The 54,985-nt window shown below is 62.6% G+C and carries 57 protein-coding genes and 1 tRNA gene (2 of these 58 cut by a window edge); 30 read left to right on the top strand and 28 right to left on the bottom strand.

Annotation, left to right across the window (positions count from 1 at the left end):
• From ftsE to M1E12_RS17475, 4 genes are all read left to right on the top strand, one after another.
• A protein-coding gene (gene ftsE, locus M1E12_RS17460; protein WP_102020914.1) for a cell division ATP-binding protein FtsE crosses the window boundary here: on the top strand, positions 1-46 show its 3' portion. Its footprint begins 614 nt before the window's first position; only the last 46 of its 660 coding nucleotides appear in the window; its start codon lies beyond the left edge, outside the window; the stop codon is at positions 44-46.
• Complete coding sequence (locus tag M1E12_RS17465) at positions 39-1,037, top strand: cell division protein FtsX (RefSeq protein ID WP_136539595.1); 999 nt, start codon at positions 39-41, stop codon at positions 1,035-1,037. The genes ftsE and M1E12_RS17465 overlap by 8 nt, the downstream gene beginning before the upstream one ends.
• Positions 1,038-1,113: 76 nt before the next feature.
• The gene (locus tag M1E12_RS17470) at positions 1,114-1,836 is read left to right on the top strand and encodes a YdcF family protein (protein WP_374725522.1); all 723 of its coding nucleotides are present in this window, start codon (positions 1,114-1,116) and stop codon (positions 1,834-1,836) included.
• An 81-nt stretch (positions 1,837-1,917) separates the two neighbouring features.
• A complete protein-coding gene (locus tag M1E12_RS17475) occupies positions 1,918-2,700 on the top strand; it encodes a lysophospholipid acyltransferase family protein (protein ID WP_310242928.1) in 783 nt (260 codons plus the stop codon).
• 30 nt (positions 2,701-2,730) lie between these two features.
• On the opposite strand, the gene M1E12_RS17480 is transcribed toward M1E12_RS17475, so the two are convergent.
• Positions 2,731-3,252, bottom strand: coding sequence for a gamma-glutamylcyclotransferase (locus M1E12_RS17480; RefSeq protein ID WP_136539591.1), 522 nt, complete (start codon positions 3,250-3,252; stop codon positions 2,731-2,733).
• A gap of 48 nt (positions 3,253-3,300) precedes the next feature.
• On the opposite strand from M1E12_RS17480, the gene M1E12_RS17485 reads away from it, so the two are divergent.
• A complete protein-coding gene (locus tag M1E12_RS17485; protein WP_479562738.1) occupies positions 3,301-4,311 on the top strand; it encodes a DUF2125 domain-containing protein in 1,011 nt (336 codons plus the stop codon).
• Between the two features lie 10 nt (positions 4,312-4,321).
• Here the strand turns inward: M1E12_RS17485 and M1E12_RS17490 are convergent, their stop codons facing one another.
• From M1E12_RS17490 to M1E12_RS17500, 3 genes are all read right to left on the bottom strand, one after another.
• A complete protein-coding gene (locus M1E12_RS17490) occupies positions 4,322-5,263 on the bottom strand; it encodes a prephenate/arogenate dehydrogenase family protein (protein WP_479564909.1) in 942 nt (313 codons plus the stop codon).
• Complete coding sequence (gene hisC, locus M1E12_RS17495) at positions 5,245-6,348, bottom strand: histidinol-phosphate transaminase (protein ID WP_479562739.1); 1,104 nt, start codon at positions 6,346-6,348, stop codon at positions 5,245-5,247. The genes M1E12_RS17490 and hisC overlap by 19 nt, the downstream gene beginning before the upstream one ends.
• 117 nt (positions 6,349-6,465) lie before the next feature.
• Entirely contained in the window at positions 6,466-7,218 is a 753-nt protein-coding gene (locus M1E12_RS17500; protein WP_113461445.1) for a class I SAM-dependent methyltransferase, read from the bottom strand.
• 91 nt (positions 7,219-7,309) lie between these two features.
• Between M1E12_RS17500 and gloB the strand changes: the two genes are divergently transcribed.
• Together gloB and M1E12_RS17510 are read left to right on the top strand one after the other, a co-directional pair.
• Entirely contained in the window at positions 7,310-8,080 is a 771-nt protein-coding gene (gene gloB / locus M1E12_RS17505; RefSeq protein ID WP_113461446.1) for a hydroxyacylglutathione hydrolase, read from the top strand.
• Complete coding sequence (locus M1E12_RS17510; protein ID WP_479562740.1) at positions 8,080-8,502, top strand: cupin domain-containing protein; 423 nt, start codon at positions 8,080-8,082, stop codon at positions 8,500-8,502. The genes gloB and M1E12_RS17510 overlap by 1 nt, the downstream gene beginning before the upstream one ends.
• Before the next feature lie 9 nt (positions 8,503-8,511).
• On the opposite strand, the gene M1E12_RS17515 is transcribed toward M1E12_RS17510, so the two are convergent.
• From M1E12_RS17515 to M1E12_RS17525, 3 genes are read right to left on the bottom strand one after another with little or no spacing between them, the layout of a single operon-like run.
• Positions 8,512-9,153 (bottom strand): lysoplasmalogenase family protein, encoded by a 642-nt coding sequence (locus M1E12_RS17515; RefSeq protein WP_479562741.1) that lies wholly within the window; start codon positions 9,151-9,153, stop codon positions 8,512-8,514.
• Positions 9,154-9,164: 11 nt separating this feature from the next.
• Positions 9,165-10,043, bottom strand: coding sequence for an aromatic amino acid exporter YddG (gene yddG, locus M1E12_RS17520; protein WP_479562742.1), 879 nt, complete (start codon positions 10,041-10,043; stop codon positions 9,165-9,167).
• 33 nt (positions 10,044-10,076) lie between these two features.
• Entirely contained in the window at positions 10,077-10,838 is a 762-nt protein-coding gene (locus M1E12_RS17525) for a DUF3108 domain-containing protein (protein WP_113461450.1), read from the bottom strand.
• 237 nt (positions 10,839-11,075) lie between these two features.
• Between M1E12_RS17525 and rpmB the strand changes: the two genes are divergently transcribed.
• A complete protein-coding gene (gene rpmB / locus M1E12_RS17530; RefSeq protein ID WP_113461451.1) occupies positions 11,076-11,366 on the top strand; it encodes a 50S ribosomal protein L28 in 291 nt (96 codons plus the stop codon).
• 145 nt (positions 11,367-11,511) lie between these two features.
• On the top strand, positions 11,512-12,150 hold the full coding sequence (locus M1E12_RS17535) for a queuosine precursor transporter (RefSeq protein WP_479562743.1): 639 nt from the start codon (positions 11,512-11,514) through the stop codon (positions 12,148-12,150).
• 78 nt (positions 12,151-12,228) lie between these two features.
• On the opposite strand, the gene M1E12_RS17540 is transcribed toward M1E12_RS17535, so the two are convergent.
• From M1E12_RS17540 to M1E12_RS17555, 4 genes are read right to left on the bottom strand one after another with little or no spacing between them, the layout of a single operon-like run.
• Complete coding sequence (locus M1E12_RS17540; RefSeq protein ID WP_479562744.1) at positions 12,229-13,251, bottom strand: esterase-like activity of phytase family protein; 1,023 nt, start codon at positions 13,249-13,251, stop codon at positions 12,229-12,231.
• Positions 13,244-15,139 (bottom strand): cobaltochelatase subunit CobT, encoded by a 1,896-nt coding sequence (cobT, locus tag M1E12_RS17545; RefSeq protein ID WP_136539573.1) that lies wholly within the window; start codon positions 15,137-15,139, stop codon positions 13,244-13,246. The genes M1E12_RS17540 and cobT overlap by 8 nt, the downstream gene beginning before the upstream one ends.
• Positions 15,140-15,152: 13 nt before the next feature.
• Positions 15,153-16,145 (bottom strand): cobaltochelatase subunit CobS, encoded by a 993-nt coding sequence (cobS, locus tag M1E12_RS17550; RefSeq protein ID WP_113461455.1) that lies wholly within the window; start codon positions 16,143-16,145, stop codon positions 15,153-15,155.
• Positions 16,146-16,203: 58 nt separating this feature from the next.
• Positions 16,204-16,830 (bottom strand): J domain-containing protein, encoded by a 627-nt coding sequence (locus M1E12_RS17555; RefSeq protein WP_113461456.1) that lies wholly within the window; start codon positions 16,828-16,830, stop codon positions 16,204-16,206.
• Between the two features lie 102 nt (positions 16,831-16,932).
• On the opposite strand from M1E12_RS17555, the gene M1E12_RS17560 reads away from it, so the two are divergent.
• Positions 16,933-17,214 (top strand): BolA family protein, encoded by a 282-nt coding sequence (locus tag M1E12_RS17560; protein WP_113461457.1) that lies wholly within the window; start codon positions 16,933-16,935, stop codon positions 17,212-17,214.
• Between the two features lie 12 nt (positions 17,215-17,226).
• Here M1E12_RS17560 and M1E12_RS17565 read toward each other — a convergent pair whose 3' ends face one another.
• From M1E12_RS17565 to M1E12_RS17575, 3 genes are read right to left on the bottom strand one after another with little or no spacing between them, the layout of a single operon-like run.
• Positions 17,227-18,531, bottom strand: a complete 1,305-nt coding sequence (locus M1E12_RS17565) for an HlyC/CorC family transporter (RefSeq protein ID WP_113461458.1) — start codon at positions 18,529-18,531, stop codon at positions 17,227-17,229.
• Entirely contained in the window at positions 18,528-19,655 is a 1,128-nt protein-coding gene (gene aroB / locus M1E12_RS17570) for a 3-dehydroquinate synthase (protein WP_479562745.1), read from the bottom strand. The genes M1E12_RS17565 and aroB overlap by 4 nt, the downstream gene beginning before the upstream one ends.
• Positions 19,652-20,242, bottom strand: coding sequence for a shikimate kinase (locus tag M1E12_RS17575; RefSeq protein WP_113461460.1), 591 nt, complete (start codon positions 20,240-20,242; stop codon positions 19,652-19,654). Before M1E12_RS17575 ends, aroB begins: the two co-directional genes overlap by 4 nt.
• A gap of 144 nt (positions 20,243-20,386) precedes the next feature.
• On the opposite strand from M1E12_RS17575, the gene M1E12_RS17580 reads away from it, so the two are divergent.
• The 5 genes from M1E12_RS17580 (at position 20,387) to M1E12_RS17600 (ending at position 24,177) form a co-directional block, all read left to right on the top strand.
• Entirely contained in the window at positions 20,387-20,539 is a 153-nt protein-coding gene (locus tag M1E12_RS17580; RefSeq protein ID WP_167494918.1) for a hypothetical protein, read from the top strand.
• A 12-nt stretch (positions 20,540-20,551) separates the two neighbouring features.
• Positions 20,552-21,493, top strand: a complete 942-nt coding sequence (gene xerD / locus M1E12_RS17585; protein ID WP_479562746.1) for a site-specific tyrosine recombinase XerD — start codon at positions 20,552-20,554, stop codon at positions 21,491-21,493.
• 62 nt (positions 21,494-21,555) lie between these two features.
• Positions 21,556-22,509 (top strand): acetyl-CoA carboxylase carboxyltransferase subunit alpha, encoded by a 954-nt coding sequence (locus M1E12_RS17590; RefSeq protein WP_113461462.1) that lies wholly within the window; start codon positions 21,556-21,558, stop codon positions 22,507-22,509.
• Between the two features lie 182 nt (positions 22,510-22,691).
• Positions 22,692-23,939, top strand: coding sequence for a L,D-transpeptidase family protein (locus M1E12_RS17595; RefSeq protein ID WP_479562747.1), 1,248 nt, complete (start codon positions 22,692-22,694; stop codon positions 23,937-23,939).
• 4 nt (positions 23,940-23,943) lie between these two features.
• A complete protein-coding gene (locus tag M1E12_RS17600) occupies positions 23,944-24,177 on the top strand; it encodes a sulfurtransferase TusA family protein (RefSeq protein WP_136539566.1) in 234 nt (77 codons plus the stop codon).
• A 4-nt stretch (positions 24,178-24,181) separates the two neighbouring features.
• On the opposite strand, the gene M1E12_RS17605 is transcribed toward M1E12_RS17600, so the two are convergent.
• Both M1E12_RS17605 and M1E12_RS17610 read right to left on the bottom strand, forming a co-directional pair.
• Positions 24,182-25,345: a CobW family GTP-binding protein gene (locus M1E12_RS17605; RefSeq protein ID WP_479562748.1), complete on the bottom strand. Its 1,164-nt coding sequence runs from the start codon at positions 25,343-25,345 to the stop codon at positions 24,182-24,184.
• Between the two features lie 8 nt (positions 25,346-25,353).
• A complete protein-coding gene (locus M1E12_RS17610) occupies positions 25,354-26,433 on the bottom strand; it encodes a D-alanyl-D-alanine carboxypeptidase family protein (protein ID WP_479562749.1) in 1,080 nt (359 codons plus the stop codon).
• A gap of 188 nt (positions 26,434-26,621) precedes the next feature.
• Here M1E12_RS17610 and M1E12_RS17615 point away from each other — a divergent pair, with 188 nt between their 5' ends.
• The 3 genes from M1E12_RS17615 to M1E12_RS17625 all read left to right on the top strand — a co-directional run bounded on the left by M1E12_RS17615 (position 26,622) and on the right by M1E12_RS17625 (position 28,283).
• Positions 26,622-27,788, top strand: coding sequence for a M20 aminoacylase family protein (locus tag M1E12_RS17615; protein ID WP_479562750.1), 1,167 nt, complete (start codon positions 26,622-26,624; stop codon positions 27,786-27,788).
• Between the two features lie 60 nt (positions 27,789-27,848).
• Positions 27,849-27,925 (top strand) — tRNA-Arg (locus M1E12_RS17620).
• A gap of 130 nt (positions 27,926-28,055) precedes the next feature.
• Complete coding sequence (locus M1E12_RS17625) at positions 28,056-28,283, top strand: hypothetical protein (RefSeq protein ID WP_479562751.1); 228 nt, start codon at positions 28,056-28,058, stop codon at positions 28,281-28,283.
• A 12-nt stretch (positions 28,284-28,295) separates the two neighbouring features.
• On the opposite strand, the gene M1E12_RS17630 is transcribed toward M1E12_RS17625, so the two are convergent.
• From M1E12_RS17630 to M1E12_RS17640, 3 genes are all read right to left on the bottom strand, one after another.
• The gene (locus tag M1E12_RS17630; RefSeq protein WP_113461468.1) at positions 28,296-28,484 is read right to left on the bottom strand and encodes a hypothetical protein; all 189 of its coding nucleotides are present in this window, start codon (positions 28,482-28,484) and stop codon (positions 28,296-28,298) included.
• A 75-nt stretch (positions 28,485-28,559) separates the two neighbouring features.
• The gene (locus M1E12_RS17635; RefSeq protein WP_310242881.1) at positions 28,560-28,748 is read right to left on the bottom strand and encodes a hypothetical protein; all 189 of its coding nucleotides are present in this window, start codon (positions 28,746-28,748) and stop codon (positions 28,560-28,562) included.
• A 116-nt stretch (positions 28,749-28,864) separates the two neighbouring features.
• Positions 28,865-29,197, bottom strand: a complete 333-nt coding sequence (locus M1E12_RS17640; protein WP_479562752.1) for a hypothetical protein — start codon at positions 29,195-29,197, stop codon at positions 28,865-28,867.
• 153 nt (positions 29,198-29,350) lie between these two features.
• Here M1E12_RS17640 and M1E12_RS17645 point away from each other — a divergent pair, with 153 nt between their 5' ends.
• From M1E12_RS17645 to M1E12_RS17655, 3 genes are all read left to right on the top strand, one after another.
• Positions 29,351-29,614, top strand: coding sequence for a hypothetical protein (locus tag M1E12_RS17645; RefSeq protein ID WP_479562753.1), 264 nt, complete (start codon positions 29,351-29,353; stop codon positions 29,612-29,614).
• A gap of 100 nt (positions 29,615-29,714) precedes the next feature.
• A complete protein-coding gene (locus tag M1E12_RS17650) occupies positions 29,715-30,242 on the top strand; it encodes a sigma-70 family RNA polymerase sigma factor (protein ID WP_113461470.1) in 528 nt (175 codons plus the stop codon).
• Entirely contained in the window at positions 30,239-31,330 is a 1,092-nt protein-coding gene (locus M1E12_RS17655; RefSeq protein ID WP_479562754.1) for a DNA topoisomerase IB, read from the top strand. Before M1E12_RS17650 ends, M1E12_RS17655 begins: the two co-directional genes overlap by 4 nt.
• Positions 31,331-31,394: 64 nt before the next feature.
• Here M1E12_RS17655 and M1E12_RS17660 read toward each other — a convergent pair whose 3' ends face one another.
• Positions 31,395-31,895, bottom strand: coding sequence for a YciE/YciF ferroxidase family protein (locus M1E12_RS17660; RefSeq protein ID WP_113461472.1), 501 nt, complete (start codon positions 31,893-31,895; stop codon positions 31,395-31,397).
• Positions 31,896-32,059: 164 nt separating this feature from the next.
• On the opposite strand from M1E12_RS17660, the gene M1E12_RS17665 reads away from it, so the two are divergent.
• Positions 32,060-32,809 (top strand): BON domain-containing protein, encoded by a 750-nt coding sequence (locus M1E12_RS17665; protein ID WP_246035020.1) that lies wholly within the window; start codon positions 32,060-32,062, stop codon positions 32,807-32,809.
• A 6-nt stretch (positions 32,810-32,815) separates the two neighbouring features.
• Here the strand turns inward: M1E12_RS17665 and M1E12_RS17670 are convergent, their stop codons facing one another.
• Positions 32,816-34,663: a heavy metal translocating P-type ATPase gene (locus M1E12_RS17670; protein WP_479562755.1), complete on the bottom strand. Its 1,848-nt coding sequence runs from the start codon at positions 34,661-34,663 to the stop codon at positions 32,816-32,818.
• A gap of 108 nt (positions 34,664-34,771) precedes the next feature.
• Here M1E12_RS17670 and dxr point away from each other — a divergent pair, with 108 nt between their 5' ends.
• The gene (dxr, locus tag M1E12_RS17675) at positions 34,772-35,950 is read left to right on the top strand and encodes a 1-deoxy-D-xylulose-5-phosphate reductoisomerase (RefSeq protein ID WP_479562756.1); all 1,179 of its coding nucleotides are present in this window, start codon (positions 34,772-34,774) and stop codon (positions 35,948-35,950) included.
• 8 nt (positions 35,951-35,958) lie between these two features.
• Here the strand turns inward: dxr and M1E12_RS17680 are convergent, their stop codons facing one another.
• The 5 genes from M1E12_RS17680 to M1E12_RS17700 all read right to left on the bottom strand — a co-directional run bounded on the left by M1E12_RS17680 (position 35,959) and on the right by M1E12_RS17700 (position 42,373).
• Positions 35,959-37,077: a serine hydrolase domain-containing protein gene (locus M1E12_RS17680; RefSeq protein WP_479562757.1), complete on the bottom strand. Its 1,119-nt coding sequence runs from the start codon at positions 37,075-37,077 to the stop codon at positions 35,959-35,961.
• A 78-nt stretch (positions 37,078-37,155) separates the two neighbouring features.
• On the bottom strand, positions 37,156-38,370 hold the full coding sequence (gene hemA, locus M1E12_RS17685) for a 5-aminolevulinate synthase (protein ID WP_113461476.1): 1,215 nt from the start codon (positions 38,368-38,370) through the stop codon (positions 37,156-37,158).
• A 221-nt stretch (positions 38,371-38,591) separates the two neighbouring features.
• Positions 38,592-39,392 (bottom strand): FAD binding domain-containing protein, encoded by an 801-nt coding sequence (locus M1E12_RS17690; protein ID WP_479562758.1) that lies wholly within the window; start codon positions 39,390-39,392, stop codon positions 38,592-38,594.
• Between the two features lie 11 nt (positions 39,393-39,403).
• On the bottom strand, positions 39,404-41,770 hold the full coding sequence (locus M1E12_RS17695) for a xanthine dehydrogenase family protein molybdopterin-binding subunit (RefSeq protein WP_479562759.1): 2,367 nt from the start codon (positions 41,768-41,770) through the stop codon (positions 39,404-39,406).
• Between the two features lie 114 nt (positions 41,771-41,884).
• Positions 41,885-42,373, bottom strand: a complete 489-nt coding sequence (locus M1E12_RS17700; protein WP_113461479.1) for a (2Fe-2S)-binding protein — start codon at positions 42,371-42,373, stop codon at positions 41,885-41,887.
• Between the two features lie 320 nt (positions 42,374-42,693).
• Here M1E12_RS17700 and M1E12_RS17705 point away from each other — a divergent pair, with 320 nt between their 5' ends.
• The 3 genes from M1E12_RS17705 to M1E12_RS17715 all read left to right on the top strand — a co-directional run bounded on the left by M1E12_RS17705 (position 42,694) and on the right by M1E12_RS17715 (position 49,227).
• A complete protein-coding gene (locus M1E12_RS17705) occupies positions 42,694-42,957 on the top strand; it encodes a glycine zipper domain-containing protein (protein WP_006724501.1) in 264 nt (87 codons plus the stop codon).
• 145 nt (positions 42,958-43,102) lie between these two features.
• A complete protein-coding gene (locus M1E12_RS17710) occupies positions 43,103-45,037 on the top strand; it encodes an autotransporter assembly complex protein TamA (RefSeq protein WP_479562760.1) in 1,935 nt (644 codons plus the stop codon).
• A 26-nt stretch (positions 45,038-45,063) separates the two neighbouring features.
• Positions 45,064-49,227 (top strand): translocation/assembly module TamB domain-containing protein, encoded by a 4,164-nt coding sequence (locus M1E12_RS17715; RefSeq protein WP_479562761.1) that lies wholly within the window; start codon positions 45,064-45,066, stop codon positions 49,225-49,227.
• Positions 49,228-49,252: 25 nt separating this feature from the next.
• On the opposite strand, the gene M1E12_RS17720 is transcribed toward M1E12_RS17715, so the two are convergent.
• Positions 49,253-49,678, bottom strand: a complete 426-nt coding sequence (locus M1E12_RS17720) for an Lrp/AsnC family transcriptional regulator (protein WP_479562762.1) — start codon at positions 49,676-49,678, stop codon at positions 49,253-49,255.
• 121 nt (positions 49,679-49,799) lie between these two features.
• Here M1E12_RS17720 and rocF point away from each other — a divergent pair, with 121 nt between their 5' ends.
• The 4 genes from rocF (at position 49,800) to M1E12_RS17740 (ending at position 54,181) form a co-directional block, all read left to right on the top strand.
• Entirely contained in the window at positions 49,800-50,735 is a 936-nt protein-coding gene (gene rocF / locus M1E12_RS17725) for an arginase (protein ID WP_136539532.1), read from the top strand.
• 212 nt (positions 50,736-50,947) lie between these two features.
• Positions 50,948-52,732 carry a methyl-accepting chemotaxis protein gene (locus M1E12_RS17730; protein ID WP_479562763.1) on the top strand — a complete coding sequence of 595 codons (1,785 nt, stop codon included), beginning with the start codon at positions 50,948-50,950 and terminating at the stop codon, positions 52,730-52,732.
• The gene (locus M1E12_RS17735) at positions 52,732-53,208 is read left to right on the top strand and encodes a chemotaxis protein CheW (protein WP_006724495.1); all 477 of its coding nucleotides are present in this window, start codon (positions 52,732-52,734) and stop codon (positions 53,206-53,208) included. Before M1E12_RS17730 ends, M1E12_RS17735 begins: the two co-directional genes overlap by 1 nt.
• Before the next feature lie 127 nt (positions 53,209-53,335).
• Positions 53,336-54,181 carry an asparaginase gene (locus M1E12_RS17740; RefSeq protein WP_479562764.1) on the top strand — a complete coding sequence of 282 codons (846 nt, stop codon included), beginning with the start codon at positions 53,336-53,338 and terminating at the stop codon, positions 54,179-54,181.
• A 70-nt stretch (positions 54,182-54,251) separates the two neighbouring features.
• Here M1E12_RS17740 and M1E12_RS17745 read toward each other — a convergent pair whose 3' ends face one another.
• Positions 54,252-54,985, bottom strand: partial view of an OFA family MFS transporter gene (locus tag M1E12_RS17745; RefSeq protein ID WP_479562765.1) — the end only. 919 nt of this gene lie beyond the right edge of the window; only the last 734 of its 1,653 coding nucleotides appear in the window; its start codon lies beyond the right edge, outside the window; its stop codon occupies positions 54,252-54,254.

Raw genomic sequence — 54,985 nt, forward strand, 5'->3', positions numbered from 1 at the left:
GCGCCGGATGATCCTGACCGACGGGCGGCTCGACATCTATGAATGAGATCCCGCAAAACCCCGCTCAGAAGAAGCGCCGCGTCGAGATGACGGTGCGGCCGACCGGGCCGATCCTGCCGCCCTCCAACATTCAGGGCAATGCGCTGATGGTGGTGATCGCCATCATGGCCTTTCTCGCCTGCCTTACGCTCGGCGCCGTCTCCATGGTGCGCGCCACGGCCGCCGGCTGGCAGAGCCAGATCTCCCGCGAGATCACCATCCAGATCAAGCCCGAGGAAGGGCTGGACATGGGTGCGGCGCTGATCAAGGCGCGCGATCTGGCACTGACCTTTGTCGGCACCCGTGACGGGCAGATCATGGACGACAGCGCCACGGCCCGTCTGCTGGAACCGTGGCTCGGAACGGGTCTGAACCTCGATGACCTGCCGGTGCCTCGCCTGATCGTCATCACCATCGACGAGACCAATCCGCCCGATTTCGAAGCCATGCGGGCGCTGCTGAAGGAGGAAGTGCCGCAGGCCTTCCTCGACGACCACCGCACCTGGGTCGACCGTCTCGTGCAGATGGCCCGCACAACCGTGCTGATCGGCTCGGGCATCCTGATCCTTGTCTTCACCGCCATGGTGCTGACCGTCGTTTTTGCCACCCGTGGTGCCCTGTCCGGCAACCGGCATATCATCGAGGTCCTGCATTTTGTCGGGGCGGAGGGCACCTTCGTCGCGCAGGAATTCCAGAAGCACTTTCTGAAGATCAGTCTAAAGGGGGCGGCCGTGGGCGCTGTGCTCGCAGCAAGCTTCTTTGCGCTGGCGAGTTTCTGGCAGAGCCGGTCGCTGGCAACCCCGGAAAGTGACCAGGCGACCGCTCTCTTCGGCACTTTCACGATCGGCTGGGGCGGCTATCTCGGCATCTTCGCGACCATGATCGTCATCGCCCTTTTGACGACCCTGACCGCGCGTCTGACGGTCATGCGGACCATCTATGAGATCGACCTGATCCGCTCGGATCCGGCCCGGACGGACGGTCTGCTGGACGACTGACCAAAACTCGCATGTTGACTTGCCTTAAAGCCGCCTGTTCGCTGTGGGAAATCCCGGCTATTCACGGGCAATGAGCATGGATCGGATGACCTCAAATCGAGCGTGGCGAAACGGCCGGCCCGGATCGGGCGCTGGCCTTTTCTCGCGAAAAGGCTTGATACGCAGGGCTTTGCGCTATGGCGGCATGCTCGTCATCCTGTGCGCCGCCGTTCTGGTCGCGGGCTTTCTGATCTTTGCTGATTCGGTCACCAGTATGCGTCCGCCCGAGACGGTGAAGGCCGACGCGATCGTCGTGCTGACCGGCGGCTACCAGCGGATCGAGCAGGCGATCGATCTCCTGAGGCGCGGTTATGGTGAGCGATTGCTGATCTCGGGCGTGAACCCGCAGACCACACCAGGCCAGATCCGCAAGGCGACACGCACTTCGCCCGAGATCTTCGAATGTTGCGTCGATATTGGCTATGGCGCGATCGACACGATCGGCAATGCCAATGAGACGGCCATCTGGACCCGCGACAAGGGCTACCGCTCCGTGCTGGTCGTCACCAGCAACTACCATCTCGCCCGAAGCCTGATGGAACTGCGGCGCAGCGACCCGGACACCGACTTCATCGGCTATCCCGTGGTCAATTCTGATCTGAAGACCCGCGCCTGGTACAGCGAGCCGGATGCGATGCGCACCATGCTGGCCGAATACGGCAAGACGGTCATCGCCTATATCCGTGGCGTGACCGGTTGGAGCCGTGACCAGGGCCTGCGCCCCGAGGGGGAAATCACCGAATCTGGTCGGGCATCCTGACGCTCGCTGGAAAGCTTGTGCTTTTGCTGAGGAGACTTTTGCTCTAAGGACGATTTCGCCCGCCCTCGAGAGCCTCACGATATGATTGCGCTGCGTTCCATCCTCTTCAACACCGCCTTCTATGCGAACCTGATCATCCGGATGATCGTGCTTTCGCCGATCTATTTCTTGTTGCCGCGCAAGAAGGCCTTCTTCGTGCCGAAGGATTGGGCCCGGTCCAACCATTGGCTGATGGAGAAGATCGTCGGCACGACCTTCACGGTCGAGGGGCTCGAGAATATTCCGGAAGGTGGCTACATTCTGGCGCCGAAGCACCAGTCCTTCTGGGACACCTACGCACTGCTGCCCTGGCTGGACGATCCGGTCTACATCCTGAAGCGCGAACTCATGTGGATCCCGATCTTCGGCTGGTATGTGGCCAAGCAGCGGATGATCCCGGTCAATCGCGGCGCCAAGGGCAAGGTCATGGCGCAGGTGATCGAGCGCACCAAGCTCGAAATGGCGAACGGCCGCCAGCTGATCATCTATCCCGAAGGCACCCGCCGTCCGCCGGGTGCGACGCCCGAATACAAATATGGCATCGCGCGCCTCTACCGCGACATCAATGTCCCTGTCGTGCCGGTCGCCATGCATCCTGGCCTTTTCTGGCCGCGCCGCAAGTTCCTCCGTTTCCCCGGGCATTTTGTCGTGCGCATCCTGCCGCCGATCGAGCCGGGGCTTGATCCCGACGTCATGCATGCAACGCTGATGCAGCGGCTGGAGGCGGCGAGCGACGAATTGCTGATCAAGACGGCGAAGGAGAACCCGAAGCTGCCGCTGCCGGCAACGGCCGTGAACCGGCTGAAGGAACTCGGAGCGCTCTGAGCGCATTCCCTCAACGATCGATTGTGCGGGTCAGTCTCGCGCGATCTGTGACGCCACGTTTTCAAGCCACTGATCGCGGATGCCGAGTTCGCGCATATGGGCAACGGTGTTGGCGACGTAGACGGGATTGGGTCCCGACCGCCCGACGGCAGCCTTGACGATCCGGGCGGCCTCCTCGACCGTGACGGCGCCCGCATATTGCGGATGGGCCCGGTCGATGACGTAGGTGAGCGCGCGGACATCGCGACCATCGGCAAGCAGGGTGCGGACATGGCGCTCGAGATAGACGCTGGTGACCAGCTCGCGCTCGCGCAGATAGTCGACGGTGGCGGTCCAATCGGATGGTGAGACACGGAAGGCTACACCCTTGCAGGAGCCGCCGCGGTCGAGACCCAGAACGAGGCCGGGACGCTCTTCGGTGCCGCGATGGACATAGGACCGGACGCAGAGTGCACGACGATAGCCACCGAGCCGGGCCAGCACCCGCTCCTCATAGGGAAAGCCGGGATTCCACATCAGCGAGCCGTAGCCAAAGACCCAAAATTCGTCCATATCGCACGCCAATCCAACAATTCGCCTGATCGCAACGAGGAGTAACCCATGGCCATGTCGACCGACTCGCAAAGCCCGGTCAGCCGAAAGGTTGTTCGGCTGGGCGTTTTGATCGTCCTCGTCATCGCTGTCTATAGCGTCGGGTGGTATTTCGCAGCCGAATATCTGAAGAATCGCATCCTGACCTTCTTCGCCGGCGGAAATCCGGCCGGTGTCACCGCCTCATGCGAGAATGCGGACATGGGTGGCTATCCCTTCCGGTTCCGGCTGAACTGCTCGCGCCTCTCCTTCGACGATCACTTCCAGGGTGTGGCCGCGTCCTTCGGCCCCGTGCGGGCGGCAGCCCAGATCTACAATCCGGGCCATGTGGTCTGGGAGCTGGATGGACCGGCCGAGATCCGCTCGGCGCTCGGCTTCAACACGGCGCTCGACTGGACCAACATGCAGTCGAGCTTCAAGATCGGACTGTCCGGGCTGTCGCGCAGTTCGCTGATGATGGAAGGACTCAACGCCACGGTGACCTCCACCGTCTCCAGCCTGCAGCTGCAGGTGACGGCGCCGAGTGCGCAATCGCATGTCCGCCAGAACGAAGGCAATCTGGATTACGCCACACTCGTACGCGACGTCTCGGTTTCCATCGACGGCACGAAGATCGCCCTGCCGCCGGTTTCGGCAAGCCTCGACGCCACCTTCGCCGACAAGGGCGGCCTGCTCGACCCGCGCGTCGCGCAGGAGCAGCGGCTCTACGGCACCAAGGGCGAGATCCGCCGCATGGTGGTCGACCTCGGCGAGGGACGTGTGCTGACGCTCAGCGGACCCTTCGAAGTGGGCGAAGACGGCCTTATCTCCGGGCGCATCAAGGTGGAAGTCGAGCAGATCAAGGCCTGGCGCGACGCCATGAAGACCGCCTATCCGGAACAGTCCGACATGATCGACAACGTCGCGAACGTGCTCAGAGCGCTTGCCTTCGGCCGCGATGACAGCGAGGCCGAGATCACCATCCAGAACGGCGTCGCCGCGCTCGGCTTCATCCCGCTCGGCCAGATCCCGCCGCTCTGACGGAAAGCCCTTACTTGTCGAGCGCGTGGCGTCCGAAGTCCGGCACGTCGACATCCTGGCCGGCTTGGACGATCGAGCGGCGGATGGTGCGGGTGCGTGAGAAGAGCTCGAACAGCTTGTCGCCCTCGCCCCAGCGGATCGCCCGCTGCAGATAGGCGAGATCTTCCGAAAAGCGCGCCAGCATTTCCAGGATCGCGTCCTTGTTGTGCAGGCAAACATCCCGCCACATGGTCGGGTCCGAGGCGGCAAGACGGGTGAAATCACGGAAGCCCGAGGCAGAGTACTTGATGACTTCCGATTCCGTCACCGTCTCCAGGTCATCGGCCGTGCCGACGATGTTGTAGGCGATGATATGCGGCAGGTGCGAGACGATGGCGAGCACCTTGTCGTGGTGCTGCGGATCCATCTCGTCGCACATCGACCCCAGCGCTTCCCAGAAGCCGCGCAACCGCGCGAGCGCATCCGCATCCGTGCCTTCGAGCGGCGTGAAGATGCACCAGCGGCCCTTGAACAGGCCGGAGAAGCCGGCATCCGGACCCGACTTTTCAGTACCCGCCAATGGGTGGCCCGGGATGAAATGAACACCGTTAGGCATGTGCGGCGCCATCTGCGCGATGACGGATGCCTTGGTCGAGCCGACATCGGTGACGATGGCGCCGGGTTTCAAGTGCGGCGCGATCTGCTGGGCCACGGCCTCCGAGGCACCGACAGGCACGGAGACGATCACGAGATCCGCATCCTTGACGGCTTCGGCAGCGGAGGCGACGTAGGAAGTGCCGAGTTCCAGTTCTTCCGCCCGCTTCAGCGTCTCTAGGCTGCGGGTCGAGATGACGACCTCTTTCGCCAGCCCAAGCTTCTTGACGTCGCGGGCGATCGACGAGCCGATGAGGCCGATGCCGATCAGGGCGATGCGGTCGAACAGGATTTCAGACATCACGTGCGTTCCATGAATTCGGTGAGGGCAGCGATCACGCCGACATTGGCCTCTTCGCTGCCGATCGTCATGCGGAGAGCATTGGGAAAACCATAGGACGAGACGGCGCGCAAGACGAAGCCGCGTTCCGTCAAAAAGGTGTCGGCATCCGACGCCCGCTTTCCGTCGCTGTCGGGGAAGTGGATCAGGATGAAATTGGTGACCGACGGCGTGACCTCGAGACCGACGGCCGTCAGCGCTTGCGAAACGCGGGCAAGCCAGAGCTGATTTTGCGCGACGGCTGTCGCGACATGCGCCTGATCGCGCATCGCCGCGGCTCCGGCCAGGAGCGCCGGCGTGTTGATGTTGAACGGCCCACGCACCCGGTTCATCGTGTCGATGATCTCGGCCGGGCCATAGATCCAGCCGATGCGCAGGGCTGCCAGCCCATACACCTTGGCGAAGGTGCGGGTCATCACGACATTGCGGTTAGCGGAGACGAGTTCGATCCCGGCCTCGTAGTCATTGCGGCGAACATATTCGGCATAGGCCGCGTCGAGAACGAGGATGACATGCGCAGGCAGGCTCGCATGCAGCCGCTTGATGTCGGCATAGGGTACATAGGTGCCGGTGGGATTGCCGGGATTGGTCAGGAAGACGATCTTCGTGCGCTCGGTGACGGCAGCGAGAATCGCATCCACATCGACACGCCGGTCGGTCTCCTTCACCGTAACCGGCGTACCGCCGGCCGCAAGGATCTGGATGCGATAGAGCAGGAAGCCATGCTCGGTGATGATGGCCTCGTCACCGGGACCAAGATAGATATTGGCAAGCAGGGAGAGAAGTTCGCCCGAACCATTGCCGCAGAGAATGTTGGCCGAGTTCAGCCCATGCACCTCGGCGATTGCATCCCGGAGCATACGGGCCTGTCCGTCGGGATAAAGCTCGAGCTTTTCGGCCGCCGTCTTGAATGCCGCGATCGCGTTCGGGCTTGCGCCGAGCGGGGTCTCGTTTGACGAGAGCTTGTAGACGCGCGCGACCCCACCCGCATGCTCCTTGCCGGGAACATAGGCGGCGATATCCATCACTCCCGAACGGGGGACTGGCTTTGTCGAGGCATTCATGAGGCGCATTCCCGACCTTCGGGCGGTAGGAGGCCGCCCCTTCTGAGGGGTTTGGGATTACTGCGGAAAGCCGGATTTGTCGAGGCGGCGAGCGCAGCAGCGAGAGCGAAGCGCGCTTTACACCTTTGGCGGCCGGACGCGGGTGGTCGGCACGCCCTGGGGCGCGAGCACCGGAGCAAAGACACGGCGAGACGCGCGCGAGGCGACCGGCAGACCCTGATAGAGCCGCTTCTGGGCCTCAACCACGATGACGCCGGAAAAGGCCGGCCAGAGGATGCGGCCGAGGCGCTCGAAACCGCGCCTCAGCCTCAGGATCGCGCGTATTTTCGACGGCGGGAAGAAGAGCGCTTCCGCAGAGGCGCCCGGGGTGAAATTGGTCTCGCGCAGCAGCGAGGTCAGCTGCCCGCGGGAATAGGGTCGACCGGAGCCGAAAGGCGTATGTTCCATCCGCGCCCAGACGCCGCGACGGTTCGGCACGACGATGACCAGCCGGCCACCGGGAGCGAGCACGCGCCAGATCTCCTTCAGCGTCTCGCGCGGGTTCTCGGCAAATTCCAGCGAATGGACCATCAGCACGCGATCGACGGAACTGTCCGGCAGCGGCAACTCCTCGTCGAATACCAGGGCCGTCGCAGAGGGCTCGCCGAGCGGCCAGTTCACCGCCCCCTGCCCGGCCGGCATGAAGGCCATGGTGCGCTCGGTATCGGCACGGAAGCGGTCAAGGAAAGGGGTGCAATAGCCGAGGCCGACCAGCCGCTCCTGCGGAAGGCGCGCCCAGACCGAGGACAGCGCCATCGCGATCGACTGCTCCGCCACGCGACCCAGCATCGTGTAATAGAACTGCCTTAGATCGACGATATCGACATGCATGAACTTATTGTTAGCAGCCCATCCTTGGAGATCAAGCCGCGAGAGGCTACATTCGAGGCAACGAGGTGGGACATAAAAAAGCGGATCAACAATGAAATCACTGCAGATCGAGGTATTCCTCTGCCGAAGTGACAACTTCGGCGTGCTTCTTCACTGCCCTGAGACGGGGGAAACGGCAACGATCGACGCTCCGGAGTTCGATCCGATCGTCAAGGCGGCGGAGAAGCGGGGCTGGAAGATTACCCATATCTTCACCACCCATCACCACGGTGACCATGTCGAAGCGAACCTGGCGCTGAAGGAAAAATACGGCTGCGAGATCATCGGTCCGCGTGACGAGGCAGCGGCCATTCCGGGCATCGACCGCACCGTGGGAGACGGTGACGAGTTCACCTTCGGCAATCGCCCGGTGCGGGTGATCGAAACGCCCGGCCATACCGCAGGACACATCTGCTACCATCTGCCCGAGGACATGCTGCTCTTTGCCGCCGATACCCTGTTTGCGCTGGGCTGCGGGCGGCTCTTCGAGCGCTCGGCCATGGACATGTGGCATTCGCTGCAGAAGCTTGCCTCCCTGCCCGATGAGACGATCGTTTATTTCGGTCATGAATACACGCTTTCCAATGCCCGGTTTGCGCTGACCGTCGACCCGGAAAACGCCCGCCTGCGCTCCCGTGCCGAACTGATCGAGATGCAGCGCAAGCGCGGCGACTTCACCATTCCAACCACGATCGGTCTGGAGAAGGAGACCAACCCCTTCCTGCGCGCCGGCGATCCGGACATCCGCCGCACGCTCGGCATGGAAGGCGCGACCAATGATGAGGTCTTCGCCGAAATCCGCAAGCGCAAGGACGCCTTTTGATGCAGGCAGCCGACATCATCGAGACCCTCGGCATGCAGCGTCATCCCGAGGGTGGCTGGTACGTGGAAACCTACCGGGACGAAAACGGCGGTCCGCGCGGTCATTCCACCGCGATCTACTACCTGTTGCAGAAGGGCGAGCGGTCCCACTGGCACAAGGTGAAGGATGCGGCAGAAGCCTGGCATTACTACGCCGGTGCGCCGCTTGCCCTGCATCGCTCCAAGGACGGCGTATCGCACGAGACGGTGACGCTTGGTCTCGATCTTGCGGCCGGCCAGCGCCCACAGGCGATCATTGATGCGGATGAATGGCAATCGGCAGAAAGCCTCGGTGATTTCACCCTGGTCGGCTGCACGGTGGCGCCGGGTTTCGACTTCTCCGCCTTCGAGATGGCGCCGCCCGGCTGGGCACCCGGCCGTTGATCCGAAGGTTCAGGTTTCCGACAGCGTCAGCGTTAGGATGACCTGCGCCGCATAATAGGTGACCCAGACGACATAGGCGGCAGCGCTGTCGATCGGGTGATCCGGCCCGGTCCAGTATTTCCGGATGGTCAAGACGATATCGGAAAAGATGAACAGCGTTGCGCCAATGAAAACCAGCGGATCAGCAAGGCCGAGTGTCAGCCAGACGAGCACCATGAAGAGCAGGACGTAGACGCCGATCGGCAGTACCATGCGGCCCGCGGGCCTCCAGATGCGCATCAGCACGCCGAAGGTGAGAAGCGCCACCAGCGCTCCGGCAACGAGCCTCCAGGCATCCGCCATGGCAATGGCAGGATCGGCGATGGTGGCAAGCAGCGCCACATAGGCAATATGCGCGGAGAGGAAGAAGCCCACCCCACCGATGAAGGCACGATCGCCCTCGAAGGCGAGCGACCAGTCACCCAGCGCTCCGAGCGCAAGGGCAGCGACGAGAAATGGATGCGCCTCGACGAGATAGGCATAGAGCGAAAGAAGCAGTACGGGCGCCGTCTTCCAGACGGCCCGGAACACGGTCTTGTCCTTCGGCAGGATCCAGAGATAGCTGGTACCGAGCGCGACCGAGAGCCAGAGGATGCCGGTCGCACTTGCCATTCAGTTCTCCGTCAGTTCGGCCGTTCCTTGTTCCGAAAAACCATATCGCGAGCCGCGAGCACCGCGCCACCGGTGATGAGCAGGCATGACAGGCCAATTCTGACACTAAGTTCGCCAAACCCAAAAATGATCAGGATCAGCGTCGACAGGAGCGGCGCGGCATAGCTTGAGGCGCCGAGGATCTGGATGTCGCCATTCTTCACGCCGTAGTCCCAGACGTAGAAGGCAAGTCCCACCGGAAGAAGGCCGAGGCCAACGACGGCAGCCCATTGGGACGCCGTATCGGGCCAGACGGTGGTTTCGAGTGCGAGATGGCAGAAGAGCGAGAGGATCGACGTCGCAAGGCAGAAGCCGGTGACCACATCGGTCGACACCTTCTCGAACTTGCGGCTGATGAGTGAATATCCAGCCCAGGTGAAGGCGCAGAGGAAGGCCGTGAAATAGCCGAGGCTATAGGCAGGATCGAAGGCAAAACCGTTCTTGCCGATGATCAGAACGGTACCGGCGAGGCCGGCAAGCGCGCCGACGATGTGGTGCCAGCCGAGCTTCTCGCCCGGCAGAAGCGCCGATCCGACGACGATGAACAGCGGCCAGAGATAGGCGATCAGGCCCGCCTCGACGGCTGGCGCATTTCGGAGCGCCGTGAAGTAGAGGAAGTGATAGCCGAAGAGGCCGCCGACACCGGCAAGCCAGACCTTGGGCGGCTGGCGCAATTCCTTCAGGCGCGCCGGCCGCGCGATGAACAGGAGAATGCCGGGCAGGCTGCCGATGGCGAAGGTGATCGCCGAAAGCTGGAAGGGCGGCATGGTGCCCGAAGCCGCCGTCATAAGGGCGAGAAAGGACCACATCAGGATCGCGGTGAACCCGATGAGCGTTGCCTTGGTCTTCATGAAATCCCCTGATGCGGGGCCCGCCCGCTGAAATTAGCCGTCGAACTTTTCTGCGGTCACATGCACCGTCCCGTAACGGGTCGGGATCTTCGCATAGACCGGAGCATATAGCTTCAGCGTCGCGGTCTTGGCAAACCAGATCTCCATGCCGGTCACCGACTTCAGATATTCGATGTCCTTGCGGCCCTTGCGATAGCCGGACTTCGGCACGTAGCGGACGGAGCAGACGATCGCATCCCCCTTGGCCTTGCCCGCCGAGAAGCGCTCGGAACGGTTCGGGGAGAGCACGAGATCCATCCGGCTCTCACCGTCATAGACGGGCAGCGTCTGCTGGCAGACGTCGGCATCTCCGGGAATGAGCAAGGCGCCGATGGGATCGAAGACGGCACGCAGATCGGCAGCCGGCACCGGCACCCAGGACTTCGGCTTCGGCCGTTCCGGTGTCACGCGGGTCTCGACGACATTCCCTTCGGAGAACAGCACCTCGTAGACATGTTTGCGCTTGCCGCTCTTGTAGCCAAGCACGTAGCGCTCGGGCCGCATGACGCCGCCTGTCATCCGGCCGGAGACGCTGCTGTCGGCGGAGACCTCGCGGACGATGTCGATGAGGCTCGAGGAGTGAAACCGCCCGGAGATGGTGTAGCGGCCACCCGAGACTTCCGTCTCGAAGGTCATGCGGGCAATCGGCAACACGCCGAGCGACACGCTGTAGGACGTGTCGTAGCGATAATCGGCGGCCTGGCCGACACCGGCGATCAGGACGAGAAAGGCGGTAACCAGACCGGTCGGACGCAAGGACCATCTCCATCAGGGGAATGCCGGCGATCCGGCTTCGATAGCATGCATAGTCGCGGTGGACTGTGGCAAGAAAATATCCTAGAGCGCCTTGAGCCCGGAAAATCCAAGGTTTGGCTTGACGCGCCGGTTCTCACTGACTATAGAACCGCAACTTTCCAATCAGACGCTGTTGGATTGCCTCGCCGGCATTTGGCCGGAAGCGATGCGATGGCCTAGAAAAACAATAGGTGTACCATGTCCCGCAGTTGCGAATTGACCGGCAAGGGCGTCCAGTCGGGCAACAACGTGAGCCACGCGAACAACAAGACCAAGCGCCGGTTCCTGCCGAACCTGTGCGACGTTACGCTGATCTCGGACGCTCTGAACCAGCGCTTCCGCCTGCGCGTTTCGGCTGCTGCCTTGCGCACGGTCGAGCATCGCGGTGGTCTCGATGCCTTCCTTCTCAAGGCTTCTGAAAACGACCTGAGCATGCGCGCTCGTCTGCTGCGTCGCCAGATCGTCAAGAAGACCGCTGAAGCCGCTTAATAGCGTCATTCGGCCAGACTTTCGAAAGGCTTGACCGGATCCCCGGCCAAGCCTTTTCGTTTGAGGTGAGCACGCAGGATCAGCCTGCGGCGCCTTCGATTACATTGTTGTTCCTCCAACTGGTGGCATCACCCAGGATAAAAAAATGCTGAACAAGCGCTATTTCTTTATCTACAGCCTGCTGATGACGGCCGTCGTGGTCGCATCGAACTTCCTCGTCCAGTATCCGGTGAGCGGCATGCTGGCGGGCATCAATCTCGCCGACCTCCTGACCTTCGGCGCCTTCACCTACCCGATCGCCTTCCTCGTCACCGACCTGACCAATCGTCAGTTCGGGCCGCAGGTCGCACGCCGCGTGGTCCTCGTCGGCTTCATCGCTGGCGTTCTCCTGTCGATCCTGCTCGCAACGCCCCGCATTGCGGTTGCCTCCGGCACGGCCTTCCTCGTCGGCCAGCTCCTCGACATCTCGGTCTTCAACCGGCTGCGCCAGCAGTCCTGGTGGAAGGCGCCGCTGATGGGCTCGCTGATCGGCTCGGTTCTCGACACGATCATCTTCTTCTCCATCTCCTTTGCACCCGTCTTCGGCTTCATCGGTCCGAACGACGATTTCGCGATCGCGACGGCCCCGATCCTCGGCGTCATGACTGCAGAGGCCCCGCGCTGGATCTCCTGGGCGATCGCCGACTTCGGTGTGAAGATGCTAATCGGCGTCATCATGCTCTTGCCCTATGGCGCCCTGATGAGTGTCGTGCGCCCGATGCCGACGGCCTCGCGCACGATCTGACGCCAAGATCACGACACGAAAAGACAGACAGCCCCGGGTAACCGGGGCTGTTTGCGTTTCAGGCTACGCTGAGACATGTCAGCCCTGCGGCTGCAGCCTAAATTCGAGCATCAGAGTACGCTGCAGGATGGAATGGTTGTCGTCGGAGACGACGATGAGACGGACGGAGCCATCCGGCTCGGGGATCGCGTCGAGCCCTTCCATATTGTCGATCTGGGAGCGGTAATTGGCTTCGAAGAGGATCTCTCCGTCGACCACCGCATCCGGTCTGATGCTCTCGCCTTCGATCCGCCGCAGGCGCATGCCGACGCCGGTCGCGATCGAGAAGCGGCGCTCCAGCAGCAGGAGATCGCCATCGGGCAGGAAGGTCGCGTCGGTGATCTCGAACTCGTCGCGCGGTCGCACCCGGAACTGACCCGGCAGGGGCCCGCCGACGATGGCGGCATAGATATTGCCGTTCTCGTCGAAACTCTTCTCGGTAATCGCCACCAGGGCGCCCGCAATCGCACTGCCCGGTGGCGCGATGACGAGCGACTCGAAGCCGCCATTGCTGTGCAGAATATCGAGGTCGAAGGGGAAGTCGAGCGGGGCAGATGGCAGAGCCTTGCCGAGATCGGAGAGCGGCCCATAGGCCACCACGCGATGGCGCTGCTCGAAGCCGACAAAGGCCCTGTCGCCATCCAGCGCCAGGCTTTCGGCATCCACCTGGAATTTGCTCTGGCTTTCCTGCCCCGATGCATCGAGAAGCGGAGCCAAGCGAACCGCCTCGACGCCTGAGAGATGTCCGTCGCCGTCCCGCAGGATGCGGCCTTCGATCCAGTAGCCGGTGTCGAAGACGCCAAGGAAGCCCTGGTCGTCGCGGAAGCGGATCGAGGAAAAGGCACCGAAGAGCGGCTCTGGCGAGGAAAGCTCGAGGCCGCCCAGAAACGTGAGCCCGGGCGAAATCGTCGGACTGCCGCCGAGTTCGGTGATCACAGTGCTATCAACCGCGATGGGCAGCGTGTCGCCCGGCAGGATGGTTGCCGGCGTGCAGGACGCCAGCGCCGTGAAGACGGAGATCGCGCAGGCGCTTGCCAGCATCCGGGCCTTTCGCTCAGGCACGCAGACGCGCCCGGCCCGAGCCTCCAGATGGCTGCTCCTCGAAGAGCGAGGCCAGCTGTTCGGTCATGGCGCCGGCCAGTTCGTCCGCATCGACGATGGTGACGGCGCGGCGATAATAGCGCGTGACGTCGTGGCCGATACCGATCGCCAGGAGCTCGACCGGAGAACGCGTCTCGATCTGCTCGATCACGGCGCGCAGGTGGCGCTCGAGATAGTTGCCGGGGTTCACCGACAGCGTCGAATCGTCGACCGGGGCACCGTCCGAAATCATCATCAGGATCTTGCGCTGCTCGCGGCGACCGATGAGGCGGTTATGCGCCCACATCAGCGCCTCGCCGTCGATGTTTTCCTTGAGCAGGCCCTCGCGCATCATCAGGCCGAGATTGCGGCGCGACCGACGCCAGGGAGCGTCCGCCGACTTGTAAATGATGTGGCGCAGGTCGTTGAGACGGCCGGGCGCCGGCGGCTTGCCGCCTGCCAGCCACTTCTCTCTGGACTGGCCGCCCTTCCAGGCCTTGGTGGTGAAGCCGAGGATCTCGACCTTGACGCCGCAGCGCTCCAGCGTGCGCGCCAGAATGTCGGCGCAGGAGGCAGCCACCGTGATCGGGCGACCGCGCATCGAGCCGGAATTGTCGATGACCAGGGTCACGACCGTATCGCGGAACTTGGTGTCCTTCTCCTTCTTGAAGGAGAGCGGCTGCATCGGGTCGATGATCAGCCGGGTGAGACGCGCCGGATCGAGATAGCCCTCTTCCAGGTCGAAGTCCCAGGAGCGGTTCTGCTGCGCCATCAGGCGGCGCTGCAGGCGGTTTGCCAGTCGGCCGACGGCACCCTGCAGATGGGCAAGCTGCTTGTCGAGGAAGGCGCGCAGACGTTCCAGTTCGGCCTCGTCGCAAAGCTCTTCCGCGGTGATCTCCTCGTCGAATTCCTGGGTGAAGATCTTGTAGTCGACCTTCTCGTTGAAATCGTCGAAGGGGGTTGCCGGACGGCGCATCTCGCCGGGCGTCTCGCTGTCGTCGTCACCCTCGTCCGACATCTCCTCTTCGGAGATCTCGGCACCATCCATCTCGCCGTCGTCGAGCTGCTCCTGCGAGGCTTCGCTCTCCTCGGCGGGCGCAGACTCCTGACCTGCCTCCTCCTCGGCGCTTTCCTGGTCCTGCTCGCCGCTGCGCGGCTGCTCCTCGTCGGTCGACTGCTCGTCTTCGCTTTGCTCCTGGTCGTCCCCCATGTCCTCGGCCATATCCATGGCCGAAAGCATATGGCGGATCACGCGGGAAAAGGCCTGCTGGTCTTCAATGACAGTGGAGAGATTGTCGAGGTCGGCACCGGCCTTGTCCTCGATGAAGGGACGCCAGAGATCGAGCACCTTGCCGGCGGACTCAGGGGCTTTCTGGCCGGTCAGCTTCTCGCGCACCAGCATGGCGACGGCTTCGCCGATCGGCGCATCTTCCTGGCGGCTGATCGTCGAGAAATTGGCTTTCGCGTATTTCTCGGTGTTCATCGACTGGATGTTGGAGGCAACGCCCGGCATGCGCAGCGAGCCGAGCGATTCCACGCGCGCCTGCTCGACGGCATCGAAGATCGCACGCGCATCGGCACCCTGGGGCGCCATGGCCGCATGGACCTTCTGATCGTGGCAGGCGAGCCTGAGCGCCATGGAATCGCCGAGACCGCGCGTGACGGCAAGCTCATGGGCCGTGGGACGCTTGGAAAGCTCCGGCAGCCGGATCCGCTCGCCGGCAAGGCCCGGACGCTCATTGGCAAAGGCGACCTCGACCTGCGGATCGCCTGCGATGGAGCGTACGCAGCCGGTGATGGCACGGCGCATCGGCTCCGTGTCTACACCGCCGCCGGCTCTCGCCTTCGAATTGTCGCCGCGCCCTGCCATGCTTCTTCAGTCCTTATGCGCCGAGTACGATATTGGCCGCACTTTCCTTCAGTTCCACGCCGAAGGCGCGCTGATACTGCTCGGCCACCAGCGTGCGCTCGAGCTCGTCGCACTTGTTGAGGAAGGTGACGCGGAAGGCAAAGGCGACATCACCGAAGATTTCGGCGTTTTCGGCCCAGGTGATGACGGTACGCGGGCTCATGACGGTCGAGAGATCGCCATTGATGAAGGCCGCGCGGGTAAGGTCGGCGAGGCGGACCATGCGGGACACGGTATCGCGGCCCTCGGCGGTCGAGCCGAAGCTCTTCACCTTGGCCGAGACGATGTCGACTTCCTTGTCATGCGGCAGATAGTTGAGCGTGGTGACGATCGACCAGCGGTCCATCTGCGCCTGGTTGATCTGCTGCGTGCCGTGATAGAGGCCCGTGGTGTCGCCAAGGCCGACCGTATTGGCGGTCGCGAACAGGCGGAAGGCGGGGTGAGGACGGATGACGCGGCTCTGGTCGAGCAGCGTCAGGCGGCCCGAGCTTTCCAGAACGCGCTGGATGACGAACATCACGTCCGGGCGACCGGCGTCGTATTCGTCGAAGACGAGCGCGACATTGTGCTGGTACGCCCAGGGCAGGATGCCATCCTTGAATTCGGTGATCTGCTTGCCGTCCTTCAGAACGATCGCGTCCTTGCCGACGAGATCGATACGGCTGACATGGCTGTCGAGGTTGACGCGCACGCAGGGCCAGTTGAGGCGGGCGGCCACCTGCTCGATATGGGTCGACTTACCGGTGCCGTGGAAGCCGGAGACCATGACGCGGCGATTATGGGCAAAGCCTGCGAGAATGGCGAGCGTGGTTTCGCGATCGAAGAGATAGTCCGGATCGAGATCCGGCACATAGGCATCGCCCTTGGAGTAAGCCGGAACACGAATGTCCGTATCGATGCCGAAGACCTCACGGACCGAAACGGTGGTGTCGGGCAGGTTGGCGATATCCAGTTCAATTTTGCTCATCATGTCTCCCTGCCAGGCGGTGCCGTCCGGCCGTCTTCGTCGCTGCTGCGTGTTCGGATTAACAGAAACCGGCCTGCTTTAACAATTTGTAGGCTTCAATGACAGCGCGAAAACGCTCTTCAGAAGCCCTGTCTCCGCCATTTGCGTCCGGATGGTGTTTTTTTACAAGTTCCTTGTAGCGCGTCTTGATGTCGGATGGCGTCGAGCTGACGTTAAGTCCAAGGGTATCCAGCGCTTTCGCCTCGAGCGTCTTCAGCTTTCGGTCCGATGCCTGATAGCGCGGCGCACCGCCGCGCCCCTGCTGGACGAAGCCAAAAGGATCCTTGATGCGCGCCTGTGACGCAGCCGATCCTGAGCGCATGGTGGAGTGGATCGGGCTTGCCTTGGCAGCCTTGTTCACCCCCACCGTCCAGGTCGGCCGATGACCGGTGATCGCTTCCTTCTGGTAGCGGGCGATCTCCGTGTCCGACAGGCCTGAGAAGTAGTTGTAGCCCTTGTTGTATTCCTTCACATGCTCGAAGCAGAACAGGAAGAACTGACCTTCCGCATGGCGGCCGACCGGTGCGCGATGGACCCCCGGCTTGTCACAGCCGTCCCACTGGCACTCCGCTTTGGATGGTTCGGGCTCGGCCTCCCGCTTTCGCCGGGTGCGGATCCGATCGAAATATTTCGAGTCGAGTTTCATCCCGTAATTATGGGGCGCCCGATGGGGGCGAACAAGAATTGACAAACCGGTTTGTTGCGCGCTTTGTGGGGCTTTTTGCGAAGCAGCAGAAAGAGGCAGACCATGTCGGTGAAGAGCCGGATCGAGACCCGTCTCACCGAGGCTTTCAGCCCCGAACGCCTTGTCGTCATCGATGAGAGCCATCATCATGCGGGCCATCAGCCCGACATCACCGGCACCGGCGAAACCCATATGCGCGTGCGGATCGTGGCATCGGCCTTTTCCGGCATGACGCGGCTCGCCCGCCACCGCGCCGTCACCGACCTTCTGAAACCCGAGCTCGACGCCGGCCTGCATGCGCTGGCCATCGAGCCGGCCGCCCCCGGCGAACCGACCCGCTGGTGACCCTGGAGCCGATCATTCCGCCGGTTCGGGCGTGTCGATCGGACGAATGCGCAAACGGGTAATGCGGTTCTTCTCCCGCTTCAGGACGATGAAGCGCTTGCCATAGAAGGTGAAGGCCTGACGTTCCTCCGGGATCGACTTCGACTCGTGGATGACGAGGCCGGCAATGGTCGTCGCTTCCTCGTCTGGCAGCTGCCAGTCCATGGCGCGGTTGAGGTCGCGGATCGGCACGCCGCCATCGACCACGATCGAACCATCGCTGTCCTGGCGCACGCCCTGGATTTCCAGATCGTGCTCGTCGGAGATATCGCCGACGATTTCTTCCAGAATGTCTTCGAGTGTCACGACACCCTGCACTTCGCCATATTCGTCGACGACGACGGCGAAATGGGTCTTGCGGCGCAGGAAGGCGTTGAGCTGGTCCTTCAGGTTGGTCGTATCCGGCACGAACCAGGGCTTTTGCGCAATCTTGACGATGTCGATGTCCTGCGGCTCGACATTGGGCTCCGCAAGCGCCCGGATCAGGTCCTTGGCATGGATGACGCCGATGATGTTGTCGGTCGCGCCGCGCCAGACCGGCATGCGGGTATAGGGGCTTTCGAGAATGTTGCGGATCGCAACTTCCGGCGGCTCGTCCGCATTGACCGCACGCATGGCGGTGCGGTGGATCATGATGTCGGACACCTCGAGTTCGCCGAGATCGAGAACGCCACCGAGACGATCGCGATCGGCCTTGATCACCGCCCCTTCGCGGTGAAGCAGCGCGACGGCGCCGCGAAGTTCCTCATGCGCCGAGAGCATGGAGGCTTCACCGGAGATCGACACGCCGAACAGGCCGAGCAGCTTGCGCACGATCCAGTTGACGAGGCTGGACAGCGGACCGACCACAGCCACGAAGGGACGCACCAGCGGGCCGACGAAGAGCGCGAAACGCTCCGGCGCGGAGATCGCCCAGCTTTTCGGCAGGACTTCCGAGAAGATGACGAGCAGCACGGTCATCAGCAGTGTCGCGATGGCCACGCCGGAATCGCCGAAGAGGCCGAGGAAGAGGCTGGTCGTCAGCGACGAGGCGAGAATGTTGACAAGGTTATTGCCGATGAGAAGGGCGCCGATCAGCCGGTCACGACGCTCGATCAGCCGGTTGACGATCCCGGCACGATCATCCCCGTTGAGTTCGATGCTGTGCATGCGCGCCCGCGACGTCGCGGTCAGCGCCGTCTCCGACCCGGAGAAGAAGCCCGAACAGCAGATCAGCAGGAGGATGGCGACAAGGGTCAGCCAGTATTCGGCGAGGCCGGAAAGGATTTGCTCGATCATGATGGACGCATCTCCTCAATGAAACGCTGAACTTCGGAGGCCGGCACATCGTCCGCGACAAAGGACTGGCCGAGGCCCCGGGTGAGGATGAAGGTTAGCTTGCCGCTTTTCACTTTCTTGTCCTGGGCGATGGCATCCATCAGAACGTCGGTCGGCGGCAGCTCGCCCGGGATCTGATCCATCCGGGTCGGCAGGCCGACGGCTTTCAGATGCGCTTCGACCCGGTCCGCAAGGTCGGGGCTTGCAAGGTTAATGCGGGCGGAGAAGCGATGGGCGAGCACCATGCCAATGGAAACACCCTCGCCATGCACGAGCCGGCTGCTGTCATACTGTGTGGCCGCTTCCAGCGCATGGCCGAAGGTGTGGCCGAGATTGAGGAGCGCCCGGCGACCGTTTTCACGCTCGTCGGCGGCGACCACGTCGGCCTTGGCCTGGCAGGAGACGGCGATCGCCTCGATGCGGGCCGCACCGCCGGCAAAGACATCCCGCCAGTTCTTCTCCAGCCACTCAAAAAAGTCGGGCTTGTCGATCAGGCCGTATTTCGCCACTTCCGCATAACCGGCGCGGAACTCGCGCTCAGACAGCGTATCGAGCACGTCGGTATCGGCCAGCACCAGATCCGGCTGATTGAAGATGCCGATGAGGTTCTTGCCCTGGCGGGCATTGATGCCGGTCTTGCCGCCGACGGAGCTGTCGACCTGCGAGAGCAGCGAGGTCGGGATCTGCACGAAACGCACGCCGCGACGCACTATGCCGGCGGCGAAGCCCGTGAGGTCACCGATGACGCCGCCGCCGAGTGCAATCACGGTATCGTTGCGCTCGATGCGCGCTTCGAGCAGCACGTCGCAGACCTTGGTGAGATAGTCGAAGCTCTTGGTCTTTTCGCCGGCCGGAAGCGTGACGGAGACGGCTTCGATGCCATCGGTCTGCAGGCTGTCCATGAGGCCATCGAGATAGCGCGCGCCGACATTTTCGTCCGTGACGATCGCCGCACGGCGTCCCTTGATGCGGGTCGAGATCTCGCCGCCGGCACGGGCCATCAGACCCGGCCCGATCAGAATGTCATAGGAGCTCTCGCCCAGCGGTACATGCACCAGGCGTTCCGATGTCTCGACCTTCGTCATTGCGTCTTGTCCTTGCCGATATATTCGATCACCGAGGTGAGGACCTCGTTGGCGATCACTTCCTTGCGCACGTCGCGCGACTGGACGGTGATGTCTGCCAGCGCATAGATCGGATAGCGCTTGTCCATCAGGTCCTTAAGCGTCTGCTTGGGGTTTTCCGTCTTGAGCAGTGGGCGATGATCGCGCTTGTTGACGCGTTCCCAGAGCACGTCGAGATCTGCGTTCAGCCAGACGGAGAGCCCGCCGCGCTCGATCTGCTTGCGGGTCTTCTCGTTGATGAAGGCGCCGCCACCGGTGGAGACCACACGCGGGCCGGTTCGCAGCAGGCGCTTGATGACGCGGGTCTCCAGCGCACGGAACTCCTCTTCGCCATAGGCGGCAAAGAGTTCGCTGATCGACATTCGCGAGACCCGCTCGATCTCGGTATCGGTATCGACGAAGGACAGGCCGAGCTGCTGCGCCACGATACGGCCGATCGCCGACTTGCCCGCACCCATGAGGCCAACGAGAACGAGATTGCGTTTGCCGAGCGCCGCCTTGGCGCGCTCGCCCAGACTGGGAGCAAGGTTGAGGATCGTTTCGGTCATCGGCCTGTTCACGACTGTTTCATGACCTATTGACATATAGAGGGCTAGCGTCAAGCCATGGCTGCAAATCCGCAAGGCCTGTCCCGGCCTTGGTAAATGCCATGTTCCGACCTATTTATTCGAACGACCGGCCGAGGACCGACCATGCCCACACTGTTTCGCTTCCTGTTCATCTGCGGGACCATCGTTGGCCTGGTCTATCTGACACTGTGGTCCTTTGCGGTCTTCGTCGAGCCGCGCGAACGGGATGTGACGGTGCGCATCCCGTCGGAACGGATCAACCCGGTCGAGCAATAGCAGGGACCATGCATGTCGGATCTGAGCCAAGCACGCGTCGAAGCCTTTCTGGAAATGCTGAGCGCGGAGCGCGGGGCAGCCGAGAACACGCTTGCCTCCTATGAGCGGGATCTGGACGACCTCTCGGATTTCCTCTCCGGCCGAAAGGTGAGCCTGGGCGCGGCGACCCGGGAAGATCTGGCCTCTTATCTCTCCGATCTCTCCCGCCGCGGCTTTCAGCCGACCTCTCAGGCACGGCGCCTCTCGGCCATGCGCCAGTTCTACAAGTTTCTCTACGCCGAGGGCCTGCGCGGCGATGATCCGACGGCCATCCTCGATGCGCCGAAAAAGGCCCGCTCCCTGCCGAAGGTGCTGACCGTGGACGATGTGACGGGGCTGCTGTCGCTTGCCGAGCAGGAAGCAAACCTGGAGGGCCCCGATCAACCCGCACGCATCCGCCGGCTTGCTCTCCTCGAACTGCTCTATGCCACCGGCATGCGCGTCAGCGAGCTTGTGTCCCTGCCGGTCAAGGTGCTGACCCAGGAGGGACGCTTTCTCCTGGTCCGTGGCAAGGGCAACAAGGAGCGCCTCGTCCCGCTCTCGCGCACGGCGATCGAAGCTATGGCACGCTATGGTAAACTAAGGGCAGCCGATCCGGCCCATGTCGACAGTCCCTTCCTCTTTCCGGCCAAGAGCAAGGAGGGGCATGTGCCCCGCCAGGTCTTTGCCCGCGAACTGAAGGATCTCGCGATCCGGGCCGGTTTGTCGGCCAATGCGGTCTCTCCGCACGTGCTGCGGCATGCTTTTGCCAGCCATCTTCTCGGCAATGGCGCGGACCTGCGCGCGGTGCAGGAACTGCTCGGCCACAGCGACATTTCCACCACGCAAATCTACACGCATGTGCTCGATGAGCGCCTGCAGCAACTGGTGCATACGCATCACCCCCTTGCAAAACAGGCCAAAAACCCCGATTAGGACCGGCAAAGCCGGTTCCTGCGGGCGGCGAGCGCCAGGAACGAACGATCGGAAGTGAGTTCATGCACAACTATCTAGACTTCGAAAAGCCCATCTCCGACCTCGAGGCCAAGATCCGCGAACTGAAGAAACTCGCGGACGAGGACGAGAGCATCGACACCTCGGAAGAGATCAGCCGGCTGGAAAGCCGCGTCGACGAGGCGATGGTGGAGATCTATTCGAAGCTCAACGCCTGGCAGAAGACCCAGGTCGCGCGTCATCCGCAGCGGCCGCATTTCGTCGACTATGCCGAGGCGCTCTTCACCGAGTTCACGCCGCTGGCCGGCGACCGCAAGTTCGCCGAAGACGCCGCCATCCAGGCCGGCCTTGCGCGCTTCCGCGGCCAGCCGGTCGCCGTGATCGGCCAGGAAAAGGGCAACGACACCAAGTCGCGCATCAAGCACAATTTCGGCAGCCCGCGCCCCGAAGGCTATCGCAAGGCGATCCGCGTGATGGAAATGGCTGACCGTTTCGGCCTGCCGGTGATTTCGCTGATCGATACGGCAGGCGCCTATCCGGGCGTCGGTGCCGAAGAGCGCGGCCAGGCGGAAGCAATTGCCCGCTCCACCGAAATGTGTCTCTCGCTGAAGGTGCCGATGGTCTCCGTCGTCATCGGCGAAGGCGGCTCGGGTGGTGCGATCGCCATTGCGACCGGCAACCGCGTCTACATGCTGGAGCATGCGATCTATTCGGTCATTTCGCCGGAAGGGGCAGCCTCGATCCTCTGGCGCGATTCCACCCGCGCCAAGGAAGCGGCAACCAATATGAAGATCACGGCGGAAGACCTGAAGGGTCTTGGCATCATCGACGCGATCATTCCAGAGCCCGTTGGTGGCGCACACCGCGCTCCGGACCGCGTGATCGGCATGACCGGCGACGTGATCGCCAGTGCGCTGGCCGAACTGACCCCGCTGCCGGGCGATCAGCTGCGCGCCGACCGCCGCCAGAAATTCCTCGATATCGGCCGCAATCTCTGAGCCATCTGGCTCAAATTGTGGCAATTTGCCATCACTCCGCCGCTTTGCCAGAATAGCGCCGGATGGGGAATGGCGAAATCGACCGCCATTGGTTTATAATTTGTGAAGAAAGCAGTTCTACACTCCGCGTGAAATGGCTCGTTTCGAGCCGTAACATGTGTTTCTGGAAAGAGCCTTTGAGCATGCGCTTGACATCGACGGCCCTGGTTCTGCTTTTCGCCGCCGCCCTTGCCGGCTGCAATGATACGTTGGAGAGCGCGGCCTATGACACGCCGCGGGTTGCCAACAAGGTGCAGCAGCCCCTGCCTGCGCGCCTCGTCGCCGAAATCCAGAAGAAGGGCATGGATCGCAACTCGCCGATCATGCTGCGCATCTTCAAGGAAGAAGGCATCCTCGAGGTCTGGAAGGCCAAGACCAACAACCGTTTCGACAAGGTCGTGGAATACGATATCTGCGCCTGGTCCGGCCGTCTCGGCCCCAAGGTGAAGGAAGGCGATCGGCAGGCGCCGGAAGGCTTCTACCCGCTGACGCCCTATCACCTGAACCCGAATTCCAAGTATTTCCTGGCGATCAACACCGGCTTCCCGAACCAGTTCGACCGTGCGAACGGCCGCTCGGGCACGCATCTGATGATCCACGGCGCCTGCTCGTCTTCGGGCTGCTATTCGATGACCGATGCGCAGATGCTGGAGATCTACGCCTTCGCCCGCGACGCCTTCAAGGGCGGCCAGCAGGCAATCCAGCTGCAGGCCTTTCCCTTCCGCATGACGGCGGAGAACATGGCGCGCCATCGCCACAGCCCGCATTACGACTTCTGGAAGATGCTCAAGGTCGGCTACGACCATTTCGAAGTGACCAAGCGTCCGCCGGAAGTGAATGTCTGCGAGAAGAAATACGTCTTCAACCAGTCGGCACCCGCCGGGTCGAGCTTCAATCCCCAGGGCGCCTGCCCGCAGATGAGCACGCCGCCGGCCCTGTCGGTCGCGCTGAACGGCTTCAACGAAGCCTATGATGCTGCCTATGCCAAGGCGCTGAAGAAATACGACGGCAAGATCTGGTATGACCCGACCGAAGCCGAGCGCAAGGCGCTGGTCGCCGATCTGCGCAAGTCCCGGTCGCATGACCTTGCCTTCGCTCCGACGGGCTCCGCGCTGAAGGCCGGCAAGCTGATGGACATCGACGACGTCGATCCGTCCAAGCTCGCTGCGGCCAATGGTGCGGCCGCCGTCAACCAGATGGCGACCAATCCCAATGGCGACCCGCAGGCCCAGGCCGCCCAGGTGCCCAATCAGGCGCCCGCGACGGCAGCCGCAGCGCCGACAACAGGCGCAGTCCCCGTGCCGCAGCCGAACCCGCTGGCGCCTCCGCCGCAGACAGCGCAAGCTGCTCCGGAAGCCGGCCCGAAGAAGCCCTTCTGGAAGCTCTGGTAACGGCATGACCGAAGCGTCGGTCTATGACCTGAGGGGGCTGAAATGCCCCCTTCCCGTTTTGAAGACCCGCAGACGCATGGTCGACCTGAAGCCTGGTGACGAACTGATCGTCGAAACCAGCGACCCGCTGGCCGGCATCGATATCCCGCATTTCTGCAATGAAGACGGCCACCAGCTCCTGGCACAGGAGCGGCTGGATGGCGGCCATCGCTTCCACATCCGCAAGGGCGGGGACTGACGGCCTAGAACTTGAGGCCGGGCACGGAAAGCGGATTGTCCATCATCGCCGCACGATCGGGCCGGTCGATCGAGACCTTACCGGTGAAGGCGCCGAACAGATCCCGCACATAGCTTTCTGACAGATCCCGGGTGATCAGCACCAGGCGCGTCTTGCGGTCCGACCCTTCTGGCCAGGCCGGCAGGCGCACGGGCGGATGGAAGATTGACTGCACGCCATGCAGCACCAGCGGCTTTTCCGGCCGATCGGTGAGCGCCACGATCGCCTTCATTCGCAACAGCTTCTCACCATGCGTGGAGCGCAAGAGGTCGATGAACATGTTGATCGCCATCGGATCGATCGGCTCGTCATGGACGATCGCATAGGAGCGGATCGAGGCCCCGTGGCGGTTCACGTCGTGATGGTGGTGGCCGTGGTCATGACCGTGGTGATGATGCCCATGATGATGACCATGGTCATGCGCGTGGTCGTGATGATGGTGATGATCACCCGCCGCAGCCATCTCATCCTTCAGCCAGCGATCGACATCCGCGATCTTGGTGGCGGGATCATAGAGACCATTGACCAGCATGGCAGCCGATCCGGCATCCGCCGCGTCGCCATCGGTGATCGGCGCGCGAGGATTGAGCGCCCGCAGGCGCTGCGTGATGGCTGCGATCGTCCCGGCATCGGCCAGCGTCTGCTTGGTGAGGATCAGCCGGTCGGCAACCGCCACCTGCTTGTAGGCTTCCGGATAGGTATCGATGGTCGAGAGCACATTGACCGCATCGACCACGGTCACGACGCCATCGAGATCGAAATGCTGGGCGATCGCCGGGTGGCCCATGACCGACTGCATGACCGGTGCAGGATCCGCGAGCCCCGTCGTTTCGATCACGATGCGCGACAGCGGCTTGACCTTGCCCGTCTGCATGCCGTCGATCAGCTCGGCCAGCGTATCGACGAGTTCGCCGCGCACGGTGCAGCAGAGGCATCCGTCGGACAGTTCGACAACGGCGTCGTTCGACGACTCGACGAGCAGATGGTCGATGCCGACTTCGCCGAACTCGTTGATGATGACGGCCGCATCCTTCATTGCCGGATCCTTGAGGAGCCGGTTGAGAAGCGTCGATTTGCCCGCACCGAGGAAGCCGGTCAGGATGGAAACGGGAATGCGGGTCTCAGTCATGGATCAGCTCAGAACGTGGGGCGCGGCTTCGGGATCGGCACATTGGCGATTTCGCCCTTGGCGGTGGCGACAGGCTCGCTGCCGGGAATGAGGCCCGCGAAACTCATGGCCGGCGGACGACCCATTTCCCGGATATAGGGCGACAAGAGCTTCATGCGTCCGGCTTCATCCCGGCCTTCGCTGCGCACCTTGCGGGCCTGCGGATTGCAAATTTCGGCACTGATGTCGGTCACCTGATCCAGACCCTCGCCATAGGGCGCCAGCTGCTCCAGCCGGTTTCCGGCAACCGAGGTCGTCAGCCCCTTCTGCAGGAGATCGGCCGAAATATCCGCGCGCGCGCCGAGGCTGTCGGCGCCGAGCACGACGGAGATCACCGTGCGGCCGTTGCGCGTGGCGGACGACACCTGGTTGAAGCCCGAGGCACAGACATAGCCGGTCTTCATGCCATCGGCACCCGGGAAGCGGCCGACCAAAAGATTGTAGTTCGGATATTCCTTCTTGCCGGTGGTCACGCCTTCGAGCGCGAAATAGCCGGCATATTCGGGAAACTCGCGGCGGATGGTCATGGCAAGAAGCGCCATGTCACGCGCTGTCGTATACTGACCCTTGCCGGGCAGCCCGTTCGGATTGACGAAGCGTGTCGAGGTCATGCCGAGCCGCTGCGCTTCCTGGTTCATGCGCTGGACAAACGCGGCTTCGCTGCCGCTGACGGTTTCACCGATCGCCACCGCCACGTCATTGGCGGATTTGATGATCAGCAGTTTCAGCGCGCTGTCGAGCGTCAGCTTCGAGCCCGGCTTGAAATACATCTTGCTCGCCGGCTGGTCGGCGGCATGTTTGCTCATCACGACCACCGTTTCCGGCGAGAGCTCGCCCGACCGCATGGACCGGAAGGTTGTATAGGCCGTCATCAGCTTGGTCAGCGAAGCCGGATACCATTTCCGGAAGGCTTCCTGATGCGCGATCACCCGGCCGCTGCCGACATCGACCAGCATCTGGGGGTTTGCAGCAGCCATGCCCGGCAGGACCATCGCAACCAGAGAGGCGGTTACCACCAGGCGGCGAACGGCTTTGGTTGCGGACAACATGCTGGGACGCTTCGTGAGCACGACTTCGATCCTCGTCTTTTGCTGATCTCTCGCCATCGGGGCAACAATGTCCTATGTAGCGAAGCAATGGCAAAGCCCATTGAATACGTCAATTGAAAGGCGCACATTCGTGCCCGACAATAACGTGATCCGCAGTGCGGAATGAAGACTGAACCCGGGACGAAAGAATGCCGATTCTGAACAGAGCCTCCGAACTCCAGTCGGAGGCCACCGAATGGCGCCGCCATCTGCATGCCAATCCGGAAATCCTCTACGATGTCGAAAACACGGCCGCCTTCGTGGAAGCGAAGCTGCGCGAATTCGGTGTCGACGAGGTCGTCACCGGCCTTGGCCGCACCGGCGTGGTCGGCATCATCAAGGGTGAGGGGAAAGGCAGCGGCCGCACGATCGGTCTGCGCGCCGACATGGACGCACTTCCGCTCGACGAGATCACGGGCAAGCCCTGGGCTTCGACGATCCCCGGCCGGATGCATGCCTGCGGCCATGACGGACATACCGCCATGCTGCTGGGCGCGGCCAAATATCTGGCCGAGACGCGCAACTTCTCCGGTCAGGTTGCCGTGGTCTTCCAGCCCGCCGAAGAAGGCGGGCGCGGCGCGCTTGCCATGGTCGAGGACGGGCTGATGGAGCGTTTCGGCATCGACGAAATCTATGGCATGCACAACATGCCCGGAAAGCCGCTCGGCTCCTTTGCCATCCGCAAGGGTGGCATCATGGCAGCGCCCGACAAGTTTTCGCTGAAGGTGACGGGCCTTGGCGGCCACGCCGCCGAACCGCACAACACCGCCGACACGATTGTCATCGGCGCACAGATCGTCAACGCCTTGCAGACCATTGCGGCCCGCAACGCCAATCCGCTGCGTTCGGTCGTCGTTTCGGTCACCCAGTTTCATGCGGGCACGACGCACAACATCATCCCGGAAGAGGCCTTCATTTCCGGCACCGTGCGGTCCCTCGACGAGGGCGTACGCGATCTCGCCGAGCGCCGCATCGGCGAAATCGCAAACGGCATTGCCGCGGCCCATGGCGCAACCATCGAATACGATTTCGAGCGCGCCTGCCCCGTCACCGTCAATCACCCCGCCGAAACCGAGCATGCCGCCCGCGCCGCGATCGACGTGGTCGGATCCGACCGGGTCGACACGGATGTCGATCCGAGCATGGCAGGCGAGGATTTCGCCTTCATGCTGCAATCGCGACCCGGCGCCTATATCCTGATCGGCAATGGCGACACTGCGGGCCTGCACAATCCGGCCTATGATTTCAATGACGAGGCGATCGCGACCGGCATCTCCTACTGGGTGCGCCTTGCCGAGCAGCGTCTGCCGCGCTGAGGTCTCACGCACGCAAAACTGCTTGGCTAGACGCCTGCGCTTTTGTATGGAGGAGGAAGTGGTCCCGTAGCTCAGCAGGATAGAGCATCAGATTCCTAATCTGAGGGTCACGCGTTCGAATCGCGTCGGGATCACCATCATTTGCCTGGCAATTTCCTACCCTCGTGAATCTAGGGTTGCGTTCTGACCGTTATACGGCATGATGGTTCCATGCCACGCCGACGGGTGCTTACTCTTTTTTCGTCGGCTCCGAACGGAGGGAATGCCATGGCATCGAGCCCCCCCGGCAGAGACCAAGAAGAACATGTCATCATCGAACGCGCTATGCGGCGGCTCTATGGCTCGCGGCAGGAAGATGCGCATTTGAAGCAGAATGCGGCCGAACTGGTTGGCTATCTGGTAAAGACAGGGATCAGGGATGAGGACGAGATCGTAGAACTCGCCCGCATCGCGCATGGAAAGCGTTATGATCCCGACAACGGAAGCTTTCTCTAACGGGAAGAACCGCTAGTTGCGGCCGCCGAACTTGCGGGTGTCCGCGCTCTCATCCTTGCGATAGAGTTCATGTGCCGCAGCGTCGCTGTTGAGACGCTCGCGGTCACTCAGGCGCCGCTGGCGCATGATGGAATAGAAGATCGCTCCGCCGAGCAGAACCGGCCCGAGCATGACGACGAAAAGCCAGAAGTAGTTGATCATGGAGTGCCCTTTCTTGAATGGACCCTGACGTGTCAGGGAGCCAACCCGGGGCATGCGCAAAAGGTTCCGGGGAGATCAGGAACCGGAAGGGGCGTCCTTCATCTTTTCGTCGATCGCAGCTTGCAGTTCTTCTGCCAGATCAAGGAGACGGGGCGGAACATCTTCGCGCCGCATCTCTGCCATGAGCACGTCCAGCCTGTCGCGCACGATGCCACCGGTGCGGTCTCGGCGTGCCTCCATGGATGCGGGTTTCGTTGTTTCCATGCGGGCCTCCGACTTCGAGCATAGTGCGAACCATCGTCATGTTCCGCTTCTAAATTGGATTACGTCAATTTATTTTCTTTAGATCATCAGAAAATTGTCTGAAGCTGACGCGCCTGTCAGCCAGGGGCCTCATCGATCTCCGGAAAGGCAGCGACAAGAGCATCCAGATCGGCATAGGCGACAGGATGCGACTGCAGCAGGACGCTGATGCTGTCCGATACATCAACGGGCCCGTCATGTTCAACCTCGACCCGATCACCGGACGCGAGGACCAATGTCGCCTTCGACTGGAAGCCCTGACGGATCAGCCAGTCGCGTGGCGCCTGCATCTCCACGGTTGCCGTGTATCGGGCATCCTGCTGCTCGACCGTCACGTGGTAGCTCATGGGTGACAGGCGCTCACCAATCAGCAACTGGCCTTGGCCGTCTACATTCTGCAGGTGAGTCATGATGCGTCTGTCCTGATTTTCCGTTTCGATTTGGCGACTAACACTCCATTCCACCCATTGTTCCATGTGAAAACCTAAGGACGTTGGGAACCTAGGGTCAGGGAGCACGTTCATCGAATGAGCTTTCACGGAGGAAAGGGAGCGACAGTAACCATGAGTAGCGCAAGCCAGACCACGAACCACGACGAGATCCGTCGATGGATCGAAGACCGTCAGGGTATACCTTCCCGGGTTAAGGACAGTGGCGAAGGCGGCATTCTGCGCGTCGACTTCGGCGAGCCGGAGGAAGCTCTTGTGCCGATAGAATGGGATGAATTCTTCCAGATCTTCGAAAAGAGCGACCTTGCTTTCCTCCATCAGGATAAGACGGAAGATGGCAAGCTGAGCCGTTTCAGCAAATTCGTAAGCCGTAGCTGACCTTTGTCCCCGGTCTTGAACGGCCGTTCACATTTTTGGGAACCATGCCGTGCGACGCGCGTTCTCGCGTCATTGTGCCTGGGACCACAGACATCGGAGGATGGCGATCTTGACGACCCGTAAAGCCGAGCTTGCCACACAATCTGAAGTCGTTGAGCTGATTCCCGCCCTGCGCGCTTTTGCGCGGACTTTTTGTCAGAGACCGGAGGAAGCGGACGACCTCGTTCAGGAGACGCTGACCAAGGCGCTGGCCAATCTCGACAAGTTCGAACCTGGGACCCGCCTGAAGTCCTGGCTCTTCACCATCATGCGCAACACCTTCTGCACGCGCTTCAAGAAAAGCAGCCGCGAGACTGTGGGCCTGCCGGACTCCATCAGTGCAAAGCTGACGACCGAGGCGAGCCAGGAATGGACCGTCCAGGCAGACGAAGTACGCCGTGCGCTCAATCGCCTTCCAGAACATCACCGCGAAATGCTGGTTCTCATCGTCATGCTTGGCGAACGTTATGAGGATGCCGCCGAGATCTGTGGTTGCGCGGTCGGTACGGTGAAGAGCAGGCTCAGTCGCGCCCGGCAGCAATTGCGACGCGAGCTCGGCGAGATAGGTACGGACAGTCCCGTCGGATGACTGAGGCAGACAATCAGGACCTCGCCATAGATGGGCCACCGCCGTCCGACGAGGCGGTGGACGAGCTTTTCGAAATCGGTCTTGTCTATGGCACTGATTCCGTGCCCGGGATCACCCGTCGCCGGCGCGGCAAGGGATTTTCTTATCATTTGCCTGACGGCACCAGCATTGCCGCCGAAGACGTTCTCGCCCGCATTCGCAAACTTGCCCTTCCCCCCGCTTACGAGCGCGTCTGGATCAGCATGGATCCGCGCAGCCATCTGCAAGCCACCGGTTACGATGCACGCGGCCGCAAGCAATATCGCTACCATCCTGATTGGGCCGCATGGCGCAGCGAGCGCAAGTTCGATGACCTCATTTCCTTCGGGGAAGCGCTTCCCTCGATCCGCCGTCGCATCGCGCGCGACCTCGCCGAACATGCGGACGAAAGCTATTTCCTGCTGTCTGCCCTGATCAGCCTTCTGGATGTCACCTATATGCGGGTCGGCAACCGGACCTATGCGGAAGAAAATCGCACCTATGGGGCGACGACCCTGCAGAAGCGCCATCTCACCTTCGAGCCCGACGGCATTCGTCTGAGCTTCCTTGCCAAGGGCGGCAAGCGCGTTCGCCGCAAACTGCGCCACCCGCGGCTTCAGAAGATCCTCGAGGAAATCGCCGACCTGCCCGGTCGCGACCTTTTCTCCTGGCGCGACCAGGAAGGCCATTTGCACCGCGTCGATTCCGGCCGGCTTAACGCCTATCTGGCAGAGATCACCCGCTCGAAGCTTTCGGCCAAGACATTCCGCACCTGGGGCGGCAGTGTTGCGGCCTTCAGCGAGGCCTGGCGCGTCATCGGAACTGGTGAGCGACCAACGATCCGCCAGATGTGCCAGGTCGCCTCCGACAGGCTGCACAACACGCCGACCATCTGCCGGACAAGCTATGTGCACCCCGCGATCCTCGGGCTGGCGGACAAGTCGGAAGATCTGGATGCGGTGCGCGCCATCATCCTCGACGCGCCGGCGCGGCAACTGCTGAGAGCGGACGAGAACCGGCTGATGGCATTCCTGCAGGCTGTCCCGACGATCAAAAAGGTCGAGGCCTGAGCGGAAAGACCAAAAGAAAAGGGGCCGGCAGAACCGGCCCCTCTTTCATGCCATGGGATCAGGCTCAGGCTGCCTGCTTCTGCGCAGCGGCATTGACGGCCTTTTCGGCGAGCTTGGTCAGCGCCTCGTCCGTCTTGGATTCTTCGGCGAGCGTCTCGTCGAGAAGCTTTACGGCGTCCTTGTAGCCGAGCTGCTGGGCCCAGGCACGCAGCGTGCCATAGCGGCTGATCTCGTAATGCTCGACAGCCTGGGCGGCGGCCAGCAGGCCGGCGTCGAGAGCCGGCGAACCCTTGAACTCTTCCATGATCTCTTCGCCCTCTTCGACGATGCCGTCGATGGCGGGGCAGGTCTTCGCACGCGGACGCTTGCCGATGATTTCAAACACCTGCTGCAGGCGTTCCACCTGGCCTTCGGTCTCTTCCTTGTGCTGCTGGAAGGCAGCCTTCAGCTTCTCGTCCTGAGCGCCACGGGCCATTTTGGGCAGGGCCTTCAGGATCTTGCGTTCGGCGTAGTAGATGTCCTTCAGCGTCTCGTGAAAGAGGTCTTCGAGTGTCTTGGTAGCCATTGTCGGTATCTCCTCAGTTATCGGTTATGGCGACAAGAAAACCGGCCGGATGGCGCTTTGTTCCGGAAGGGTTTTTCTCAAATGGTAGGAACGATCGGGAGGGTCGGGCGGTTAGCCTAGGAGGTGACGCAGCGCGTCACGCTTCCAATCCAAAGGAGGAAACTATGGTCAATCGCAACGACAATTGGGATTCCGATTACGGTCGAAACCGCAATGCCCGCCGCGGCCCCACCGGCGACTATGCCCCCGGTGAAAGCGGTTTCGTGCGCGGCTACGACGAGAGCCGGCCCGATGCAGATCGTTACAACGCCGAGCGCCAGCGCGACTTCGGCATGGACGGCGGCTACGGCGCCAGCGGATCGCGCTATCCCCGCATGGGCCGCTCCGACTGGACCACCGACGATCTCGGTTATTACGGCGATCTGAGCGACCGCGGCTACGGCGACGATACACGCCGCTATGCCCGTGGCGCGGGCCGCGGCTACTATCCGTCGGACAACCCGTCCTATCGCGGTGGCTATGGCCGCACGGAACGGAACCGCGATCGCGATGAGGAGCGCGGCTTCATGGACCGCGCCGGCGACGAGGTTGCCTCCTGGTTCGGTGACGACGAGGCGGCACGCCGCCGCGAAATGGACAGCCACCGCGGCAAGGGTCCGCGCGGCTATCGCCGATCCGACAGCCGAATCCTGGAAGACGTCAACGACCGCCTGTCCGATGATGGGTCCGTCGACGCCTCGGACATCGAGGTGACGGTGAAGGACGGCGAAGTGACCCTTTCGGGCCACGTCACCGACCGCTGGGAAAAGCGTCGCGCCGAAGACTGCGCCGACGATGTCAGCGGCGTCACCCATGTCCAGAACAACCTGCGGGTTCGCACCTCCGGCGAAGGCAGCGTTGTCACCCAGGCCTGACGGTCTTCAGCCGCGAAGAGCGCGCAGAGCATTGAGGATGACGGCAACGTCGATCACTTCCTGCAGAAGCGCGCCCTGAACCGGCGTCAGATAACCGAAGGCGGCCATCACCATGGCACCGCCTGAAAGCACAAGCCCGGCAACCGCACTTTGCCGGGCTATGTTTCGAGATCGCCGCGCGATGCGGCAGGCAAGCGGCAGGCGCGCGAGATCATCCGCCAGGAGCACCACATCCGCGGCTTCCGACGACGCGGCCGAGCCCCGCGCCCCAATGGCGACCCCGACATCGGCGAGCGCCAGCGCCGGCGCATCATTCACCCCGTCCCCCACCATCATCACCACACCCTGATCCGCTTCACGGCGGATGAGCTCTACCTTGCCTTCCGGGGTGAGATCCCCCGCCACGGCATCGAGAGCCAGCCTGGCCGAGGCGTGTTCGGCGACATCAGTCCGATCGCCTGAGGCCATGATGATCCGGCGCACGCCACCCTCGCGGAACGCCTGGATTGTTGTCTGCGCATCCGGCCGCAGAGGATCGGAAAGAAGAATGAGCCCGGCGGCGCGTCCATCGACACCGACGGCCACCACCGCCGTGCCGCTGGCGACCCCGGCGCGACTGAAACCTGCCCCAGGGACCATCTGCGACAGCACATAGCCTGTGCCTCCGAGCACGACACGCCGCCCCTCGACGATGCCTGCCAGTCCACGACCGGCGTCCTCGACCACCTCGAGAGGGAGGGTCAGCACCAGCCCTCGGGACGCCGCAGCGCGCACCAGCGCTTCGGCCGCCACATGGCCGGAGGCCTGATCAAGCGAGGCCGCAAGCCGCAGGACCTCATCGGCCGTAAAACCCTCTTCTGCCCTGACATCGGACACTTCGGGACGGGCGGAAGTGACAGTACCGGTCTTGTCGACAACGACGGTGGTGACCGCAGCCAGCGCCTCGAGCGCGCCGGCGGTCTTCACCAGCACGCCATGCGAAGCGGCACGCGACATGCCGGCAATGACGGCTACGGGCACGGCGAGGATCAGCGGACAGGGGGTGGCGACAACAAGCACGGCGAGCGCCCGCGTCGCCTCACCGCTCCACCACCAGGCACTGCCGGCAAGAAGCAGCGTGATGCCGAGAAAGACGAGAGCATAACGGTCCGCAAGACGCGCCATGGGCGCCCGGCTGGCCTGAGCCTGTTCGACAAGACGCACGATGCCAGCATAGGTGCTCTCTTTCGATTCGCGCAGCACCAGAAGATCGAAGGCATCGCCCAGCACGGTACAGCCGCTCGGCACTTCATGGCCCATCTGAATGGGCACGGGCAGCGATTCTCCCGTGAGCGCCGAGAGATCGAGCACGGCTGTTGCGGCCAGCAAGCGCCCGTCGACCGGCACGACCTCGCCCTTGCGCACCAGGATCCGGTCCTGCGGCTTGAGCGTCTCGATCGGCACGCTTTCGAGCGTTTCACCCTGATAGCGCATGGCCGTGCGGGAGACACGCCCGAGCAGCGCCGTCATGTCGCGACGCGCGCGCCCCTCGGCAAAGCTTTCGAGCAGTTGTCCGCCGGCATACATCACGGCAACGATGGCAGCGGCGAGGTTTTCGCCGAGGGCAAGGCCGACACCGATCGACAGGGCCGCGATGGCATCGACGCCCATGCGGCCGTTGAGAAGCGCCCGGAGGATGTCGGCGACCAGAACGACGAAGACGGAGCCGGCCCCAACCAGCCAGATCAGGGCAGCCTGTTCGGAACGGGCGGCGAGATAGAGGACCCCACCGCCGGCGAGACAGAGGAAGGCAAGTGCCGCGAGCAGGACCGATAGGCTCTCACGCAATCGTGTCGGCTGCAGAAAGTCCGGCACCGTCCAATTCCTTAAAGCACTGGCGAAAGGTCCAAACGGACCTCTCTTGCTGCTCTTGCCTTTCCCTTGTAGAGCCTTCTGAGCATGAAGCAATCGGACCTAAGCAGCATGATCGACAGCGACCGGCCCCGCCGCCTTTCAGTCCTCGGCTCGACGGGTTCGATCGGCGTGAACACGCTCGATGTGATCGAGCAACTCGGTGGCCGCGACGCCTTCGAGGTCATGTCACTCACCGGCAATGGCAATCTCGATCTGCTGGCCGAACAGGCTCGGCGCACCGGCGCAAAGCTCGCCGTCACCGCCGACGAAAGCCAGTATAGGACGCTCAAGGACCTGCTCGCGGGCTCCGGCACCGATGTCGCAGCCGGCACCAGTGGACTGGACGAGGCCGCCGACATGGAAGCCGGCTGGGTGATGGCGGCGATCGTCGGCACCGCCGGCCTCGCACCGACGCTGAAGGCCGCCGCCCGGGGCGCCGATATCGCGCTGGCCAACAAGGAATGCCTCGTCTCCGCCGGTCCACTCTTCGTCGAGGCGGTGAAAAAGGGCGGCGGACGGCTGATCCCGGTCGACAGCGAACATTCCGCGATCTTCCAATGTCTCGAAGCCGACCAGCGCCACGCACTGGAGCGCATCGTGCTGACGGCCTCCGGAGGCCCCTTCCGCACCCACACGCGCGAGCAGATGGCAGATGTGACGGTGCAGACGGCCCGCACGCATCCCAACTGGTCGATGGGCCTGAAGATCTCCGTCGGCAGCGCCTCGATGTTCAACAAGGCGCTGGAGATGATCGAGGCCAAGCATCTCTTCGATGTGGCACCCCACCAGATCGAGGTCGTCGTGCATCCGCAGTCGATCATTCATTCCATGGTCGGCTACACCGACGGCTCCGTCATCGCCCAGCTCGGCGTGCCGGATATGCGCACCGCCATCGGCTATGCCCTGACCTATCCGAAACGCCCGGCGCTCAATGTCGACAGGCTCGACTTTGCCAAGCTCGCTCGGCTCGATTTCGAAGCGCCGGACGAGACGCGCTTTCCGGCGCTCCGGCTTGCCCGCACGGCGCTGGAGCGCGGCGGATTGCAGGGCGCGATCCTCAACGCCGCCGAAGAGACCGCCTTCAACGCCTTCGTCGAGGACAAGATCCGTTTCCTCGACATGGCCGAGGTGGTCGAGACGGTGATGGACGCGATGGTCGAGGGCGTGCCGGCTGACACGATCGAGGACGTCTATGCGGCGGACCGCGAGGCGAGGCGGAAGGCAGCTGAGGTTATCGCGGCACGGTAAGCAGCCGCCTACCGACCATACACCGCCGCGCGCAACATTTCTGGATAGGCACCATTGCAGCCTTCCAGCGCGTTGTTGGTGAGGCTGACGACGGTGAGCCGCTCCGCGGGATCGATGAACCAGGTGTTCCCGTAGACGCCACCCCACTGGATCGCTCCCTTCGGCAGGGCAGTCATCGCCGCGGCGGGATCCGTGACCAGGCCGCCGACAAAGGTGAACCGATAGCCCGGCTCGCCCTGGATCTCGCCGATCTGGTTGGAAAGCGCAGCACGTGCCATCTCGGTCGAAAGCAGATGGCCGCCGTGCGTCCGCAGCATTTCCAGGAGCTTCATGACGTCATGCGCCGTGCCGGCCATGCCGGCGCCACCGGACTGGAAGGCCTTCGGATTGAAGATGCGGCCCGGAGAGAAGACCGTTCGCCAGTTTTCCTCGTCGCCGCTGACCCACGGGTCCGGCATGCGCTCCGGGCGACCGGGAGCATCGGCATAGGCAACGGCAAGCCTGGCAGGATCGGTGACGTGAAAGCGGGCATCGGCCATGCCAAGCGGGCCGGCCACATGCTGGATGACAGCCTCTTCAAGGGTCCCGCCATGGACAGCAGCAAGCACCCCGCCGAGGATGTCGGTGGCGAAGGAATAGGCCCAGCTCGAACCAGGTTCGAACGCGAGCGGGATGGCATTGTGGCGGCTGAAATTGTCTTCGAGGCTCAGATCCGTATTGCCAAGGCCGAGCGTCATCCGCTGTCCTTCCGGCAACAATTCGAGCGCGGGATCATAGAGCAGGCCGGACGTATGGGTGAGCAGATGACGGATCGTGATCGCGCCTTCGCGCCCATCAGGCGTCTTCGGCCGGAACCAGGGTAGATGATCCGAAACGCGATCGTCGAGCTTGAGCAGCCCCTTCCCGACCATGGCAAGCGCCGTCACCGCGACCATCGGCTTGGTGACGGAGGCGTAGCGGAAGATCGTGTCGAGACGGGCAGGCAAACCCGCTTCGCGATCGGCAAAGCCGGCAGCCTTTTCAAGGATCGGTTGCCCATCCTGATAGACCAGCACGACGGCGCCGGTGATACGCTCTTCCTCGACCACCCTGTCGACCAGGGCATTGACACGATCGGCAATGCTCACGTTCTCAAAACCTCCCAAAGAAAAATGCGAGCTCCGTTTCCGGAACCCGCATCTTTATGAAGATCTGCTCTGGGTCGATCAAGCCACCGCGCGGGCGAGCGCGCAGCGCGACCAGAGCTGATGCAGGGAGCCGACGAGATGTTCGAGATCGGCATCGGTGTGCAGCGGTGTCGGGGTGATGCGCAGCCGCTCGGTCTTTTTCGGAACCGTCGGATAGTTGATCGGCTGCACATAGATGGAACAGTTGTCGAGCAGCAGATCGGAAATCCACTTGCACTTGGCCGCATCTCCCACCATCACCGGCACGATGTGGCTGGGGTTCGGCATATGCGGGATACCGGCAGCATCGAGCATCGAGCGCAGGCGGCGCACGCGCTCCTGATGGGCGAAGCGCTCGATCTGGCTCGTCTTCAGGTGACGGATCGAGGCGACCGCACCGGCAGCAAGCGCCGGCGGAAGCGCCGTCGTGAAGATGAAGCCGGAGGCAAAGGAGCGAACGAAATCGCAAAGTGCGGTCGAGGCAGCAATGTAGCCGCCCATGACGCCAAAGGCCTTGCCGAGCGTGCCTTCGATGATCGTCAGGCGGTCCATCAGGCCTTCGCGCTCGGCGATACCGCCACCATGGGCGCCGTACATGCCAACCGCGTGCACTTCGTCGAGGTAGGTCATCGCGCCATACTTGTCGGCGATGTCACAGATTTCCTTGATCGGCGCGATATCGCCGTCCATCGAATAGACGCTTTCGAAAGCGATCAGCTTCGGCGCCTTGGGATCGGCAGCAGCGAGCTTGGCTTCGAGGTCCTTGACGTCGTTGTGCTTCCAGATGACGCGCTCGGCCTTGGAATGGCGGATGCCTTCGATCATGGACGCGTGGTTCAGCGCATCGGAGAAGATGATGAGGCCCGGGATCTTGGCGCCGAGCGTGCCGAGCGTCGCCCAGTTCGAGATGTAACCGGAGGTGAAGATCAGCGCCGATTCCTTGCCATGCAGATCGGCGAGCTCGCGCTCGAGAAGCACGTGATAGTGGTTGGTACCGGAGATGTTGCGGGTGCCACCGGCACCGGCGCCACAGTCGTCGATCGCCTGCTTCATGGCGTCGATCACGAGCTGGTTCTGCCCCATGCCGAGATAGTCGTTGGAGCACCAGACGGTGACTTCCTGGGTGCCGTTTTCGGTGTAGCGGGTCGCGCGCGGAAAATTGCCGCGCTGGCGTTCCAAATCAGCGAAGACGCGGTAGCGGCCTTCCTCGTGAAGCCCCGCGAGCTGATCCTTGAAAAACGCCTCGAAATCCATGCCTAAACTCCAGTCTACGACACTCTTTTGTGTCTCTACGGCGCTGCGGTCAACCCCGGTTTTGTAAATTCATTCTAAACTGCGACAAATGGCGCGAACATTAGAACCCTTGCACATAAATACTAATGGAATGTGCGAGCGCAAACTTGATCTGCGTCAAGTGAAGCGAAAAAGGGCGACCAAAGCCGCCCTTTTTTGGTTCGCATGAAAAGCCCGCCCCGTCAGGCGGCCTGAACGGCCCGTTTCGCCATGACCCGGATGAGATTGGCCCGGTATTCGGCCGTGCAATGCAGGTCCGACATCAGCTCCGACGAATCGATGTCGACACCGTTTACGGCATCCGGCGACCAGTTCGCCGAGAGCGCCGCTTCAAGGCCGGCATGCCGGAAAACCCCGTTCGAGCCGGCACCGGTGACGGCAACACGCACACCACCCGCCCCCTTCGAGACGAAGACGCCGGTCATCGCATAACGCGAAGCCGGATTGGCGAACTTGGCATAGCCGGCCCTTTCAGGCGCGTCGAAGCGGATTGCCGTGATGATCTCATCCTCGGCGAGCGCCGTCTCGAAAAGGCCGACAAAGAAATCGTCGGCCGCGATCTCGCGGGTATTGGTGACGACGATGGCACCAAGGCCAAGCACGGCGGACGGGTAATCGGCGGCCGGATCGTCATTGGCGACCGAACCGCCGATCGTGCCCATGTGGCGCACATGCGGATCGCCGATCATCGAAGCGAGGTTCGAGATCGCCGGGCAGACGGCGCGGATCGCCGATGAAGAAGCGACCTCCGCATGGGTGACGGCCGCACCGATGGTGACGCGGCGCCCCTCGACCTTGATGCCCTTCAGAGCCTCGATATGCCTGAGGTCGACGAGGTCCGACGGCTGGGCAAGGCGTTGCTTGAGCGCTGCGATCAGCGTCTGCCCGCCGGCAATGAACTTGCCGTCCCCGGCACCGGAGAGGAGTTTGCCAGCATCCTCGATGGAAGAGGCGCGGTGGTAGCTGGTTGGATAAAGCTGCATGGTCCTCTCCCTTATTCGGCAGCCTGGCGGGTCGCATTGGCCTGGAGCGCGCTCCAGACCGCAAGCGGCGTCGCCGGCATGTTGAGGTTGTTGTTGCCGATCGCATCGGTGATCGCGTTGATCAGCGCCGGCGGAGACCCGATGGCGCCCGCCTCGCCGCAGCCCTTGATGCCGAGCGGATTGCCCGGGCACGGCGTGTTCTGGTGCGAGACGTTGAAGGACGGCAGGTCATCGGCGCGCGGCATGGCATAGTCCATGTAGCTTGCCGTCAGAAGCTGGCCCGTCTGCGGATCGTAATGCACGCCTTCGAGCAGCGCCTGGCCGATGCCTTGCGCAATGCCGCCATGCACTTGGCCCTCGACGATCATCGGATTGATGATATTGCCGAAGTCGTCGGCGGCAACGAACTGGATGATGTCGGTCTTGCCGGTATCCGGATCGACCTCGACTTCCGCGATGTAGCAGCCGGCCGGGAAGGTGAAGTTTGAGGGGTCGTAGAAGGCGCCTTCCTTCAGACCCGGCTCCATGCCCGACGGCAGGTTGTGGGCGGTGTAGGCGGCGAGCGCCACCTGGAACCACGGCACCGACTTGTCGGTACCCGCAACCTTTAGCTCGCCATTCTCGATGACGACATCGCTCTCGTCGGCTTCCATCAGATGCGCCGCGATCTTCTTGGCCTTCGCCTCGACCTTGTCGAGCGCCTTGACGATGGCCGACATGCCGACGGCGCCGGAGCGGGAGCCATAGGTGCCCATGCCCATCTGCACCTTGTCGGTATCGCCATGCACGATCGAGACATTGTCGATCGGCACGCCGAGCCGCTCGGCAACGAGCTGGGCGAAGGTGGTTTCATGCCCCTGGCCATGGCTATGCGAGCCGGTCAGCACTTCGACCGTACCGACCGCATTGACGCGGACCTCGGCCGATTCCCAGAGACCGACGCCGGCCCCGAGCGAACCGACGGCGGCTGATGGCGCGATGCCGCAGGCCTCGATATAGCAGCTCATGCCAATGCCGCGCAGCTTGCCGCGACGAGCGGCTTCTGCCTTTCGGCCCTCGAAACCGTTCCAGTCCGCCGCCTTCATCGCTGCGTCCAGCGAGGCGTCGTAATCGCCCGCGTCGTAGCACATGATGACCGGCGTCTGGTACGGGAAGGTACGGACGAAGTTCTTGCGGCGCAGCTCCGCCGGCGAAATGCCGAGTTCGCGAGCCGCCGTTTCCACGGTGCGCTCGAGCAGATAGGTCGCCTCGGGACGGCCGGCGCCGCGATAGGCATCGACCGGAACCGTGTTGGTGTAGACGGTCCGCACATTCGCGTGGATGGCCGGAATGGCATACTGACCGGACAGCAGTGTTGCGTAGAGATAGGTCGGAACCGAGGACGAGAAGAGCGACATGTAGGCGCCGAGATTGGCGATGGTGTCGACCTTCAACCCGATGATCTTGTGGTCCTTGTCGAAGGCCATCTTCACCTTCGACACATGGTCACGACCATGCGCGTCGGTGAGGAAAGCCTCCGTCCGATCGGCCGTCCACTTGACCGGCACGCCGGTCTTCTTCGAGGCCCAGAGACAGACGACTTCCTCCGGATAGATATAGATCTTCGAGCCGAAACCGCCGCCGACATCGGGCGCAATGACACGCAGTTTGTGCTCGGGCGCGACATTGTAGAAGGCGCTCATCACGAGACGCGCGACATGCGGGTTCTGCGAAGTCGTGTAGCAAGTGAAATGGTCTTCCGCCGTGTCGTAGATGCCGAGCGTCGCGCGCGGCTCCATCGGGTTGGGCGAGAGTCGGTTGTTGAGGATCTCGATCTCGGTGACATGGGCGGCACTGGCAATCGCTGCATCGGCTGCAGCACTGTCGCCGATCTCCCAGTCGAAGATGAGGTTGCCGGGGGCTTCCGGATGCAGCTGCGGCGCGCCCGGTTTCAGCGCATCGACGGCACCGGTGACAACAGGCAGCTCCTCATATTCGACCACCACGGCTTCCGAGGCATCGCGCGCCTCGCCGAGGCTGTCGGCAATCACGATCGCGACCGCATCACCGACATAACGCACGGTCTCATGCGCCAGGGGACGCCAGGCACCCATCTTCATCGGCGTTCCATCCTTGGAATGGATCATCCAGCCGCAGATCAGGTTGCCGATCCCGTCGGCCAGCAGCTGCTTGCCATCGAGAACGTCGATCACGCCAGGCATGGCCTTGGCAGCGGCGACATCGATCGACGTGATCTTCGCATGCGCGTAAGGCGAACGGACGAAATAGGCATATTTCATGCCCGGGACGACCATGTCGTCGGTATACCGGCCCTTGCCGGTCAGGAAACGCTTGTCTTCCTTGCGCGCCACTCGCGCGCCGATTCCTTCAACACCCATTGTCTTCTCCTCCAGAGAAACAGGACTTCAGGCAGTCGGACAGAGGCAATTGCAGTCGGCATCACGGAGGCCTTGGTCAGGTCTCGGTCGCGGCGACCGGAACTGCCGAAGTCCTTATTCGGCGGCCTGGCGGCCGGCGGTCATCGCTTCGTTGGCCGAAAGCACGGCCTTGACGATGTTGTGGTAGCCCGTGCAGCGACAGATATTGCCCTCGAGCTCGTGGCGGACGGTGGCCTCGTCAAGCGCACCGTTGTGACGACAGATCATGTCGAGCGCCGTCATCACCATGCCCGGCGTGCAGAAGCCGCATTGCAGGCCGTGATGCTCCTTGAAGGCCGCCTGCACCGGATGCAGATCGCCGCCGGAAGAGATCCCCTCGATCGTGGTGATCGACGATCCCGAGGCCTGGACGGCCAGAATCGAACAGCTCTTGATCGACTTGCCGTCCATGTGAACGACGCAGGTTCCGCATTGCGTGGTGTCGCAGCCCACATGCGTTCCCGTCAGACCAAGTTTTTCACGAATGAAATGCACGAGCAGGGTACGATCCTCGCACTCTCCGCTCACTGTCCGGCCATTCACCGTCAGTGTCACTTTAGCCATGTTGTTCCTCCTCGTGTCTCTCCCGGACACGAGAGGCATGGTGTGAGTTTTATGTGACATGTGCAACCGTCCAGAAGGTCGCAAAAGAAAAATTTGTGTTCCGCATTGCAGCATCAAACCGCCTGTAAATCCTGGGTTCATCTTCGATGTCTCATGGAATGGAACCACCCTTGCGGGTGTGAGCTGCGACCATGGACTTTCACAGGGTCGCAGCTATTCTAATGGAAGCCGAAAGCCGCTGGGGGAGAGCTCAAGCGGATTGGCACGCTGTCAGAAGCGGGACCGGCTGGACCGGACGCGTGGAACTTGGAGAGATAAAGATGAAGAAAGCTCTTGTGCTGATGCTGGTCGGCCTGTCGGTCGCAGGCTGCACCCAGACTGAACGGGGTGCCGGGATCGGCGCCGCTTCCGGCGCGATCATCGGTGGCATCGCCACCGGCAATGTCCGTGGTGCAGCCGTCGGCGCCGCCATCGGTGGCGTTGCAGGCGCCGTGATCGGGCGCGTGTCCGAGCAGCCGGGCCAGTGCTACTACCGCGACCGCTACGGCAACCGCTACATCGACGCGTGCCCGCGCAGCTACTAAAACCGTCGCAAATGAAACAGGGCGGGGAGATCACACTCCCCGCCTTTTTTCATGATCGCTCAAAAAGGGGGTATGCGTTTACACGCATTTACGCCTAAGTTGTCCGACGGGTGGAGGACGCCTGACAGATCGCGATGAAAGCGACATGCGTAGACCGAGTGGATGGACATTGCCGAAATTGAGTCTTGCGTTGCGATTGGGGCTGCTGTTGTCAGTCGCCAGCCCACTCCTGCCCGGTACCGGCCCCGACGCCGCCGCATTCGAGCTCTTCGGCATTCGCCTGTTCGGAGAGGACGAAGCCGACCGCGATATCATTGATCCCCTTGATTATTCGATCACGCTCGACACCCGTGACGCCGACCGCGCGCTTCGCAAATCTCTCGAGCGGACCTCGCTTCTCCTGGCCGAAGAAGACGATCCCGTCTCGGGCGATCTCGGATTGGTCATCAAGGCGCGGGACGATCGCGATCGCCTGATCGCGACGCTCTACGAAAATGCCCTTTATGGCGGCATCGTCTCGGTGACGATCGATGGCAGGGACATCGACAGCCTGCCACCCAATCCGACCTTCGACCGGTCTCGTCCGGTGCCTGTATCCATCACCATTCAGCCGGGCGTGCCCTTCACGCTGGGCGAGATCCGCCTGGAGGGCGATGCCGCCGGGCTCGACCCGACCGAGTTCGACCTCGTCCCCGGAGAGGAAGCCGGATCGCTCAAGATCCTCCGAGCCGCCGAGCAGGTGGCGGAGCGCATGCGCGAAGAAGGACGGCCGCTCACGGAAGTTGCCCGGCGCGAAGTGGTTGCCAATCACGAGATCAAGACGGTGGATGTGACCATCGCAGTCCAGGCCGGCCCCGTTGCGCCCCTGGGTCCTGTCACAGTGAAGGGCGCAAGGGCCGTCGATCCCGGTTTCGTGCATTATTACTCGCGGCTGAGAGCCGGCCAGACCTACTCGCCCGAACAGCTGCGCAAAGCCGCGGAACGCTTAAGAGAGCTTGGCGTCTTTTCCTCTGTCACCATCAACGAGGCAGAGGAGCTGGATGGAGACGGATCGCTGCCGATCGGCATCGTCGTCTCGGAGGGCAAGCATCGTTATTTCGGCATCGGCGCCAGCTATTCCTCCGTCGATGGCGGCGGCATCGAAGGCTATTGGGGACACCGCAATCTCTTCGGACAGGCGGAATCACTGCGCATCGAAGGGTCCGTGCGCGGCCTCGGAGAACTGGAGAATGTCAGCGACGTCTCCTCGCTCGACTACACGGCCGGCATTACCTTCATCAAGCCCGGCGCCTTCGTCCCCTCCGGCACCCTGGAAGCAAGCATTCGCGGCAGCACGCTCGAAACGGATTTCTATGACGCGGCAACAGTCACCGGCAAGGTCGCCTATTCCTACGAGCTGACCGACGTCGACACCGTGAGCGCCGGCGTCACTCTGGCCTATGACAGCATCGACGACGCCTTCGGCGACGACAATGAATACCTGACCTTCGGTGTGCCGATCGGCTATATCAGGGACACCCGCGACAACCGGCTGAACGCGACCGAGGGCCATTACGGCACCGTGACGCTGACACCGAGCTATGACTTCTTCGGCCAGACCTTCTTCACGTCGCTCGAAGGCTCGATCTCGGCCTATCTCGGATTTGGCGAGGAAGACCGCTTTGTTCTGGCCGGCCGGTTGAACGCCGGCACGATTGTCGGCACCGACGACCTCTCGGCCATTCCGGCCACCCGGCGCTTCTTTGCCGGCGGTGGCGGCTCCGTGCGCGGCTATTCCTTCCAGGAAATCACCCCCCGCAATGCCGCCGACGAAGGCACGGGCGGTCGCTCCTACATCACCGCCAATCTCGAAGCGCGCATTGGTATCACCGACACCATCGGGATCGTGCCTTTCCTCGATATCGGCACCGTCGCCGACAAAACGGTGCCCGATTTCAATGACATCAAGATGGGGGCGGGCGTCGGGCTGCGCTATATGACACCCTTCGGGCCCTTGCGCCTGGACGTCGCGGTGCCTCTGGACCCATACGACGGCGGCAGCCGTTATGCCATCTATGCCGGCATCGGTCAGAGCTTCTGACCGACGAAGACAGGACGAATGAAAGCATGATCTGGTTGAAGCGCATCCTGACCTGGACGCTCCGTCTCATGGGCGCGCTGGTCGCCGCCCTGATTGCGCTTGTGGTGGTGGTGATCCTGGTCGGCGGCTTCTCGCGAACCGGAAGCCAGTTTCTCGCAGACCAGATTGCCGCCCTGATCTCGACCGACAACCAGCAGATTACGCTCACCGGCACCGGCCCGCTGCTCAGCAGCGAATTCTCGGTGGATCGCGTGACCATCGCAGACCGGGAAGGGGTTTACGCCTCGGTCGAGGCTCTGACGCTCGACTGGACGCCGCGGGATCTCATTCGCAAACGCTTCACGGCGGAGCGCATCGCGGCGCGCGAGGTGACCATCAGCCGGGCACCCCTGCCATCGGAAGAACCCCAACCCGAGACGGAGGAGCCTTTCTCGCTCCCGGTCGGCATCGATATCGAAACCATAGACCTGCCGCTGATCAATATCGGGGCAGCACTTGCAGAACGCGATTATGCGCTTTCGGCCCAGGGCTCCCTCGAGATCCTCGGCGACACGATCGCAAGCCGCCTGACGGCGACGCGCATCGATGAGCCGGGCAACAATGCGGTGGTCGACCTCCTCTATGCGCCAAACGACAATCAGCTGCGCATCAACCTCGACTACCAGGAGCCGCCCGCAGGCCTGCTCGGACAGCAACTGCAATTGCCGGGACAGCCTGCGCTGGCGATCGAGGTGGATGGCGATGGGCCGCTCGACAACTGGGCAGGGCAAATCATCGCCTCTCTCGACGGCGAACGCACGATCACCGTCGACACAACGCACAGGCTCGAGGCGGACGGGACGCGCAAGATCACCGCGGATGGCGGCGGCAATTTCGCAGGCCTTATGCCGCCGGAACTGCGCGACATCTTTGCTGGCGAAACCTCGATCGACCTTGCTGCAGCACTTGGCACGGACGGATCTGTGGCCATCGAAAGGGGCCGGTTTGAAACCGCCTCCGCAGAAGTGACGGCGGCGGGACGTTACGACCCGACAGGTGCCAATGACATCCGCCTCACCGCGCGGGCGACCGGCGATCCGATTGCCATCACCTCGCAATCGGCCGCCTTCACCGGCAGGCTCAGGCTCCGTAACCTCGACCTCTCCGTACAGGGTCAGGCTCCTTCGGCCGCAATCTCGCTGAATGCGGATCTCGCCGAGCTTTCCGTACCGCAAGGTACACTTTCCGACGTGACACTGACGGCTCAAAGCGACAGCTTCGATCTCGCCACCCGGCAAGGGCCGATGAATATCACCGTGTCGGTGCAGGGAACCGACATCACCGACCCTCAGATCAGACCCTATATTCGTGCGCCGCTGACCATCACCGCGCCCTTGGCGATTGCAAGCGACGCGATTTCGTTCGAGGACCTCGTCTATGACAGCAACGGCCTCGATGTTCAGGCATCCGGCCGCTACGCGCTGGACACCAACAGTTTCGCCGGTCGCGTGGCGGTACAGGCGGAGGCGGACGTGCTCCCACCAGAGGTCGCGGGGCGCATCAATGGCCCGGTCGACTTTTCCGCACGCGTCGATTTCGTTGCTCCTCGGGCGGTCTCCTTGCGGGACATCGTCCTCTCCACCGACATTGCCCGCGCTGAAGGCTCCCTGTCACTCGACCAGGACGGCGTTCTGGCAACCGATCTGACCGGCCAGCTCCGCGACCTCGGTCTCTTCGTCGACCGCATTCAGGCACCCGCCTCCTTCAACCTCTCCGCCTCCGGGCCGCTGGATGCGCTTGAGGCCAACCTCAACCTCTCGGTCGAAGAAGGACAGGCCGCGGGCTACAAGATCGAAGATCTGACCCTCCAGCTGGACGGCGTTGCCAATCTGGACGCTCCGAGCGGCAACCTCAGTGTCAGCGGCCAGATCGACGGCAAGCCACTGGAAGCCACGGCGCAGGTTGTCAGCGCCGACGGCCGCACCAAGGTCGACAACCTCGATTTGGCCATCGGCCCGAACCGCCTCACGGGCGCGCTCGATCTCAGCCCGGACTTCCTCCCGACGGGAGACGTATCCTTCGACTTCCCCGATATCAGCCTGCTCGCGGCCTTGGCCGGGCAGACAGTCGGTGGTGACCTCAAGGGCGATATCACCCTCCGCTCCGAGGAGGGGCGTATTGCGGCAGATATCGATGCCTCCGGCTCTGAGATCACGCAGGGCGAACTCACGATCAGCGAACCGCGGATCGACTTGACGGTCAACGATGCAGCCGCCCTGTCAGCGGAGGGCGATATCAAGGCCTCCAGCATTGTCTCAGGCGCCAACCGCCTCGACGACGCCGCAGTCACCTTCAGCCGGACCGGCCTCGATACGGACTTCAACCTGACGGGCAGCTATGACAATGCGCCGGTGGTCCTGCGCGGAGCTCTGGAACAGGGCGCGGAAGGACTGTCGGTGGACATCGAGGAGCTCAAGGCCACGCCGCGTGGTCTCCCGCTCTCCCTCGGTTCTGCGTCCTCGGTCGAAGTTATCGACGGCGGCGTCAGAATTGGCGAAACCGTCATCTCGGCCGGTTCAGGCAGAGTGACACTCTCCGGTACGGTCGGCGAGCAACTCGACCTGACCGCGAACATCGAGAACCTGCCGGCCTCCCTCGCTGCGACCTTCGCGCCGGCACTTGCGCCGGAAGGCACGATTTCCGGAACGGTCGACGTGAGCGGCACGACCGCGGCACCGATCGCGAGTTACGACCTCAATTGGCAGAATGCAGCCATCGCCCAGACACGGGCGGCCGGGCTTGCCCCCCTCGGGATTACGGCGAATGGCCGCTTCGAGAACCAGACACTCACCCTTGACAGCCGGATCAGCGGCGGCGGTATCGGACTGACGGCGAATGGACGCGTGTCGCTGCAGAACGGTACGGGTCTGGACATCCGCTTGAACGGCAGCGTTCCCCTTTCGGCCGCAAACGGGCAGCTCGCTGCCCAAGGCTTCGTGGCCGAAGGCACCGCCAATGTCGACCTCACCATCGGCGGCACGGCGACCAGCCCGCAGATCTCCGGCACGGTCTCCACCAATGGTGCCCGCATCGTGGATGTCCGGCGCAATCTGGCGATCGAGCAGATCGCAACCATGATCAACCTGACGGGAACACGCGCCGAGATCGGCAGCTTGACAGGCAACTTCGCAACGGGAGGCCGGATCTCCGCCAGCGGATCGATCGATATCGCAAGCCCGGGCTTACCCGCGGACCTGTCGGTCAACCTCGACCAGGCGGTCTATGTCGACGGCAACACCGTGACGAGCACGGTGAACGGCAGGCTCACAATGACCGGCCAGCTGTTGAACGGTCCGACGCTCGCCGGCGACATCAATCTGGAGCGCACCTCGATCACCCTGTCGGAAAGCCGTCCCGCCAGCCTGCAGGCTCTCGACATCGAACATCGCAATGCGCCCCCTGCCGTCCTGCGCCAGCAGCGCGATCAGGACCCGGCCGACGGTCGATCGGCGAGCGCACCGATCGCGCTCGATCTCACCATCTCGTCTCCGACGCAGACTTTCGTGCGCGGACGCGGCATCGACGCCGAACTGGGCGGCACGATCCGGCTGACGGGCACGGCGGCCGCGCCTGTGGTCTCCGGTGCCTTCGAACTGCGTCGCGGGCGCATGCAGATCCTCACGCGCCGACTGGAAATCACCAGGGCCACCATCACCTTCGGCGGCGACCTGGTCCCGCTGCTTGACTTGGAGGCCACGACCAATTCCGGCGACGCTACCATCGTCATCCGGCTGACCGGCCTCGCCAGCAATCCGGAGGTCAGTTTCTCCTCATCGCCGGCCCTGCCTCAGGATGAGATCCTCGCGCAGCTGATCTTCGGCCAGTCCCTCTCCAGGCTCTCGCCGCTGCAGATTGCCCAGTTGGCCGATGCCGCTGCGCAATTGGCAGGCGGACGCGGCACGTCGCTGTTCCAGTCGCTGCGCAGCACGCTTGGCATCGACGACCTCGACATCTCCACCGACGAGACCGGGGGCACCAGCATCAGCGCAGGCAAGTACCTGAACGACCGGACCTATCTCGAGCTGGAGCAGAGCGGCAGTGAGGGCGCCAAAGCCATCATCAACCTGGACATCGGCCGAGGCCTCAAGCTGAAGGGTGAGGCTGGTGGATCCGGAGCAGGCGGCGGTATCTTTTACGAGAAGGAATACTGATCGGGGACAGGACGCTGTCGCTGGATCACGCGACCTTGCTGGTCTTCAGCAGGATGTTGGATTCGGTGAAGTTGATTCCCTCGATCAGACGGATCCGGCGCAGCGTCTCGTCGAAACTGGCGAGATCCCGCTCTTCGAGTTCGGCGATGAAGTCCCACCGTCCGTTCGTGCTGTGCAGCGAGCGGACCTGCGGCATGCCCCGAAGCTGATGCGCCACGCGGTCCGCGAACTTGCCGACCACCTCGATCATGATGATCGCCCGAACACCCGTCGGCTGGATCTCGCTGCCGGTGAGAATGGTGAAGGCGGCAATCGTGCCAGTCGCAACCAGCCGGTCTATGCGAGCCGAAATCGTCGCCCGCGACGCGCCGGTCATGGCCGCAAGCGAGGCGACGGGCAGGCGGGCGTTCTGGCGGAGAGCGCCAAGGATGCTGCGATCGAGATCATCCATAATGCAAACTGTCACATGCTGGTTGCGATATGCGCAAACTATAGAGCTTTGTGACGATGTTCCACCTTTTTGATAACGCCGCTTTCGTCGATCATGCGGCTCCAGACATTGAGGACGAGAGATGCAGAAGCAAGAGAAGACGGTCGCGCTGATCGGAGTTCCGCTGGAAGAAGGGTCCGGTCGCGGCGGCTGTGCCATGGGCCCGGCGGCCTATCGGATCGCCGGCATTGCTTCGGCGCTGGGCGAGCTCGGTTACGCGGTTGAGGACCGGGGCGACCTGCGCCCGCAGCCGGCCGCCGATCTTGCACCCATGGATCGCGCCAAACACCTGCCGGTCGTCGGCGCCTTCACCCGCGCGATCGAGGCGGAGACCTATGCGGCGGCGACGAGTGGCGCCGTTCCGATCCTGCTTGGGGGAGACCATAGCCTCTCGATGGGCAGCGTGTCCGGCATGGCGCGCTATGCAGCGACGCTGGATCGTCCTCTCTACGTTCTCTGGCTGGACGCCCACTCGGACTTCAACGCGCCTGAGACCTCACCATCGGGCAACATCCACGGCATGCCGGTGGCTTTTTTTTGCGGAAAGGCGGAATTCGCCCCGATCCTCCCCTCGGATCGTCCGCTGGTCGACCCACGGCGTGTGTATCAGGTCGGCATCCGCTCGGTCGACGAGGAGGAACGTCGCCTGATCCGCGAGAATGCCGTGAATGTCTTCGACATGCGCGCCATCGATGAAGAGGGCATGGGCAGCATCCTCAAGCGGATTCTGGCCGATGTGCGCGACGCAGGCGGCCTCCTGCATGTGAGCCTGGATGTCGATTTCCTCGATCCGGATGTGGCGCCCGGGGTTGGCACGACCGTTCCCGGTGGCGCGACCTTCCGCGAGGCGCACCTGATCATGGAGCTGCTGCATGACAGCGGTCTGGTCTCCTCGCTCGATCTGGTGGAGCTCAATCCCTTCCTCGACGATCGTGGACGGAGCGCCCGGATCATGGTGGAACTGGCAGCCAGCCTCTTTGGAAAGCGCATCCTGGATCGCCCGACGAGAGGCGGGTGAAACATATATGAATATAGTTGAATAGAACGAAATACGCTCGAGCAATTGCTCTTCATCAATTTTTTTGCCCTAAAACCTAATGGAAGTGAACAGAAATCGCTCACCAAATCACACGAGAATTGCTGAACATTGACGATTGCTTAAACCAGCATGGCTAATCTTGACCCATCGCTGCACGGATTGTCGCTGCAGCATTGGAGAGGGTTAACATCATGGCTTTGGTTGCATTTCCGGGGCTTGAATCGAAGGCAGTGCTGGATGCACTGAGCAGGTCGCAGGCGGTGATCGAGTTCAAGCTCGATGGCACGATCATCACGGCGAATGAGAATTTCTGTCAGGCGCTCGGCTACAGCCTGGAAGAGATCAAGGGCAAGCATCACAGGATCTTCTGCGATCCGGCCTATACGGCGACGGCCGATTATCGCGAGTTCTGGGCAATGCTCAATCGCGGCCAGTTCGAAAGCCGCGAATACAAGCGTTTCAAAAAGGACGGCAGCGAGATCTGGATCCAGGCCTCATACAACCCTGTTTTCCGCAATGGCAAGCTCGCGAAGATCGTCAAGTTCGCGACTGACATCACGGCAGCCAAACTGAAGTCCGCCGAAGATGCCGGCAAACTCGAAGCCATCTCCCGCGTTCAGGCGACGATTGAATTCACGCCGACCGGCGAGATCCTGACCGCCAACGAGAACTTCCTCTCGACCCTCGGCTACAGCTTGGGCGAAATTGCCGGCAAGCATCATTCCATGTTCTGCGAGCCGGACTACACGCGCTCCGACGCTTATCGGGAGTTCTGGAAGACGCTGGCCTCTGGCCAGTTCGTATCCCAGGAGTTCAAGCGTATCGGAAAAGGCGGCAAGGTCGTCTGGATTCAGGCCTCCTACAATCCGATCTTCGATGCGAGCGGCCGAGTTTTCAAGGTCGTCAAATACGCCACCGACATCACGGGCCGCGTCAATGCCGTGGACGATATTGCCAAGGGACTGACGGCTCTGGCCAATGGCGACCTGACGGCGACGATCGACAAGCCGTTCATTCCCTCGCTCGAACAGATCCGGGTCGACTTCAACGCTGCCATGGGCAAAGTGAAGGCTGCCATGGAGAAGGTCAGTCAGAACACCGTGGCGATCGCCTCCGGCTCTTCGCAGATCCGCGAAGCCTCTGACAACCTCGCCAAGCGCACCGAGCAGCAGGCAGCAGCGGTCGAGGAAACGGCGGCCGCTCTGGAGCAGATCACGCAGACCGTTGCAGACAGTTCCAAGCGTGCCAATGAAGCAGGCCAGCTTGTCGCCCGCACCAAGGAAGGCGCCGAGAAGTCCGGCTCCGTGGTCAGAAGCGCGATCGATGCCATGGGGCAGATCGAAAATTCTTCCAAGGAAATCTCGAACATCATTGGCGTCATCGACGATATCGCCTTCCAGACCAATCTCCTGGCCTTGAACGCAGGCGTCGAAGCAGCACGCGCTGGCGAGGCCGGCAAGGGTTTTGCGGTCGTCGCCCAGGAGGTCCGGGAACTCGCGCAGCGATCCGCAAAAGCCGCGAAAGAGATCAAAGCGCTGATCAACACCTCTTCCGATCAGGTCAAGACCGGCGTTCAGCTGGTCGGCGAGACCGGCAAGGCGCTCGAACAGATCGTCGTCGAGGTCAAGGAGATCAACGCCAACGTCATCGCGATCGTCGAAGCGTCGCGTGAACAGTCGACAGGGCTCTCCGAGATCAACAAGGCGGTCAACGCCATGGATCAGAACACCCAGCAGAATGCTGCCATGGTCGAGGAATCAACCGCAGCGAGCCACAGCCTTGCTCAGCAGGCCTCTTCACTGCGCGAACTGGTGTCACAGTTTAGAATTGGGCAACACTCTTCGCATAAAGTCATGGAAGCGCGTCCCGATGCTTCACCTGTGGCATCCCCGGCACGCAAACTCATGGCGAGTGTCGCTCGCGCCGCAGGTGGCGCCGCTGCCGCCAAGGTACAGGAAGGTTGGGAAGATTTCTAATGGCAACTATCAGCTCCACCAGCTTCGGCAGCGAGACCCTCGAGATCATCGCCTTCCGGCTTCATGATCAGGAGTTCTGCGTCAAGACGACCACCATCCGCGAAATCCGCGGCTGGGCACCCTCGACGCCGATCCCGCATGCGCCGGCCGATGTCATCGGCGTCATGAACCTGCGCGGTTCCGTCATTCCGATCATCGACCTCGCTTACAAGCTGGGCATGAAGAGCACGGTTGCCAACGAGCGTTCGGCCATCGTCGTCGCAGAAGTCCACAACATGGTCATCGGCATGCTGGTCGACCGCGTTTCCGACATCCTGACGATCCCGTCGAGCCAGGTGCAGCCGGTTCCGGAAGTCTCCGCTTCCTTCGACAAGACCTTCTCCGAAGGCATCATCGCCAACGAAAACGGCATGATCTGCTTCCTGAACCTCGCCAAGATGTTCAAGGGCAGCGATCTGGAAGACCTGGCCGCCTGATCAGGCGACCGCCTCAGATTTTAGAAGGGCAGCGCTCACAAGCGCTGCCCTTTTCACGTTCACAGACCCCGTTGATCTCCGCCCTGCCCTGCCCTACCAGATGGCTGAAGACCTGGGAGGCTTGATCATGAAACTGCTCTTGATCCACACTGGCGGCACGATCGGCATGGCCGAGACGCCGGATGGGCTTGCACCCCGCAAGGGGCTCGTCGAGGACGCGGTCACCGCGCGCCTGCCGCCAGGCGCAGAACTCGTTGCCGATGTCTTCGATCCCCTGCTCGATAGCGCCGATGTCGGCCCGTCCCACTGGAACCGGATGCTGGAGACGATCCGCCGCCATCCCGGAATTCCCGTCATCATCACCCATGGCACGGACACGATGGCCTTCACCGGCGCCGCATTGTCCCAGGCTCTGGCCGGCGAGAACCGCCGCGTGATCCTCTGCGGCTCCATGCTGCCGCTCGGACAGAAGGGCGATGCCGAAGGCAATCTCGACCTGGCGATCACAGCGGCCGCAACTCAAGGCGCCGGTGTGTTTCTCGCCTTTGCCGGCAAGCTCCTGCCCGCTGCCGGCCTCGTCAAACACCACAGTCACGAAGCGGACGCCTTCCGCTCCCAGCCGCAGGCAGCACTTGGAGTGCCGCAGCGCCGGACCTTCATCGACCGTAAGCTCGCGATCCTGACGCTCTCGCCGGGTCTGCCGGCAGCGTCGCTGAAGGCGATTCTGGAAACGCTGGATGGCGCAGTGCTGCGGATCTTCGGCGCCGGCACGGCGATGAACGACGGGCAGTTGTTGGACGTGATCGCCGATGCGGTCGCGGGCGGGAAACGCCTGCGGGCCGTCAGCCAGTGTGAGGCGGGAGGATTGGAACCCGGCGCTTACGCCGCCGGAGCGGGCCTCTGGGGCACCGGGATCGAGAACGGCGGAACCGAGACACCCGAAGCGGCCCTAATCCATCTCTGGCTGAACTAGCCCGCTCTACCAGAAAAGAAGAGGCGACCCGCAGGGCCGCCTCCCGTTGTTTCGGAAGTCGCTGATCGCTTTAGCCAAAGATCGCAAGGCTGTTGCGCAGCGTGATCCAGACGCCCCACAGAAGCGGGATGCCGACGACCGCCCAGGCGAGCGCTGCCTTGGCGTCGAGACCACCCTTGCCGATGCCGAAGGAACCGGTGGGACCCGCGGAAGCGGCAGCGGTCTTCGCCTGAAGCGAAGCCACTTCCTCGTCCGACATGAACCACTTGTCAGACAGCGGCTTGACGAAGGCATTCGCAATCAGGCCGAGGGCCAGCATGCCGGCCAGGATATACATGGTGCTGGTATAGAGCTCCGGACCCGGTGCAACGCCAGCCGCGATCTGGGCTTCGCGGATGTAGTTGACCACGACCGGACCAACGATGCCGGCTGTTGCCCAGGCCGTCAGCAGGCGGCCATGGATAGCGCCGACGAACTGCGTGCCGAAGATGTCGGCGAGATAGGCCGGAATGGTGGCGAAGCCGCCGCCATACATCGACAGGATGATGCCGAAGGCGAGCACGAAGAGCGCCTTGGAACCCATGTCAGCCAGCGTCGGTGCCGCGGCATAGAGAATGATGCCGAGGATGAAGAAGGCGAAATAGGTATTCTTGCGGCCGATCTTGTCGGACATCGACGCCCAGAAGAAGCGGCCACCGATGTTGAACAGCGAAAGCAGGCCGGTAAAGCCGGCAGCGATTGCAGCGATCTGGGCCTTCTGAGAGGCGTCGAGTTCGGCGAAGGCCACGCCCGGTGCACCGATGA

The organism is Rhizobium sp. K33 (assembly GCF_056501445.1).

What these genes read in the sequence shown, in the direction of transcription:
- cobT (WP_136539573.1), bottom strand. Translation starts at nt 15,139, where the DNA reads ATGGCAGGGCGCGGCGACAATTCGAAGGCGAGAGCCGGCGGCGGTGTA.
- M1E12_RS17575 (WP_113461460.1), bottom strand. Translation starts at nt 20,242, where the DNA reads ATGACCGAAACGATCCTCAACCTTGCTCCCAGTCTGGGCGAGCGCGCC.
- M1E12_RS17650 (WP_113461470.1), top strand. Translation starts at nt 29,715, where the DNA reads ATGGCGATCTTGACGACCCGTAAAGCCGAGCTTGCCACACAATCTGAA.
- M1E12_RS17640 (WP_479562752.1), bottom strand. Translation starts at nt 29,197, where the DNA reads ATGACTCACCTGCAGAATGTAGACGGCCAAGGCCAGTTGCTGATTGGT.
- M1E12_RS17600 (WP_136539566.1), top strand. Translation starts at nt 23,944, where the DNA reads ATGACCGAAGCGTCGGTCTATGACCTGAGGGGGCTGAAATGCCCCCTT.
- M1E12_RS17590 (WP_113461462.1), top strand. Translation starts at nt 21,556, where the DNA reads ATGCACAACTATCTAGACTTCGAAAAGCCCATCTCCGACCTCGAGGCC.
- M1E12_RS17560 (WP_113461457.1), top strand. Translation starts at nt 16,933, where the DNA reads ATGTCGGTGAAGAGCCGGATCGAGACCCGTCTCACCGAGGCTTTCAGC.
- hisC (WP_479562739.1), bottom strand. Translation starts at nt 6,348, where the DNA reads ATGAATGCCTCGACAAAGCCAGTCCCCCGTTCGGGAGTGATGGATATC.
- M1E12_RS17660 (WP_113461472.1), bottom strand. Translation starts at nt 31,895, where the DNA reads ATGGCTACCAAGACACTCGAAGACCTCTTTCACGAGACGCTGAAGGAC.
- M1E12_RS17605 (WP_479562748.1), bottom strand. Translation starts at nt 25,345, where the DNA reads ATGACTGAGACCCGCATTCCCGTTTCCATCCTGACCGGCTTCCTCGGT.
- M1E12_RS17730 (WP_479562763.1), top strand. Translation starts at nt 50,948, where the DNA reads ATGGCTTTGGTTGCATTTCCGGGGCTTGAATCGAAGGCAGTGCTGGAT.
- M1E12_RS17480 (WP_136539591.1), bottom strand. Translation starts at nt 3,252, where the DNA reads ATGGACGAATTTTGGGTCTTTGGCTACGGCTCGCTGATGTGGAATCCC.
- M1E12_RS17630 (WP_113461468.1), bottom strand. Translation starts at nt 28,484, where the DNA reads ATGATCAACTACTTCTGGCTTTTCGTCGTCATGCTCGGGCCGGTTCTG.
- M1E12_RS17700 (WP_113461479.1), bottom strand. Translation starts at nt 42,373, where the DNA reads ATGGCTAAAGTGACACTGACGGTGAATGGCCGGACAGTGAGCGGAGAG.
- M1E12_RS17625 (WP_479562751.1), top strand. Translation starts at nt 28,056, where the DNA reads ATGGCATCGAGCCCCCCCGGCAGAGACCAAGAAGAACATGTCATCATC.
- M1E12_RS17695 (WP_479562759.1), bottom strand. Translation starts at nt 41,770, where the DNA reads ATGGGTGTTGAAGGAATCGGCGCGCGAGTGGCGCGCAAGGAAGACAAG.
- M1E12_RS17510 (WP_479562740.1), top strand. Translation starts at nt 8,080, where the DNA reads ATGCAGGCAGCCGACATCATCGAGACCCTCGGCATGCAGCGTCATCCC.
- M1E12_RS17535 (WP_479562743.1), top strand. Translation starts at nt 11,512, where the DNA reads ATGCTGAACAAGCGCTATTTCTTTATCTACAGCCTGCTGATGACGGCC.
- M1E12_RS17715 (WP_479562761.1), top strand. Translation starts at nt 45,064, where the DNA reads ATGATCTGGTTGAAGCGCATCCTGACCTGGACGCTCCGTCTCATGGGC.
- M1E12_RS17645 (WP_479562753.1), top strand. Translation starts at nt 29,351, where the DNA reads ATGAGTAGCGCAAGCCAGACCACGAACCACGACGAGATCCGTCGATGG.
- M1E12_RS17465 (WP_136539595.1), top strand. Translation starts at nt 39, where the DNA reads ATGAATGAGATCCCGCAAAACCCCGCTCAGAAGAAGCGCCGCGTCGAG.
- M1E12_RS17655 (WP_479562754.1), top strand. Translation starts at nt 30,239, where the DNA reads ATGACTGAGGCAGACAATCAGGACCTCGCCATAGATGGGCCACCGCCG.
- M1E12_RS17635 (WP_310242881.1), bottom strand. Translation starts at nt 28,748, where the DNA reads ATGGAAACAACGAAACCCGCATCCATGGAGGCACGCCGAGACCGCACC.
- dxr (WP_479562756.1), top strand. Translation starts at nt 34,772, where the DNA reads ATGATCGACAGCGACCGGCCCCGCCGCCTTTCAGTCCTCGGCTCGACG.
- M1E12_RS17740 (WP_479562764.1), top strand. Translation starts at nt 53,336, where the DNA reads ATGAAACTGCTCTTGATCCACACTGGCGGCACGATCGGCATGGCCGAG.
- M1E12_RS17485 (WP_479562738.1), top strand. Translation starts at nt 3,301, where the DNA reads ATGGCCATGTCGACCGACTCGCAAAGCCCGGTCAGCCGAAAGGTTGTT.
- M1E12_RS17580 (WP_167494918.1), top strand. Translation starts at nt 20,387, where the DNA reads ATGCCCACACTGTTTCGCTTCCTGTTCATCTGCGGGACCATCGTTGGC.
- M1E12_RS17565 (WP_113461458.1), bottom strand. Translation starts at nt 18,531, where the DNA reads ATGATCGAGCAAATCCTTTCCGGCCTCGCCGAATACTGGCTGACCCTT.
- M1E12_RS17615 (WP_479562750.1), top strand. Translation starts at nt 26,622, where the DNA reads ATGCCGATTCTGAACAGAGCCTCCGAACTCCAGTCGGAGGCCACCGAA.
- cobS (WP_113461455.1), bottom strand. Translation starts at nt 16,145, where the DNA reads ATGAGCAAAATTGAACTGGATATCGCCAACCTGCCCGACACCACCGTT.
- M1E12_RS17710 (WP_479562760.1), top strand. Translation starts at nt 43,103, where the DNA reads ATGCGTAGACCGAGTGGATGGACATTGCCGAAATTGAGTCTTGCGTTG.
- aroB (WP_479562745.1), bottom strand. Translation starts at nt 19,655, where the DNA reads ATGACGAAGGTCGAGACATCGGAACGCCTGGTGCATGTACCGCTGGGC.
- M1E12_RS17470 (WP_374725522.1), top strand. Translation starts at nt 1,114, where the DNA reads ATGGATCGGATGACCTCAAATCGAGCGTGGCGAAACGGCCGGCCCGGA.
- xerD (WP_479562746.1), top strand. Translation starts at nt 20,552, where the DNA reads ATGTCGGATCTGAGCCAAGCACGCGTCGAAGCCTTTCTGGAAATGCTG.
- M1E12_RS17500 (WP_113461445.1), bottom strand. Translation starts at nt 7,218, where the DNA reads ATGCATGTCGATATCGTCGATCTAAGGCAGTTCTATTACACGATGCTG.
- M1E12_RS17555 (WP_113461456.1), bottom strand. Translation starts at nt 16,830, where the DNA reads ATGAAACTCGACTCGAAATATTTCGATCGGATCCGCACCCGGCGAAAG.
- M1E12_RS17665 (WP_246035020.1), top strand. Translation starts at nt 32,060, where the DNA reads ATGGTCAATCGCAACGACAATTGGGATTCCGATTACGGTCGAAACCGC.
- M1E12_RS17515 (WP_479562741.1), bottom strand. Translation starts at nt 9,153, where the DNA reads ATGGCAAGTGCGACCGGCATCCTCTGGCTCTCGGTCGCGCTCGGTACC.
- M1E12_RS17735 (WP_006724495.1), top strand. Translation starts at nt 52,732, where the DNA reads ATGGCAACTATCAGCTCCACCAGCTTCGGCAGCGAGACCCTCGAGATC.
- yddG (WP_479562742.1), bottom strand. Translation starts at nt 10,043, where the DNA reads ATGAAGACCAAGGCAACGCTCATCGGGTTCACCGCGATCCTGATGTGG.
- rpmB (WP_113461451.1), top strand. Translation starts at nt 11,076, where the DNA reads ATGTCCCGCAGTTGCGAATTGACCGGCAAGGGCGTCCAGTCGGGCAAC.
- gloB (WP_113461446.1), top strand. Translation starts at nt 7,310, where the DNA reads ATGAAATCACTGCAGATCGAGGTATTCCTCTGCCGAAGTGACAACTTC.
- M1E12_RS17690 (WP_479562758.1), bottom strand. Translation starts at nt 39,392, where the DNA reads ATGCAGCTTTATCCAACCAGCTACCACCGCGCCTCTTCCATCGAGGAT.
- rocF (WP_136539532.1), top strand. Translation starts at nt 49,800, where the DNA reads ATGCAGAAGCAAGAGAAGACGGTCGCGCTGATCGGAGTTCCGCTGGAA.
- M1E12_RS17595 (WP_479562747.1), top strand. Translation starts at nt 22,692, where the DNA reads ATGCGCTTGACATCGACGGCCCTGGTTCTGCTTTTCGCCGCCGCCCTT.
- hemA (WP_113461476.1), bottom strand. Translation starts at nt 38,370, where the DNA reads ATGGATTTCGAGGCGTTTTTCAAGGATCAGCTCGCGGGGCTTCACGAG.
- M1E12_RS17705 (WP_006724501.1), top strand. Translation starts at nt 42,694, where the DNA reads ATGAAGAAAGCTCTTGTGCTGATGCTGGTCGGCCTGTCGGTCGCAGGC.
- M1E12_RS17720 (WP_479562762.1), bottom strand. Translation starts at nt 49,678, where the DNA reads ATGGATGATCTCGATCGCAGCATCCTTGGCGCTCTCCGCCAGAACGCC.
- M1E12_RS17475 (WP_310242928.1), top strand. Translation starts at nt 1,918, where the DNA reads ATGATTGCGCTGCGTTCCATCCTCTTCAACACCGCCTTCTATGCGAAC.
- M1E12_RS17610 (WP_479562749.1), bottom strand. Translation starts at nt 26,433, where the DNA reads ATGTTGTCCGCAACCAAAGCCGTTCGCCGCCTGGTGGTAACCGCCTCT.